This window comes from Methylobacterium sp. 285MFTsu5.1 (genome assembly GCF_000383455.1).
In the GTDB taxonomy this organism is placed as follows: Bacteria; Pseudomonadota; Alphaproteobacteria; order Rhizobiales; family Beijerinckiaceae; genus Methylobacterium.
Genome location: NZ_KB911290.1, coordinates 1 through 52,491, shown reverse-complemented (window position 1 = coordinate 52,491; position 52,491 = coordinate 1). Strand labels below are relative to the sequence as shown.

Genomic DNA, 52,491 nt, shown 5'->3' with positions numbered 1-52,491 from the left:
AACTGCGCGAGGGCGTCGGCGATGGCGTCGCCCGCGGCCCGGATCGCCGCCTCGCGGTCGCGGTGCGCCCCGCCGGTGGCCTCCGGGATGATCGCGTCGATGACGCCGAGCCGCAGCAGGTCCTGGGCGGTGATCTTCATGGCGGTCGCGGCGTCCGACGCGCGGCCCTGGTCGCGCCACAGGATCGAGGCGGCGCCCTCCGGCGAGATCACCCCGTAGATCGCGTGCTCCAGCATCAGCACCCGGTTGGCGGTGGCGAGCGCGATCGCGCCGCCCGAGCCGCCCTCCCCGATCACCACGGCGACGTTGGGCACGCCGAGCGCGAGGCAGGCCTCGGTCGAGCGGGCGATGGCCTCGGCCTGGCCGCGCTCCTCCGCCTCGATGCCCGGATAGGCGCCGGCGGTGTCCACGAAGGCGAGGACCGGCAGACCGAACCGGTCGGCGGTCTCCATGAGCCGGACCGCCTTGCGGTAGCCCTCGGGCCGGGCCATCCCGAAATTGTGGCGCAGCCGCGCCTCGGTCGTCGCGCCCTTCTCCTGGCCGAGCACCAGGACCGGCCGGCCGCGGAACCGGCCGAATCCGCCCAGGATCGCCTCGTCCTCGCCGAAGCTGCGGTCGCCGGCCAGCGGCGTGAACTCGGTGATGAGCCCGTCGCGGTAGTCCACGAAGTGCGGCCGCTGCGGGTGGCGGGCCACCTGGGTCTTCTGCCAGGGGGTCAGATTCGCGTAGATCTCGGCGAGCGCCTGGCCGGCCTTGGCCTCGAGCCGGCCGACCTCCTCGGCGATGGAGACCGCGCCGTCGCGCGCGCTCACGGCGCGCAGCTCCTCGAGCTTGGCCTCCAGCTCGGCCACCGGCTTCTCGAAGTCGAGGTAGGTGCGCGTCACCGCCATCGTATCACAGGTCTTCCCGGGGTCCGCCGCGCGAGAGGCGGCGGGCGGGAGGTGTTGGCGATGGCGGGGATGGTGTCAACCGGCGGCGTGGCGGAAGCGCCCCGGGTCCGGGTCGGTCCGGGCCGCGTCAGGCCGCGTCCAGCGCCTCCCGGGCGATCCGGCGGCAATGCTCTAGGTAGCCGCGCTGGTGCGCGCCCATCAGGTCGGTGACCACCGACCAGAGCCAGCCGGGGGCGTCGGGGCCCGGGCCCGGCGCCCGCACGGCGTCGATCCAGGCCCGGCGGTCGGCCGCGCCCATCTGGCGGCCGTGGGCCCGGCCCAGGATGGCGGCGAGGTGCCGGGAGACGCGGACCGCCTCGCCGCGGGAGAACTGCTCGGCGTCGATCTTGAGATCCTGCGGCAGCAGCTCGCGGACCGTGACGGGCGTGCCGCCGATGTGGCCGGCGACCATCCGGTCGCCGAGGTTGGGCGACAGCGCCCGCGCGCCCGCGACGACGCGTTCGGCGTGGTCCGACGGCACCGCGATCCCGGCGGCGGCCGGCGCGAGGTGCGGCACCGCCTCCTTGACGTCGAGGAGGGCGAGGTTCGGACGGTCGCCGCCCAGCACCTCCACCAGGGCGGCGTAGCGCAGGCGCCCGAGGGAGCTGCAGCCCTTGATCCAGTAGGCGGCGTCGAGCAGCCGGATCTCGGCGTCGTCGGCCGCGCTGCCGAGCGCCAGGACGAGGCGGCGGATCTCCGGATCGCGGATCAGCGCCGTCAGCGAGTCTTGCTCGTCGGCGTCGAGGTCGAAGAACCGGCTGCCCCGTGGGAGCCGGGCGGCCTTGCCCTTCAGGCGCTCGCGCGAGAGGTGGCGCCAGCGCCGGCCGAGCGCCCGCCGCTTCGTCGTGACGACGATCTCGGACGGGTCGACGCCCCGCTCGGCCCCCTCGGGATCGGCGATCCCGTCGGCGTAGCCGTCCGCCATGGCGTCCATCATCCGGGCGGTGACGATGCCCGGCAGGGTCGCGTTGAGCGCCGCGGTGACCAGGGAGAGCGCGAGCCGGACGAGGTCGAAGGCCGGGTTCGCCACCACGGTCTGGTCGAGGTCGCGGATCTGGATGTCGATCCCGCCGTCCGGGCCGGCGAGCGCGCCGAGATTGCCGAGATGCGCGTCGCCGCAGATCCAGACGGGCGGCCCCTCGGGCAGGGTGCCGGCCGGCATCCCGGCGAGCAGCTCGTAGAACCGCGCCGTGCTGCCGCGGACGTAGGCGTGCGGCGAGGACGCGATCTTGCACAGGCGGCGGTGGTTCAGCACGCTCGCGTCGCGGCCGGATCGGGCCGGTACCTGCATGTCCATGGGTTCGGTCCCGCGCGCCGCTCCGCCGGCCTCGACGGGCCGGCCGAATCCGATAACACGGCGAGGCCGGCCTTTTCATCCGCGCGCGCGGGCGCGCGTATTGACGCGGGGACGCCTGTCAGGCCGCCGGTCAGGCCGCCTGCGACTCGACCCGGTTCCGGCCCGCCGCCTTGGCCCGGTAGAGGGCGAGGTCGGCCCGGCGGAGCATGTCGGCGGGGCCGAGATCCTCGCCGCGGCGCACGGCGACGCCGATCGAGACCGTCACCGACACGGTCCGGGTCGCCCCCTGCACGGTGAACGGCACCGCCTCGACGCGCTCGCGGATGCGCTCGGCGATGCCCTGCGCCTCGACGAGGCCCGCCTCCGGCAGGATCACCACCACCTCCTCGCCGCCGTAGCGCGCCACGATGTCGATCGGCCGCGTGTGATGGCGGACCCGCTCGGCGAAGCCGCGCAGCACCTCGTCGCCGGCCTCGTGGCCGAAGCTGTCGTTGATCCCCTTGAAGTGGTCGATGTCGAGGATCAGCGCGGCGAGGCTCGCCCGGCGGGCGGCCTCGTCGCCGAACAGGGTGCCGAGGTGGCTGTCGAGGTAGCGCCGGTTGTGCAGGCCGGTGAGCGCGTCGGTCACGGCCATCTGCAGGGAGGCCTGCATCGCCCCCCGGAGCGCGTCGGTGAAGCGCTTGCGCTTCACCTGGGTGCGGACCCGGGCCATCAGCTCGTTGCGGTCGACCGGCCGCATCAGGAAGTCGTGCACGCCGAAATCGAGCCCGCGGACCACCCGGGCGCGGTCATACTCCTCGGCGAGCATGATCAGCGGCATCGCCCGGGTCCGGTCGAGGGACCGGAGCTGGCTGCACAGGCGCAGGCCGTCGAAGCCGGTGAGGTCGAGGCTCACGAGGGCGAGGTCGAAGGACTCCTCGGCGGCGAGGCGCAGGGCCTCCTGCGGGTCGGGCTCGACCGTGACCACGTGGTGCTGGCGCAGGGCCCCGGCGAGGCGCTCGGCCGAGCCGGGCCGGTCCTCGATCAGCAGGATCCGGGCGTCGAGGCCGGTCTCGGCGGTGGCGAGCGCCAGGGGATCGCCGATCCCGAACTCCCGGGAGGCGAGCGCGCGCTGGCGCAGCTCGTCCGTCACGGCCTTGAGCCGCACGAGGCTGCGCACCCGGGTGAACAGGGCGGTGTCGTCCACCGGCTTGGTCAGGAAGTCGTCGGCCCCGGCGTCGAGGCCGCGCAGGCGGTCCGCGGGCTGGTCGAGGGCCGTGACCATCACCACCGGGATGTGGGCCGTGAGCGGGTTGTTCTTGAGATGCCGGCAGACCTCGAACCCGTCCATGCCGGGCATCATCACGTCGAGCAGGACGAGGTCGCAGAGGCCCTTCTCGCAGATCGCGATCGCGTCCCGGCCGTTCATGGCCGCGAGCGTGTCGAAATATTCCAGGCCGAGCTTCGTCTCCAGAAGCCTGACGTTCGGGAACAGATCGTCGACGATCAGGACACGGGCCGACATGGTTCCTCGTGCGGGCGCGGGTGAGCGGCCCGGACCGGGCGCCGTGTGCCGTGGGGGCGCGCCGCCGGTCGGCCGCCGGGGCCGGGGCGGACACGACGGGACGGACGGTTGAACCGGTCACCCGGCCCGGCGCGGCCGGGGGTCCGGTTCAACGGCACGCCTCGCCGGCGTCAACGCGGTTCAAGATAGGCCCGAACCGTTGCCAAAAACTTCGCGACCGAGATCGGCTTCGACAGGTAGGCCTCGCAGCCGCCCTCGCGGATCCGCTCCTCGTCGCCCTTCATGGCGAAAGCCGTGATGGCGATCACCGGGATGCTCTTGAGGTCGTCGTCCTCCTTGAGCCACTTCGTCACCTCGAGGCCGGAGACCTCGGGGAGCTGGATGTCCATGAGGATCAGGTCGGGGTGATGGGCGCGCGCCAGCTCGATCGCCTCGATGCCGTGGGCGGTCTTGAGCGTCGCGTAGCCGTTCGCCTCCAGGAGATCGTTGAACAGCTTCATGTTCAACTCGTTGTCCTCGACGATCAGCACCGTCTTCTTCATGATCCGTTGTCCCGGTGCGCGCCGATCATGATTAGCGGGCCGTGAAGCCCCTCCGTCACCTTTGTAGCGTTCACATGTTGATGAATGGCAAACCTCTTCAAGGGCATGAGTCGGCCGAACGGCTCGCCCTGGACGTTCTGTTGTGGATCGCTGGGGACGACGACCGTCTCCTGCCCTTCCTGGCGGCGAGCGGCCTGAGCCCCGACACGCTCCGCGCGAGCGCCCGGGAGCCGGCCTTCTTGGTCGGCGTCCTCGACCACGTGATGGGCGACGAGAACGTGCTGGTCGCCTGCGCGAACGGCCTCGGGATCAAGCCGGAGCGGATCGCCGCGGCCTGGCAGGCGCTCTCGCCGCGGCCGGACGACGCATGGGCGTGAGGCGGGGCCTCAGGGCGTGCAGCCCTTGCCCGCCTCCCTGTCGGCCCGCCCCGCCTTGGCGTCGATGTCGAGGGCGGTCATGTCGCCCAGGATGGCGAAGTCGCCGTAATCGAGCTTGAGCGCGCCGCTGACGCCGTTCTCGTAGAGGTCGAAGCCGAGGGTGTAGATCGGCGTCCGCTCCCCGGCGCCCTCGGTGTAGTAGCTGAGGCGGACCGGCCAGCGCGGCATGGTGGCCAGCGACCCGTCGCGCAGGGGCTTGTCGCGGGTCGAGCCGGAGGCCGGGGCCGGGCCGGTCGCGGCGTGGCCGATCACCGCGAAGGTGTCGTAGACCTTCCGGCCGTCGTCCGAGCCGTCGAAGACCTTGACCGCGAGGGTCGACTGGCCGGCCCGCGCTGCCTCGATCAGACGGCGCATGTGCTCGCTCGGGAACAGGACCGGCCCCTCCACGGTGAACGGCTTGGGGCCGCCCTTCAGCTTCACCGTCAGGGCGTCGCCCTGCTCGGAGGCGGTCCCGTCCACGGGGGCGGCGGGCTTGTTGTTGGTGAGCGTCGTCGTCTTGAACCGGAACTCGCGCCCCTGCCCGCCCTCGAAGGTGGTGCTGCGCATGTCGGACAGGCGCGCGCCGGTCTCGCCGGAGGACAGCTCCGTCACCTGGCGGGTCTGCATCGTGTAGCCGCGGCAGGCGTCGCCCCGGAAATCGATGACGATGCGCCCGCGGGCGCTCTCCACCGAGCGGGTGCCGCCGCCCTCGGCCAGCGACAGGTCGTAGACCGCGCGGTGGTTGGCGAGCACGATCTCGGGCGCCGGCGGCTTGGCCTCCGGTTCGGGCGCGGCGGGCGGGGCCGCGCGGGTGGGCCCGGCGCAGACGAGAAGACCGGCCGTCAGCAGTGGGAAGAGGCGCAGGCGCATGGACAACCCCGGTTCGGTCCGCCGCAGATAGCAGGCTCAGGGAATCGGGCAATGCTTGGGCCGCCCCGGCGACGCGCCGGCCGGCCTACCGGTAGCCCTCGGCCTGGAGGGCGAACAGCTCGGCGTAGCGGCCGCCCCGCGCCATGAGGGCGGCGTGGCTGCCCTCCTCCAAGACCCGGCCGCCCTCCAGGACGAGGATGCGGTCGGCCATGCGCACGGTGGAGAAGCGGTGCGAGATCAGCACCGTCGTCCGCCCGGCCGACAATTCCCGGAACCGGGCGAAGACGTCGTGCTCGGCCCGGGCGTCGAGGGCGGCGGTCGGCTCGTCCAGGATCAGGATCTCGGCCTCGCGCATGTAGGCCCGGGACAGCGCGACCTTCTGCCACTCGCCCCCGGAGAGGTCGAGGCCGCCGGCGAAGCGCTTGCCCAGCGGCTGGGCGTAGCCCGCGGGCAGGCGCTCGATCACCGGGGCCGCGAGCCCGCGGGCCGCCGCGGCGGCGATGCGGTCCGCGTCGTCGGCGGCCGCGATCCGGCCGACCGCGACGTTCTCCCCGGCGGTGAGGTCGAAGCGGACGAAGTCCTGGAAGATCGCCCCGATCCGCGCCCGCAGGTCGTCGAGGTCGTAGGCGGGCAGCGGCACGCCGTCGAGGAGCACGCGGCCCTCGTGCGGCTCGTACAGCCGGGTCATCAGCTTGACGATCGTGGTCTTGCCGGCGCCGTTGCCGCCGACCAGCGCCACCGTCTCCCCGGCCCGGACCGCGAAGGAGAGGTGGCGCAGGGCCCAGCCCTGCGCGCCCGGGTAGCGGTAGCCGACATCCTCGAAGACCAGCCCCTCCCGGATCGGGCTCGGCACCGGCACGGGCCGGGCGGGCGAGCGGATCTGCGGCCGGATCGCGAAGAAGGCGTAGAAATCCTCGAGATACTGCGCCTGGCCGGTGATCTGGGTCAGCCCGAGGAGCAGCCCCTCCAGGCCGCCGCGCAGCCGCTGGAACGCGCCGGCCAGGAAGGCGAGGTCGCCCACCGAGAAGGCGCCCGCCACCGTGCGCCAGACGATCACCGCGTAGGCGGCGTAGTAGGCGAGCGTCCCGAGGCTCGCGAAGGCGAAGCCCCAGCCGGCCCGGGCGACCGCGAGGCCGCGGTTCTCGGCGAGCAGCCGCCCCGCCACCGCGGCGTAGAGCCCGGTGACGTAGCCCGCGAGGCCGAAGAGCTTGATCTCCTTGGCGGTCTCGACGCTGGCGCCGAGGTAGCGCAGGTAGTCGATCCGCCGCCGCTCGGGGCTGCGGATCCAGGCGAGGCGGTAGCCGGCCTTGGTGAAGTGCCACTCGTTGAGCACCGCCGGGACCAGGGCGGCGGCGATCAGCACGACGAGCCAGGGCGTGAAGGCCGCGACCCCGACCGCCAGGGTCGCGAGGGTCAGGAGGCCCTGCAGCTGGCCGAACACCGTGCCGATGAGGCCGGTGCGGCCGCTGACCTGCCGGCGGGCCCGCTCCAGCCGGTCCTGCTGGGCGCTGTCCTCGAACTGGGCGAGGTCGAGCTCGGCGGCGTGCGCCATCAGCCGCAGGGAGGCCGCGTTGGCGTAGAGGTCGCCGATCAGGGTCTCGACGAGGCTCGAGAGCCGGCCGGTCAGGTCCGAGAGCAGGGCGAGGCCGAACTCGGCGGCGACGAGGCCGGCGAGCCGCGCCCGGCCGGGATCGGCGAGCCACGAAGCGAGCCCCGCCTCCGGCGCCGGCCGGGCGTGCTCGGCCACGATCCCGTCAAGGATGAGCTTAGCGAGGTAGAGGGTCAGGACCGGCAGGCAGGCCGCCACGAGGCGCAGCGACAGGCTCGCCGCCAGCAGGCGCGGGCTCGCGGCGGCGATCTCCCGGAACAGGGTCGGCAGGTAGCGCAGGGCGCCGACGCGCGCGCCCAGGCGCTTGCCGAGTCGCTCACCCAGCCGCCGACGCAGTCCCGCCCCCGGCCGCGGTACGGGCCCGCTCATACCCTGGGGATGACCCGCCGGGTTTGGGGCGTGGATTGGACGACGTGCAAGGATATCATTAACTGTAGATGCATATAGTTTTAATCCTCGTCGAGTGGTGCGTGCTCAGCGGTCCTGCAATCCTCAGAGTTTCGGTTCTCCTCATCATTGCCGGCATCCTCGCGGCGGTGGTGCAGGCCCTGCTGCCGAGCCCCGCACCCGGACCGGCGATTCCGCCCGCGTCCGCTCCGGAAACACCGGCGGCCCCCCAGCCCTCGGCCACGGTCCGGCGCGTCGAGCCGCCTCCCGCGGCTCCTGCGGCGCCGCCCGCCCCGGCCGCTCCGTCCGCCCCGCCCGCGGCGGCGGTCGAGCCTGCCCCCGCCCCGCCCGGCGGCGCTCCGGCGCCGACGCAGATGCCCTCCGACGCGACGGCCTTCCCCGCCGAGCCGCTCCCGCGGGAGGCGCAGCCCGATCCGTCGGCGCAGGAGGCGGCCGGTCAGGCCGAGGTCGACCGGGCGGAGGACAGCGCCGGTCCCCGGGCCCTGGCCATCCTCGATCTCAACACCGCCTCGGTGGCGGATCTCAATCACCTGCGCGGCGGCGGCGCCATCGGCCGGGCGATCGTCGCCAAGCGGCCCTACACGTCGGTGGAGCAGCTGCTGTCGAAGCGCGTGCTCAGCCGGTCGGTCTACGAGAAGATCAAGGATCAGGTGACTGTGCGGTGACCGTGCGGTGACCGTGCGGTGAGCGGCCGCGGCCCGGCGACCCGCTCCGGCCCGCTCCGCCTTGCGGCGTCCGAGGATATAAATTAGCGCTGTGCGGGATATCCCAGGGGTCCGCGCATGCCGCTCTACGTCAAGGATCCGCAGGTCGACGCCCTCGCGGCCCAGCTCATGGCGTTGCTGGGCACGAGCAAGACCGACGCGGTGCGCCGCGCGCTTCAGAACGAGATCGCCCGCCAGACGAACCGGCCCGATCTCGTCGAGCGGACGGCCGACTTCGTCCGTGCCCTGCACGAGCGTGCCGGTCCGGACCGGAAGCCCGCCGACGCGGCGTTCATCGACGGTCTGTACGAGCGCACCTGAGGCGGGACCCGATGTTCGTGGATGCGTCGGCCCTCACGGCGATCCTCACCGACGAGACGGATGCGGCCGCCCTGGCGGCCCGGCTTCAGCGGGCGCTGCGCCGCGTGACGTCGCCCCTGGCGGTCTGGGAAACCGGCGTGGCCTTGGCGCGCCACCTCGATCTCCCGGTCCCGGCCGCCCGCGAGGCGGTGCACGCCTATCTCGACCTCGCCGGCATCGAGATCGTGGCCGTCCCGCCGGAGGCCGAAGCGGGCGCGCTGGACGCCTACGACCGCTTCGGCAAGGGCCGGCACCCGGCCGGCCTGAACTTCGGCGACTGCTTCGCCTACGCCTGTGCCCGCGCCCACGGCATCCCGCTGCTCCACAAGGGCAACGACTTCCCGCTCACGGACATCGAGACCGCCTGAGGCCGACGGTCCGCGCGCGGGACAGGCGGGGCGCGGCGGGCGGAGGACTGCCGCCGCGCGCCCTCAGATCTTCGTGCCGAAGATCTCGGCCACCTGCGGGATGTCCTTGTCGCCGCGGCCCGACATGTTGAGCACCATGAGGTGCTCGGCCGGGCGCTGCGGCGCGAGCTCCAGGATCTTGGACAGGGCGTGGGCCGGCTCCAGGGCCGGGATGATCCCCTCCAGCATCGAGCAGAGCTTGAACGCCTCCAGCGTCTCGGAATCGGTCGCCGACAGGTACGTGACCCGGCCCATCTCGTGCAGCCACGCGTGCTCGGGGCCGATGCCCGGATAGTCGAGGCCCGCCGAGATCGAGTGCGCGTCGGCGATCTGGCCGTCCCCGTCCATCAGCAGGTAGGTGCGGTTGCCGTGCAGCACGCCCGGCTTGCCGCCGGTGAGCGAGGCCGCGTGCAGGCCCGACTGGACGCCGTGGCCCGCGGCCTCGACGCCGAAGATCTCGACCTCGCGGTCGTCCAGGAACGGGTGGAACAGCCCCATGGCGTTCGAGCCGCCGCCGATGCAGGCGACGAGGGAATCCGGGATCCGGCCCTCCTGGGCGATCATCTGCTCGCGGGTCTCGCGGCCGATCACCGACTGGAAGTCGCGGACCATGGCCGGGTACGGGTGCGGGCCCGCCACCGTGCCGATGCAGTAGAACGTGTCGGCGACGTTGGTGACCCAGTCGCGCAGCGCCTCGTTCATGGCGTCCTTGAGGGTCTTGGTGCCGGATTCCACCGGGATCACCTCGGCGCCGAGCATCTTCATGCGGAAGACGTTGGGCGCCTGCCGGGCGACGTCGACCGCGCCCATGTAGACGACGCACTTGAGGCCGAAGCGCGCGCAGAGCGTGGCGGTGGCGACGCCGTGCTGGCCGGCGCCGGTCTCGGCGATGATCCGCGGCTTGCCCATGCGGCGGGCCAGCAGGATCTGGCCCAGCACGTTGTTCACCTTGTGGGAGCCGGTATGGTTCAGCTCCTCGCGCTTGAAATAGACCTTGGCGCCCTGCCCCGCCGGCGCCTTGGCGCGCAGGTGCTCGGTGAGGCGCTCGGCGTAGTAGAGCGGGCTCGGCCGGCCGATATAGTGGGTGCCGTAGCTCTCCATCTCGGCCTGGAAGGTCGGGTCCTGCTTGGCCGCGTCGTAGGCCGCCTCCAGCTCGAGGATCAGCGGCATCAGCGTCTCGGCGACGAAGCGGCCGCCGAAGATGCCGAAGCGGCCGCGCTCGTCGGGGCCGGTGCGGAAGGAGTTGGGCTCGGGGGCGATGGTCACGGGACGGATCCTGCGCGCGCGTGTCGATCTGTTGCCGGGTGCCTAGACCCATGTCGCCGTCACCGCAATGCGGCCAGCCGCGCGCGTAACCGGATCGGGCGCCGGCGCGAACGGGCTGTCAGCATCCGGCAGGAGGTTGACCATGGCCCTTCGCGACACGTTCCGCACCCTCTCCCGCCCGGTCCTCGGGGCGGGGCTCGGGCTCGGGCTCGCGGGCGCCGTCCTGCTCCCCCGGCTCCCGGCCTTCGCCGAGGAGGCGCCCCGGCGCCTGCCGGAGGCCGTGACCCGCTCCGCCGAGCCGCCGGGGCCGCGCGTGGCCGTCTTCGCCGGCGGCTGCTTCTGGGGCGTGCAGGGGGTGTTCCAGCACGTGCGCGGGGTGAGCGGCGCGGTGTCGGGCTACGCCGGCGGCACCCGCGCGGAGGCCGATTACCGCACCGTGAGCGGCGGCGGGACCGGCCACGCCGAGGCCGTGTCGGTCACCTACGACCCGTCGGTCATCCGCTACGACGAGCTGCTGCGGATCTTCTTCTCGGTGGCCCTCGACCCGACCCAGGTGGATCGCCAGGGACCCGATGCCGGGCGCCAGTACCGCTCGGCCCTGTTCCCGCAGGACGCCGACCAGGCGCGGGTGGCCGGGGCCTACATCGCCCAGCTCGACGCGGCCCAGGCCTACGCGCGGCCGGTCGCCACCCGGATCGAGCCGGGCGCCGCGTTCTACCCGGCGGAAGGCTACCACCAGGACTTCATGGCCCTGCACCCCGGCCACCCGTACATCGCCGCCAACGACGCGCCGAAGCTCGAGGCCCTGAAGCAGCTGTTCCCGGAGCGGACGGCCGCGCAGCCGGTGCTGGTCAACCGCCCGCCGGCTTGAGCGCTCCCCGTCATCGCGAGCGCAGCGAAGCGACCCAGGGCAGCGCGACATCCCCCACAGCGTAGAGCCACCCTGGATTGCTTCGCTGCGCTCGCAAAGACGGCGCTGAGGGACCCAGTCCGTGTGAGGGTCGGTCCGCTGCCTTCCCTATTCCTCCGGCGGACGCGGCCGGCCGAAATCCGGGGCCGCGGTCTCCTGGCCCTGCGCCACGATGCTGCGCCGGATCGCCCGGGTGCGGGTGAACATCGCGTGGAGCGCGTCGCCGTCGCCCCAGCGCACCGCCTTGGCGAGCGCCGACAGGTCCTCGTTGAACCGGCCGAGCATCTCCAGCACCGCCTCGCGGTTGTTGAGGAAGATGTCCCGCCACATGGTCGGGTCCGACGCCGCGATGCGGGTGAAGTCGCGGAACCCGCTCGCCGAGAACTTGATCACCTCGGACTGCGTCGCCGCCTCGAGGTCGGCCGCGGTGCCGACGATGTTGTAGGCGATCAGGTGCGGCAGGTGGCTGGTGATGGCGAGCACGTGGTCGTGGTGCTCGGCGCTCATCGTCTCGACGTCGGCGCCCATCCCCGCCCACAGGGCGCGGACGGTCTCGATCGCCGCCGGATCGGTGCCCTCGGGCGGGGTCAGGATGCACCAGCGGCCCTGGAACAGGGTCGCGAAGCCCGCGTCCGGCCCCGAGAACTCGGTCCCGGCGATCGGGTGCCCGGGGACCAGCGCGACGCCCTCGGGCAGGTGCGGCCGGACCGCCGCCACCACGGCGCCCTTCACCGAGCCGACATCCGACACGATCGCGCCGGGCTTGAGATGCGGCGCCATCTCGGCCGCCGCCGCCCCGATCGCGCCCACCGGCACGCACAGGATGACGAGGTCGGTGCCGGCGGCGCCCTCCGCCGGGTCGCCCGTGACGACGTCGGCGATGCCGAGCTCGCGCACCCGGGCGCGCACGGCCGCGTCGCGGTCCACCGCCACGATGGTCCGGGCGAGGCCGTAGCGGCGCGCCGCCCGGGCGATCGAGGAGCCGATCAGCCCGAGGCCGACGATGGCGAGGCGGCCGATAGCGGGCGCCTCGGTCCCGGGCGCCCCGGCCACGGACGTCTCAGCCATGCCGGCCCCGCACGAAGTCGCCGAGCGCGGCCAGGAAGGCTTTGTTCGCCTCGGCCCCGGCGACCGTCACCCGCAGGGCGTTGGGCAGGCCGTAGGCGGTGACCCGCCGGGTGATGAGGCCGCGCTCGGTCAGGAACGCGTCCGCGTCCTCCGCCGAGCGGCCCGGCGCGTCGGGGAAGTGGATCAGCAGGAAGTTCGCGACGCTCGGCGTGACCTCCAGGCCGAGCGCGCGGGCGCCCTCGGTGAGCTTCGGCAGCCACTCGGCATTGTGGGCGGCGGCGGCAGCCATGTGCGCCTCGTCGGCGATGGCGGCCGAGCCCGCGGCGATCGCCGGGCCCGAGACGTTGAACGGGCCCCGGATCCGGTTGACCGCGTCCGCCACGTGCGCCGGCGCGACCATCCAGCCGATCCGCACGGAGGCGAGGCCGTGGATCTTCGAGAAGGTGCGGGTCATCACGACGTTCTCGGCCTCGAGGGCCAGCTCGAGCCCGGCCGAGTAGTCGTTCGCGCGGACGTACTCGGCGTAGGCGCCGTCGATCACCAGCAGCACGTGCGGCGGCAGGCCGGCGTGGAGGCGGCGGATCTCGTCGAAGGGCAGGTAGGTGCCGGTCGGGTTGTTGGGGTTCGTGACGTAGACGATCCGGGTCCGGTCGGTGACCCGGGCCAGGATCGCGTCGACGTCGACGGTGAGGTCGCGCTCGGGCGCGACCACGGGCTCGCCGCCCGAGGCCAGGATGGCGATCCGGTAGACGAGGAATCCGTGCTCCGAGTAGATCCCCTCGGTGCCCGGCCCGCCATACGCGTAGGCCAGCAGCGACAGGAGCTCGTCCGAGCCCGCGCCGCAGACGATCCGCTCGGGGTCGAGCCCGTAGCGCCGGGCGATGGCGGTGCGCAGCACCGTGGCGCGCCCGTCCGGGTAGGTCTCGAGCTTGGAAGTCGCCGCGTGGAGGGCGGCCAGCGCCGCCGGGCTCGGGCCGAGGGGCGTCTCGTTGGAGGACAGCTTGTAGACCTTGCCGCCCCCGGGCCGCCCGCTCTTGCCGGGCACGTAGGTGTCGATCGCCAGGACGCCGGGACGCGGTTCCGGACGGGCGGGTCGGGGGGCGGACATTGCGGTGCGACTCGGGATGCGCGGGGTTCGGTCGGTTCCGCGCCCGTCTACAGCATTTCCTCGGCCGGTGAACCCGGGGCCGACTCCGGAGGTGGCGGCCCGACCCTGCCGGGGCGACTTGTCCGGCCCCACGGAGTCGTGCCTGTATGCCGGCGCTCCGCCGAAAGGCGCCCAACACGAAGGATCCCCGCATGCCCCTCGAACGCTACCTGGACGGCGGCGCCCACATCCTCCCCGCCGACGACTCGCTGATCCGCTTCGCCATGACGAACGGCCAGCGGGTGATCGCGGTCGAGGTCCCGGTTCCCGTGCTGCGCCAGCAGTTCGGCGGCGCCGACCTCGCCCCCCTGGAGCTGTTCGCCCGCAATCAGCCGGTGATCGAGGCCGCGGCGAGCCAGGCCTACGACCGCACCGAGACCCCCAACGACCTCCTCGATCTGGGCCCGGAGGATTTCGACACCCGGCCGGCCTCGGCCAGGACCTGATCGGCGGGACTTCATCGGCGGGACTTCAACCAGCGCGATCCATCCGGGGCGCCGCGGCAAATCGGCGACGCGCAAATGCCGCGGGGCACTCGCCACGTTTCGGCCTGTTGAACCGGGAGAACAGGGGCGCGTCGGGCGTGCCCCGACCCGCAACCCCTGGATGGATCGACGATGCCCGGTGACCTGATCCCCTGCAGCCTCTTCCTGATCGGGATCCTCGTTTCGGTCGCCGCGGATTGCCGCCTGCGGCGCGCCGAGGCGGCGCCCTGGGCCAACGGCTGCATCACGGCCGCCGGCGCCGCCCTGGTCTTCGCGGCCTGCGCGGCCGCCATGCGCTGAGGCGCCGGCTGAGGCGTCGGCGAGGAACCGTCAGACACCGGACGGACTTTCCCAGCGGCAACCGGGGGCGCGCCGAGACGCGCGGCGCCCCCGGTCGCGCGGCTGTCCGGGCGAGGTTCCCATGGTTTCGATGCAGGCCCTGATCGGCTGCGGTCTCGTGCTCGCCGGCATGCTGATCGAGAGCGCGGCGAGCCGGCACTGGCGGGCGGGCGTCCGCGCGGACCGTCTGGATGCCCGGGCCGCCCTCGCGCTCGGCCTGCCCGCCCTGGGGCTCGCCGTGATGGCCGCCCCGATCGCGTGAGCGACCCGACCGGGCCTGACCGTCCGGCCCGCCCGCGTTGACGCTCGGCCCCCCGCGCATTACCTCGGCGGGGCTGGCCGCGTCGGGCGAGTGCGGCGCGTCAGGCGATCCCGTGCTCTCCCGGTTCGGATCCGAACCGATACACGGTCGTCAAGACCCGCCATGGACACCCAAACGGACACGGCCCTGAGGCCGGACCCGATCGACGAGCCGGCGCGGCGCGCGTCCGAGCGCTCTCAGGCGCTCGACCCGAGGAGCCCGGTGGCGCGCTTCGCCGCCGACACGCCCCTGCTCACCGACGCGGGCGTCGAGCTCGCGCCCTTCCAGATCGCCTACCAGACCGCCGGCACGCTCAACGCCGCGCGCTCGAACGCGGTCCTGATCTGCCACGCGCTGACCGGCGACCAGTACTTCGCCCACACCCACCCGGTGACCGGCAAGCCCGGCTGGTGGGAGACGCTGGTCGGCCCCGGCAAGCCGATCGACACGGACCGCTACTTCGTCGTCTGCTCGAACGTCATCGGCTCGTGCATGGGCTCCACCGGCCCGGCCTCGATCGACCCGGCGACGGGGCGGCCCTACGGGCTGAACTTCCCGCTGGTGACGATCCGCGACATGGTCCGGGCCCAGGCAATGCTGCTGGAGCATCTCGGCATCCGGGACCTGTTCCTGTGCATCGGCGGCTCGATGGGCGGGATGCAGGTGCTGCAATGGGCGGCGCTCTATCCCGAGCGCGTCTTCGCCGCGATGCCGATCGCCACCGGCGCCCGCCACTCGGCGCAGAACATCGCCTTCCACGAGGTCGGCCGGCAGGCGATCATGGCCGACCCCGCCTGGGCGGACGGGCGCTACCTCGAGGCGGGCACCCGGCCCGCCAAGGGGCTCGGCGTCGCCCGGATGGGCGCGCACATCACCTACCTGTCCGAGCCGGCGCTGCACCGGAAGTTCGGCCGGCGCTTCCAGGGCGGCACGGCGCCGACCTTCTCGTTCAACGCCGATTTCCAGATCGAGAGCTACCTGCGCCACCAGGGCCTGAGCTTCGTCGAGCGGTTCGACGCCAACGCTTACCTCTACCTGACCCGGGCGATGGACTATTTCGACCTCGCCGAGGACCACGGCGGCGTGCTCGCCAACGCCTTCCGGGGCACCAAGACCCGCTTCTGCGTGATCTCGTTCACCTCGGACTGGCTGTTCCCGACCCGCGACTCCCGGGCGATCGTCCACGCGCTCAACGCCGCTGCGGCGCCGGTGGCCTTCGTGGAGGTCGAGAGCGACAAGGGCCACGACGCCTTCCTGCTCGACGAGCCGGCGATGTTCTCCGCGGCCCGCGGCTTCATCGACGCCGCCGCCCGGGCGCGCGGGCTGTGACGCGGATGGCGAGCGGCGGGCCCGGCAAGATGACCTTCGGCAAGCTGCCCCTGGGCAAGATCTCCTTGGGCAAGGTCCGCCACGGCGCCCCCTGGGAGGGCGCGGACGCCCTGCCCCACGCGGCCGAGGGCGGCGGCGCCCGCGTCGACCACCTCGTCGTGCTCGGCCTCGTCCCGGCCGGCGCCCGGGTGCTCGACATCGGCTGCGGCGACGGCTCGCTGCTGGCGCTGCTGCGCGACCGCCGCGCCATCGACGGGCGCGGGATCGAGCTGTCCCGCGAGGGCGTGAACGCCTGCCTCGCCCGGGGCCTGTCGGTGATCCAGGGCGACGCCGACACCGACCTCGCCAACTACCCGGACGGGGCCTTCGACGTCGTGGTCCTGTCCCAGACCATCCAGGCGACCCGCAATCCCCGGGTGGTGCTGGAGCACCTGCTGCGCATCGGCCGGCAGGTGATCATCTCGTTCCCGAATTTCGGGCACTGGCGGGTGCGCTCCGAGCTGGCCTTCCGCGGGCGGATGCCGGTCACCGAGATCATGCCGGACGCGTGGTGGGAGACGCCCAACATCCACCACTGCACGATCCGCGACTTCGTCGGCCTGTGCCGCCTGATCGGCGCGCGGATCGAGCACGCCACGGCGCTGGACGCCCGCGGCCGGCCGATGCGGTTCTCCATGCCCTGGTGGGTCTGGAACCTGTTCGGCGCGCAGGGCGTGTTCCTGCTCCGGCGCGAGGATGCCGGGCCCTAGAACCGCTCCCGAGCAAGGCGAGGCGGTGGCGCGTCGAGCCCGTGCCGGACGAGGCGCGGGTCCCCTCTCCCGTGCGGGAGAGGGGGCGTGGCGCGGATGTCTCGACCGGGGTCGTCGTCCTTCCCAACCGTTGCAACACGATCGGAAGCGGCCCCAGCATCGCGCCGCTGTTGTCCGGCGCTCGAGGGTCGCCGCGCGGCGCTGTCTCTCCCGGGCGCACCCGCGGCGCCCCGGCCCGGCGATTCCGCAATCCGTCTGAAATAGAGCAGAAACGGAGCTTGGCTATTTCTGGTCGCGTTCCCGTGATCGGACCGTGATTACGGATTCGTCCGGCGTTCATCCCGAGACGTGCGCGTCCACGAGGGGTCGTGGACTGTGCCCGGCTGCGCGGAAGACTTGCCGCAACCGCGAATTCCAGCAGGGTCGACAGGACACGTGCGCCGCGCGATCGTTCACATCGGGATGCCCCGAACCGGCTCCACCGCGTTCCAGGAGGTGCTGGCCCGCCTGCGCCCCCGCCTCGCCGCGGCCGGGATCTGCTACCCGAACCTCGCCCCGCCGGGCGCCCCCGGCAGCGACGACGTCAACCACTACCGGCTCGGCCAGGCGCTGGACCGGCGCCGCGGCGCCGCGGAGCGCCGCGAGGCCCTCGCGCGGCTCGACGCGATCCTGGCCGCCACGCCGGCCGACACGGTCCTGCTCTCCTACGAGGACTTCTCCGTCCAGCGCCCGTTCTGGCGCGTTCCCGAGATCCTGTCCGACCTGTTCGCGCGCCGCGGCTTCGCCCTGGAGGCGGCGCTCGTGGTCAAGCCGCAGGCCGAGCAGCTGGCCTCGGCCTACGCCCTGCGGGCGCAGGTCGTCGCCGAGGGCCGCACGTTCCGCGGCTTCCTGCGTTCCGAGGGCGGGTCCCGGCGCTACGACTACGCGGACCGGCTCGAGCCCTGGCGCCGCGCCGCCGCGGGGCGCGTCACCGCCCTGCCGTACCGCGACCGGCGGTCCGACGCGCCGCTGCTGGCGCGGCTGGTCGACGGGCTCGGGCTGGGCGAGCGCCTCGCGCCGCTCCTCGGCCCGGCCGACCTCGCCTACCGTACCAACCGGAGTTCCGGGCCGGTCGCGGTCGAGGCGTCGCGCCGCCTGTACCGGCTCGGCGTGCACCGTCAGGTGACCGGGCATCGCCGGCTGCTCGGCCACGTCCTCGACGACTGGGCCTGGGCGCGGGGGCTCGACGCGGAGCGGTTCCGCGGCGCCGCCCCGGAGGGGCTGGCCCGCGTCGCGGCGCGCTACGCGGCCGGGAACGCGCGCTTCGCCGCCGCCTGCTGGGGGCAGAGCTGGGACGCGGTGATCGCGGCCGCGCCCGCCGCCCCGCCGAACGAGCTCGCCGCCGGGCCGGTCGCGCCCGAGACGGAGGCCGCGGTCGAGGCGCTGGTGCGGGCGGCGGCGGCGCGGGCCGCCTTCCGGTCCCCGCCCGCGTGGCGGCGGCGGACGGCCCACATCCTGGAGGAGTGCCGGGAGCGCCTCGGCGAGGCCGTCGGCTACCCGGTCTGGCGCGTGCCGTAGGGGCCCGCGCGTGTCGATGTCCGAGAACCGGCGGCCGCCCGCGCGGACGCCGCCCCAGGCGTGTGACCAGGCGGTGGATATGTGCGTCGTGCAGAAGATCCCGCAGACGGTTCCGGCCGGCCTCCCTCCGGGCCCCGTGACCTGGCACCCCCTCCAGGCGCGGGAGGCGCGCTGGGCGCGCCTCGGCCAGGTGCCGGTGATCGCGTGGCTGACCGGCCTGTCGGGGGCCGGGAAGTCGACGCTGGCGGCGGAGGCCGACCGGACCCTGGTGGCGGGCGGCCGGCACAGCGCCGTCCTCGACGGCGACAACCTGCGCCACGGGCTCAACGCCGACCTCGCCTTCTCGCCGGAGGACCGCGCCGAGAACGTCCGGCGCACCGCCGAGGTGGCGCGGCTGATGGCCGAGGCGGGGACGGTGGTGATCGTCTCGCTGATCTCGCCCTACCGGGCCGACCGGGCGCTGGCGCGCCGGATCGCCGGCGACATCCCGTTCCTGGAGGTGTTCGTCGACACGCCGCTGGGCCTGTGCGAGGCCCGGGACCCGAAGGGCCTCTACCGGCTGGCCCGCGCCGGCCGCATCCCGGGCTTCACCGGCATCTCGGCGCCCTACGAGGCGCCGGAGCGGCCGGACCTGACGATCGCCACCGAGGGCCGCGGCACCGCGGCCTGCGCCCGCGCCCTGAGCGCGCGGCTGATGCGGCTGAGCCGGGCGGGCGCGGGTGCGGAGCGGGGGCGGTGAGCGTGTGGTTCCCGACGCGCACACCGGGTCCTCCCAGCCATCCCCTCATCCTGAGGTGACCGCGAAGCGGGGCTCGAAGGAGGGGTCCAGCCGGCCGCGCGATCCCTGGAGCCCGCCTTCGAGGCCTGCGCTTCGCTCCAGCATCTCAGGATGAGGGCGCGAATTGGGAGGCGCCTGGCTCGCCCTACCCGCCCGGCCAGCGCAGCTCCGCTCGCAGGCCGCCCAGCGCCGAGCGGCCGAAATCGAGCCGGGCGCCGGCGGCCTCGGCGACGTCGCGGGCGATGGCGATGCCGAACCCGGTGCCCGGCCGGCTCTCGTCCCAGCGCTGGCCGCGCCCGATCCCCGCGATGGCCGCGGCGCTCATGCCGGGGCCGTCATCCTCGACGGCGAGGCCCGGCTGGCCGGCGTCCGTCCCGGCTTCCGTCCCGGTGATCCGGACCCGCCGGTGCGCCCACTTCCGGGCATTGTCGAGGAGGTTGCCCAGCACCTCCATCAGCTCGCCCTCCTCGCCCGGATAGGCGAGGGTCCCGGGCACCGCCACGGCCCAGTCGAGGGACCCGCCCTCCGGCAGCCGCCGCAGGGTCGCGACGAGGCGTTCCGCCACCGGGGCGACCGGGCAGGACCGCCGCCGCAGGTCGCCCCCGGCCGCGACCCGCGCCCGGGCCAGCGCCCGCTCCACCTGCCCGCCCATGGCCCGCGCCTGCTCGGCGATCTCGGCCGCCAGCGCCGGGTCGGCCGACCCGGTCCGGCGCGCCAGCGCGTCCAGCACCGCCAGCGGCGTCTTGAGGCCGTGGGCCATGTCGGCGGCGGCGTCGCGGGCGCGGATCAGGGCGCGCTCCTGCGCGTCGAGCAGCCGGTTGAGATCGGTGACCAGCGGCCGGACCTCGTCGGGGAACTGCTCCGGAAGCCGCGCCCGCCGCCCGGCATGGACCGCCAGGAGCTCCGCCTGCAGCACCCGGAACGGGCCGAGCGCCCGGTGCACGAACAGGCCCATCGCCAGGGTCAGGACGACGAACAGGGCGACGAGCGCCGGGACGAGCAGGCGCAGGAACGTGGTCCGGCTCGCCGCGAGGCCGCGCCGGTCCTCCGCCACCGCGACCCGCAGCGCGGTCTCGGCGCCCGGCGCGCCGATCTGCAGCGGCCGCACCACCGCGATGAGCCGGCCGCCGTCGGGCCCGGTCGTGTCGAGGGTCGCGGGGGCCTGCGCGCCCGCCCCGGCCGGTCCCAGATCGAGGCTCCTGTCCCAGAGGGAGCGCGAGCGCAGCGCGCGCGATCCCGCCTCGACCTGCCAGTACAGGCCGCCGTAGGGCGTGGCGAAGCGCGGGTCCGGCAGGTCCCGGGACAGGGTCGGCGTCCCGTCCGGCGCGAGGCCCACCCGGCCGGCGATGAGCTTGGCGGTCCGGTCCAGATCCGCGACGGTGCGGGCGTCGAGCACCCGGTCGAGGATCACCGTGAGGCCGATCCCGGCGAGCACCAGCGCCAGCGCGATCAGCGCGGCCGCCGCGAGGCCGAGCCGCAGGCGGAGGGAGTCGCGCCTCACGGTCCGTCCGGTCCGGCAATCAGGTAGCCCTGGCCGCGGCGGGTCTCGATCACCCCCGGCCCGATCTTGCGCCGCAGGCGCGTCAGGAGCGCCTCCAGGGCGTTGGCCTCGCGCTCGGTCCCGACGCCGTGAAGGTGGTCGAGCAGCTCGCCCGCCGGCACGACCTGCCCCTGCCGGTGCAGCAGGAAGGCCAGCAGCCGGTATTCCAGGGCGGTCAGCTCCGTGGGCCTGCCGTCGACGCTGACCGCGCGGGTGCGGGTGTCGAGCTCGACCGTGCCGGCGCGCAGCACCGGCGCGGCGTGGCCGGCGGTGCGCCGCAGGATCGCCCGCAGCCGCGCGACCAGCTCCTCCATGCGGAACGGCTTGGCGAGGTAGTCGTCGGCGCCGGCGTCGATGCCCTCGACGCGCTCGCGCCAGCCGTCGCGGGCGGTCAGGATCAGGACAGGCAGGGTGATGTCGGCGGCGCGCAGGCGGCGCAGCACGCCGAGCCCGTCGAGGCGCGGCAGGCCGAGATCCAGCACCATGGCGTCGTACGTCTCGGTCTCGGCGCGGAACCACGCCGCCTCGCCGTCCGCCACCACGTCGGCGACGTAGCCGGCCCTCTCCAGGCCCTGCCGGATGTCCGCCGCGATGCGCGGCTCGTCCTCGACGATCAGGACGCGCACGGGCCGGCCTCCTCAATCATCGTCGTCCTCGTCCAGGATCTTGAGCGTGCCGGCATCGACCTTCACGGTCCGGCGCTTCCCGTCGGGCCCGAGGATGCGCAGCTTGTACAGCCAGTGCCCGTCGTCGTGCTTGAGGTCGACCGACACGACGTCCCCCGGCACCGCCGCCCGGGCCGCCGCCAGCACCGCGTCGAGGGGGCGGATCTCGCCGCTCTCCAGGGCCCGGCGGGCCCGGTCGGCATCCTCGGAGGCGTGCAGGGGCCCGCCCGCGAGGGTGGCCAGCAGGCCGAGGGCGAGAACGAGGCGGCGGGGCGGGAACGGGCTCATGCGGGCGCAGGCTAGGCCGCGCCGCCTGACGGGACGCTGACAGCCGGCGTCAGGGTCGCGGGGCGGGGCTTCGGCACAAGGGCCGCCATAGCCCTTCCGGAGACCTGAGACCATGTCGCTCTACGTCGGTATCCTCCTCGCCTGCGCGGCCGGCCTCGCCGGCACCCTCCTCTGCCCGGACGACAGGGGCGACCGCTCGCGCCTGCCGCTCCTCGCCGCGCTCGTGGCGGGCGGCCTCGGCTGGCACGGCCCCGCGCGGGCCGGCGAGATCCTGCGCGGCCCCGCCCAGGTGATCGACGGCGGGACGCTGCGCGTCGGCGGACGGCCGGTGAGCCTGTTCGGGATCGCCGCGCCGGAGGCCGACGCGACCTGCGCGGACGCCCGGGACCGGCCCTACCCGTGCGGCCGCGACGCCGCCCGGGCGCTCGCCGACCGGATCGGCGGGGCGGCCGTCACCTGCGAGCCGCGGGGCGAGGCGGGCGCGGCGCTCTGCCGGGTCGGCGAGGCGGATCTCGGGGCCTGGATGGTGGCGCAGGGCCTCGCCCTGCCCGACCGGGACCTCGCGCCGGACTACGCGCCCGCGGCGGACCGGGCCTGGGGGCGCCGCCTCGGCCTGTGGTCGGGGGTGTTCCAGGATCCCGCCGAGCGGCGGGGCCGCCGCGCCGCCGCGGGCCTGCGCGCCGCCGGGTGACGCCCCGTCCTCACGGGAACGCTCCCGGGCGCGCCCGGTTGGACCGGAGAGCCCGCCCGGGCGGCGGTAGACCCGCGGAGGCCCCATGAGGATCCTGACCCGTACGACGCTGCTCGCCGTCCTCCTCGCCGGCGCGACGGGGACCGTTCACGCCGCCGAGGGCCGGGGCAAGGCCGGCCAGGATGCCGGCGCCCGCACGACCAGCATGGGCGCGGGCGGCCTCAGCGGCACCGGCGCCACCCGGGACGGCGCCCGCACGGGCCCGGTCGAGAGCAAGGGGCAGCCGGGCGGCGCGAAGCCGCCCTCCGCCCCGAAGGCCGGGACGGGCCGCTGATCCGCTCCGGCACCTCGGGATGAGGCGACGGGTCGGAGACTCCGTCCGGCCGGGCCGCGCTACTGCGAGCGGCGGCTGAACGAGACCGCGTAGGCCTGGACGCGGGCGTCGATCAGCGGGTCGTCCGAAACCTCGATCCCGTCGGTCAGGTTGTTCGGCATGAACAGCAGCGCCTTCTCGGCCTCGGCGCTGTCGGGCACGACCTTGCTCACCGTCACGGTGCCGAGATCGACCGTCTTCCGGTCGTCCGGCCAGGGCTTGGTGGCGTCGTTGGTGGGGTCACCCGGCTCGGCGAGCTGGGCCAGCATCCGGAACCTCGCCGGAGTCTTGGCGACCCGCGGGCCGATCTCGGCCATCAGGAAGTTCGGATCGCGCTTGGCCGCCTCCTCGGGGGCGAGGATCTCCTCGCCCTCCACCGGCACGAAGCGGAACCGGAACGGCTGCCGCTTGCCGGCCGCGTCCACCAGGATGAAGGCGTTGACGCCGTTGTAGGTCTGCCGTGCGAGGCTCGACGGGGTCCTGGCGGTCCCGCCCGCGGTGGCGGCGGCCGGGTGGGCGGCGGCGAAGCGCTCCAGCGCGGTCGGATGGGCCGCGTTCGGGCCGCTCTCGGCGGCGGCCTTCAGGAGGTCGCGGAACTCCTCGCCCGTGGCGACCGGGAAGTACTTCAGCGAGTTCGTGACGACGTCCATCTCGGAGCCGTCGCTCAGCTTGAACTTGAGGGCGAGGCCGTGCGGGTTGGCGTCGGCCGCGCCGTCCGGGATGGTCGGGACGCCGGTGGCGTCCGAGAACCGGATCGTCACCGGCACCGCCGGCCCCTGGAACAGGGAGGCCTTGCTGATCTTCGCCGCCTCGGGCGACGGGGTGAAGCTGCCCTCGGCGACCACGCCCTTGGCGTGGTTGGCCCGGGCGCCCGGATGCTTGCCGAACAGCGTGTTCATCACGTCGATCGTCTGCTCGGCGGTGGAGGCCTCCTGGGCCAGGGCCGGGGCGGCGGCCGCGAGCGCGGTGCTCAGCAGGAGGGCGAAACCCGATCTCGAACGCAGCATGGGAACCTCTCGGCAGCGCGGGCTCTCGGGAGCCGGTCAATGCGGACCGGACCATCTTCTAGGGAGCGAGGCAGCGAGGGCACAACCAAAAGCTATGCCGCGGCGGAGCTGGGGTGTGGGTTACGTCGCGGCGGCAGGCCGCAGATCGAGAACTTCGTCTCTGCTTCGCTCCGCTCGCAAAGACGGTGAGGAGCCCGCTACCGCGCGCCGCGGTGGAGGTCGCCCTCGATCAGCAGGGCGCTGCGGCTGTCGAGCCGCGAGCGGTAGACCTGCAGGTTCTCCATGACCCGCTGCACGTAGTTGCGCGTCTCCGTGAAGGGGATGCGCTCCACCCAGTCGATCACGTCGACGTCGCCCTTGCGCGGGTCGCCGTAGGCGTCGATCCACTTCTTCACGTTGCCGCCGCCCGCGTTGTAGGAGGCGAAGGCGAGCACGTAGGAGCCGCGCCAATCCTCCATCAGCTCGCCGAGATGGGCCTGGCCGAGCCTCGCGCAGTAGGCGGGATCGCTGGTCAGGCGGTCGACGTCGAAGGCGGTCGAGACCCGGCGGGCGGTGCGCTGGGCGGTGGCCGGCATCATCTGCATCAGCCCCCTGGCGCCGACGCCCGACTGGGCGCGCGGGTCGAACTGGCTCTCCTGGCGGGCGATGGCGTAGACCATGGCCCGCTCGACCTGCGGGACCGCCGTGAAGGTCTCGTAGGTGGGGATCCCGATCGTCGGGTAGGCGTGGGCGTCGAGCGGCAGGCCGCGCTGGACCGCGAGCTTGCCGATCGCCACCAGGGCGCGGGCGTCCTTCATGTCGGTGGCGAGGTCGCCGAGCGCCTGGAGCTCGCGCGGGTCCGAGAGGTCCCGGGCGGCGTCGATGTAGAGCGGCAGGGCCAGCTCCTTGATCCCGGCCTCGCCGAGCAGGCGCAGGGCGCGGATGGAGAGCCGCCCGTCGAAGGCCTGGCGCTCCGCGCCCTCGAGGTCGGCCGGCGCCCGCAGGGGCAGGCTGGTCTGGCCGAGCCGGGCCCGGGCCACCTGGCCGTAATAGGCGATCGGCTGCAGGGCGGCGCGCTCGTAGAAGCGCTTCGCCTCCTCCGACTGGCCGAGCGCCTCGGCCGCCCGTCCCTGCCAGTAGGCGGCCCGCGCCACCGAGATCGGGCTCTCGGCGATCGCCGCCACCCGGGCGAAATGCTGCGCGGCGGCGGCGGGATCGCCGGCGAAGCGGAGCGCGATCCAGCCGGCGTGGAACTCGGCCTCGATGCGCTTCTCGGGCGAGCGCGCCGCCGGCTGGCTCGCCACCGCGTAGGCGGTCTTGGCATCGCCGAGGTCGAGGAGCTTGCGCGCCACGATCCGGCGCTCGATCCACCACTCGTCGCCGTCGACCAGCACGTCCGGGTTGCTCGGCGCCGTCGCGAGCACGGCGGCGGCGGCTTCGGGCTTGTCGGCCCGGCGGAAATACTGCGCCCGGGAGAAGATGTAGGACGCGTCGCTGCGCAGCGACGGCGGCACCGCGGCGAGCGCGGAAGCGGCGCCGGAGGACTTGTCCTCCACGGCCCGGCGGGCGCGCACGAGGCTGGCATAGGCGCCGCCCGCGTAGCCGGCGGCCCGGCCGGCGCTCTCCCAGTCGTCCTTCAGGAGCGCCCGCTCCATCCGGTAGCGGTGGTCGACCCGGGTCAGCGCGTCCGGGAAGGCGTCGAGCACCTTCGCTTCCAGGCTCCGCCCGAAGCTCTCGGTGCGCCAGAGGTCTCGGACCATCTCGGCGGCGTCGGCGTCGCAGCCGTCGGCGCGCAGGGCCAGCGCCAAGGCGAACTTGCCCGGCGCGCTCACCGGCTTCGCCGTGGCGAAGTAGGCCCGGACCGTCGCGGGCGCCTTCTTCTCGGAGAGCAGCGCCTCCTCGGCCCGGCGGCGCAGCAGCGGGCCGGCCGGCCAGTCCGGATTGGCCCGGACGAAGGCCACGGTGCGGTTGAAGCCGATCCCGGCGCCCGCGCGGATCGCCACCCATTCGAGCAGCGCCTTCGCGGCCGGGTCGGTGAAGCCGTCGCGCATCCGGTCGCCGTCGGCGACGCGGCCCTTGCGGTAGAGGTCGATGGCGCCGCGCAGCAGCGTCGGGTCGGTGTCGCCGGAGATCTTCGGGCGCGCGGGATCCGGCACCTCGGGCACCGGGGCCGCCGGGGTGACCGCGGCGTCCGGCAGCGGGAAGGCCACCGGGGCGTCGGGGTCGGCGGAGGCGTAGGCCGAGGCCGCGGCCGGCAGCGTCCGGGCGGGCTCCTCGCCCTTGTCGTCGCCGCTCGAGGCGTGGACCGGATCGAGCTTCAGGGCGTCGGCCGCGACAGGGTCGCTCGCCTTCACGGCCTGCGCGCCCCGGACCTGGGCGGTCGAGAGGGCGGCGTCGCTCGCCGGCGGCGCGGGCTGCGTGGCCGGCGGCGTCGTGGGCGCGTCGATGCCGGCTTGGCCGGCTTGGCCGGCCGGGCCGGCGAGCGCCACGCCGACGGTGGCGACGAGCGCGGCGGCGGTGAGGGACGTGCGCTTCGGGGCCGGATGCGAGGCCGCGGGTCGGATCACGATTCCCCCCTACTGATCACCGGAGCGGGAAAGGTCGAGGATCGGTCCGTGACCATTAAGATCGCGTTAACCGTCCCCACGATCTGTTTGCGCGCCGTGACGCGACCGCCTATGTCTGCCGGTCCGTGCCCGTACGATGCGGACCACGCGCGGCGCCGAGACCGCCGAAATCCCAGCTGGGACCCTTTGGGACGCCTGAGATGACCGAGATGACCGGGAGCCGCCTGCGGGGCTCGCTCACCGCGCTTGTGACGCCCTTCCGCGACGGGGCCTTCGACGAGGCCGCCTTCCGGAAGTTCGTGCGCTGGCAGATCGAGCAGGGCAGCCACGGCCTCGTGCCCACCGGCACCACCGGCGAGAGCCCGACCCTGACCCATTCCGAGCACGACCGGGTGGTCGAGGCCTGCATCGACGAGGCGGGCGGGCGCGTGCCGGTCGTGGCGGGCGCGGGCTCCAACTCCACCGCCGAGGCGGTCGAGCGGGCGCAGCACGCCGAGCGCGCGGGCGCCGACGCCGTCCTGGTGGTGACGCCGTACTACAACAAGCCGACGCAGGCGGGCCTCTACGCCCACTTCAAGGCCGTCAACGACGCGGTCGGCATCCCGATCATCATCTACAACATCCCGCCGCGCTCCGTCGTCGACATGAGCGTCGAGACGATGGCCCGGCTCTTCGAGCTGAAGAACATCGCCGGCGTGAAGGACGCGACCGCCAAGATCGACCGCGTCAGCCAGCAGCGTCAGGCCATGGGCGCGAGCTTCGTCCAGCTTTCGGGCGAAGATGCGACGGCGCTCGGCTACAACGCCCACGGCGGCCACGGCTGCATCTCGGTGGTGGCGAACGTCGCCCCGCGCCTCTGCGCCGACCTACAGGAAGCGACGCTCGCGGGCGACTACGCCAAGGCGCTGGCCCTCCAGGACAGGCTGTTCCCCCTGCAGACCGGCCTGTTCGCCGAGGCTAACCCGGCGCCGGTGAAGTACGCGCTGTCGCGGCTCGGCCACATGACCGACGAGCTGCGCCTGCCGCTGGTGCCGGTGACCGAGCCCACCAAGCGCATCGTCGACGACGCCCTGCGCCACGCCGGCCTGCTGGTCGACTGAGGGAAGTCACGCATCATGGCCCCGAAACCGGAGCCCAGTCGGCGCATCGTCGCCGACAACCGCGCCGCGCGCTATCACTACACGATCGAGGACACGCTCGAGGCCGGCATCGCGCTGACCGGCACCGAGGTGAAATCCCTGCGCGGCGGCAAGGCGACGATCGGCGAGGCCTATGCCGGACCCTCCGGCAACGACCTGATGCTGTTCAACGCCTACATCCCGGAATACCTGGAGGCGAACCGCTTCAACCACGACACCAAGCGCCCGCGCCGCCTGCTGCTGCACCGCCGCCAGATCAACAAGCTGATCGGCGCGACCCAGCGCCAGGGCTACACGGTGGTGCCGCTGAAGATCTACTTCAACGACAAAGGGCGGGCGAAGGTCGAGCTCGGCCTCGGCAAGGGCAAGCAGGCCCACGACAAGCGCGAGGCGGTCAAGGAGCGCGACTGGCAGCGCGACCGGGCGCGGCTGCTGCGCGACCGGGGCTGAGGCCGGGCCGTCATCGCGAGCGCAGCGAAGCGACCCAGGGCAGCGCGACGTCCGCGGGCGTGGTGCCGCTGGATTGCTTCGCTCCGCTCGCAAAGACGATCGTTCCTACAGGGGGCGCGCGCAGGCCGTGATGCGCTCGCCTTGCGCTGACCGCGCGATGTCACAAGATCCCGGATTAGCCGGTGCGGCGTCCCGAGCCTGCGATCCTGCGGAGCGACCCATGCCCTCCACCCACGATACCCTGCCCGACGACCTGCCGGTCCCCGTCGACGACGGCGCGGCCGATCACCTGCGCGGGATGCGCCTGCCCGACGTGGCGCTCACCGCCACCAACGGCCGCACGGTCTCGCTGGCGCGGCTGCCGGGCCGCACCGTGGCCTACGCCTACCCGCGCACCGGCGAGCCGGGCCAGCCGGGCCTGACGCCCGACTGGGACGCCATTCCCGGCGCCCGGGGCTGCACGCCGCAGGCCTGCGATTTCCGCGATCACCACGCCGCGCTGACGGCCCGAGGCGTCGCCCAGGTCTTCGGCCTCTCGACCCAGACGAGCGCCTACCAGCGGGAGGCGGCCGAGCGCCTGCGCCTGCCCTTCCCGCTGCTGGCCGATCCGCACCGGGCCTTCGCGATGGCGGCGCGCCTGCCCACCTTCGAGGCCGGCGGCCAGGTGCTGCTGCGCCGCCTCACCCTGGTGATCGACGACGGCGTCGTGAGCGAGCTGTTCTATCCGGTCTTCCCGCCGGACCGGAGCGCCAGGCAGGTCCTCGACTGGCTCGACGGGGGCAGCGCCTGAGGCGCTACTCCTCCTCGGCCTCCGGCTGGCGGATGCCGTAGCGGTTCTCCAGGCCCGGATTGGCCCTTCCCTCCCCGCGGTAGCGGGTCGGCGCCTCGCCGGAGGCCCGCGCCGGGCGCTCGCCGGGCTCGCGCCCGATCCGGCCCGCGAGGCTCGCGAGGTCGACGAACTCGTCGGCCTGCCGCCGCAACTCGTCGGAGATCATCGCCGGCTGGGTCTGGATCGTGGAGATCACCGTCACCTTCACGCCGCGCCGCTGCATCGCCTCGACGAGCGAGCGGAAATCGCCGTCGCCGGAGAACAGGATCATGTGGTCGATGTGCGGGCTGAGCTCGAGGGCGTCGATCGCCAGCTCGATGTCCATGTTGCCCTTGTACTTCCGCCGCCCCATCGAGTCCGTGAACTCCTTCACGGGCTTGGTCACGACGCGGTAGCCGTTGTAGTCGAGCCAGTCGATCAGCGGCCGGATCGAGGAGTATTCCTGATCCTCGATCATGGCCGTGTAGTAGAATGCCCGCAGGAGGTTCTCCCGCGACTGAAATTCCTTGAGCAGCTTCTTGTAGTCGATGTCGAAACCGAGGGCCTTGGTGGTGGCGTAGAGGTTGGCGCCGTCGATGAAGATGGCGCTGCGCTGGGTGACTGGCATGAACAGGTCAGGTCCCGAAAAATCGTGGGTGACAGGAAATCGTCTGAACAATCGGTCAGGGTTCGCCCGAGGCGAAAGGCCGGGGCGCGTGGCCGGGACGGTGCGCCGCGATCGCGGCCGCCGCGCTCTGCAAACCGGGGTGGACCGGCGCGGTCGATGACCCGCGCCACCGACGCCCCGTCCGCCGGACCATTCGTTTCAAACGGGTCCGTGTCAAGCAGAGCACGGGATTGTGCGGTCGTGAAAAACTGAACTCTCGGGGCGGATTAATTGACCACGACAGGGCTTCGTCGTGAAAATGGTGGTTTACGTAAGTTGATCCTGTAAACCTCAGATGCGCCGCGCGCCCCGCCCCTCGACCTCAGCCGTTCACGCGCTCGACGCTGTTGACCGGGCGCTTGCCGCGCAGTTCGGCGATGATCGCGTTGAGATGCTGGAGATCCCAGACCGACAGGTCGATGGTGATGTCGGTGAAGTCCTGGGTTCGCCGCTTCATCGAGATGTTGTCGATGTTGCCGTCGTGGTCGGCGATCACCTGGGCGATCTGGGCGAACACCCCGGGCTCGTTGATCGACTTGAGCGCCAACCGGGCGGGGAATCGCTCGCCGCCGAGCGCCTCCGTGTCCCAGCGGACGTCGAGCCAGCGCTCCGGCTCGTTGTCGAAGGCCGCGAGTGCCGCCGACTGGATCGGGTAGACCGTCACGCCGACGCCGGGGGTCAGGATGCCGACGATCCGGTCGCCCGGGACCGCGCCGCCGTTCGGCGCGAAGGTCACCGGCAGGTCGCCCGCGAGGCCGCGGATCGGGATGGCGTCGCTGCGATCCGCGCCCTCCCCCTCCTTGCCGCCTTCCTTGCCGCCCTCGGCGCCCGGGAAGGTCAGCCGCATGGTCTGGTCGGAGGAGCGCACGAGCCGGCCGGCGCCGCTGGCGGCGCCCTGCGCGGCGGAGGGCCGGCGCTCGTCGCGGTGGTCGGGATAGACGGCGCGGACGACGTCGCCCGAGAACATCTCGCCCCGCCCCACGGCGGCGAACACGTCCTCGGTCGTCGCGCGGGCGAGCCGCGGCAGGGCGCCCCGGAGCTTGTCCTCCGAGAAGGTCTTGGCGGCGCGCTCGAAGGCCCGGTCCAGGATCTGCCGTCCGAGGCCGGCATATTGCCGCCGCACGGCGGTGCGGGTCGCCCGCCGGATCGCCGCGCGGGCCTTGCCGGTCACCACGAGGGATTCCCAGGCCGCCGGGGGCGAGGCCCCGTCGGAGCGGCTGATCTCGACCTCGTCGCCGTTGGCGAGTTCGTGCAGCAGCGGCGCCATCCGGCCGTTGATCTTGGCGCCCACCGCGGTGTTGCCGACGTCGGTGTGGACCGCGTAGGCGAAGTCGATCGGCGTCGCGCCGCGCGGAAGGGCGATCAGCCGGCCCTTCGGGGTGAAGCAGAACACCTGGTCCTGGAACAGCTCCAGCTTGGTGTGCTCCAGGAACTCCTCGGGGCTGTCGCCCTCGGCGAGGAGCTCGATGGTCCGGCGCAGCCACTGGTAGGCGCCGCTCTCCGCGGCGAGCCGCGGATGCACGCTGCCCTCGGCGCGGGCCGGGTCCTTCACCAGCTCGGTGCCGATCTCCTTGTAGTGGGCATGCGCGGCGATGCCGTACTCGGCGATGTCGTCCATGGCGCGGGTGCGGATCTGCAACTCGACGCGCTGGCTCTTCGGCCCGATCACCGTGGTGTGGATCGAGCGGTAATCGTTCTGCTTCGGGGTCGAGACGTAGTCCTTGTACCGGCCCGGAACCATCGGCCAGCTGGTGTGGACGATGCCGAGCGCCGCGTAGCAATCCTGCACGGTGTCGACGACCACGCGGAAGCCGAAGATGTCGGAGAGCTGTTCGAAGGCGACGGACTTGCGCTCCATCTTCGACCAGATCGAGAACGGGCGCTTCTGCCGGCCGCTGACCTCGGCGGTGATCCCCTGCGCGCCGAGCTTCTCGGTCAGCACCTGCGCGATGGTCTCGACGACGCTCTCGGACTTGGCGGAGAGCCGCGTCAGGCGCTGGGTGATGGTGGCGTAGACCTCCGGCTCCAGGTTGCGGAAGGCCAGGTCCTCCAGCTCCTCGCGCAGCTCCTGCATGCCCATGCGGCCGGCGAGCGGCGCGTAGATGTCCAGGGTCTCCTGCGCGATGCGGTGGCGCTTGTCCTCCCGCATGTGCTGGAGGGTGCGCATGTTGTGCAGGCGGTCGGCGAGCTTGACCAGCAGCACCCGGACATCCGCCGCGACCGCGAGCAGCAGCTTGCGGAAGTTCTCGCCCTGCGCGGCCTGCTTGGAGACGAGGTCGAGGCGCTTGAGCTTGGTCAGGCCGTCGACCAAGGCGCCGATCTCCGGCCCGAACAGCCGGCGGATCTCCTCGAGCGTCGCCTCGGTGTCCTCGACGGTGTCGTGCAGCACCGCGGCCACGATGGTGGCGTCGTCGAGGTGAAGGTCCGTGAGGATCGCCGCCACCTCGAGGGGGTGGGCGAAGAACGGATCGCCCGAGGCGCGCTTCTGCGTGCCGTGCGCCTGCATGGCGTACACGTAGGCGCGGTTGAGCAGCGCCTCGTCGGCGGCCGGGTTGTAGCGCTTGACCCGCTCGACGAGCTCGTACTGGCGCATCATCCGCCGGGACGGGGCCGGCGCGTCCGGGGTCGTGCGCGGGGTCTGGATCACGCGCGATTGTTCCGCAACCGCCGGGACGGCGCCAGCCCCCGGCGGCGGGGCCGCGCCGGATGCCGGCGGGCCGGCCACGGAACGAGAGAACCCGGCGTCTCCGCCGGGTCCGGTCTCTGTCAGGTCGCGCCCATCCAGGCCCACGTGTCCAGGCTCACTCGCCCTCGTCGTCGGTCTCGACCGGCGGGGCGAGGTTCTCGAGGCCGCGCAGCAGGTCCTCCTCGCTCATGCGGTCGAACTGGACCGCCGCGTCGTCGCTGGAGGATTGCGGCGCCACCGCGGCGGCGGCCGGCGAGCTCGACAGCAGCGGCACGGTCTCGGCCTCGGGCTCGTCCACCTCGACGTACTTCTGCATCGAGTGGATCAGCTGCTCCTTGAGGTCGTCGGCCGTGATGGTCTCGTCGCCGATCTCGCGCAGGGCCACGACCGGGTTCTTGTCGCGGTCGCGGTCGATGGTCAGCGGGGCGCCGGCGGCCAGGAGGCGGGCCCGGTGGCTCGCCAGCAGCACCAGCTCGAAGCGGTTCTCGACCTTCTCGATGCAGTCTTCGACGGTGACGCGCGCCATGCGGGGCGGCTCCTTGGGCTTGAGCGACGGGTGATGTCGGGTATGGCGCCACTCTACACCGGATGCCGTTGTGCAACAAGCACAGCGGGTTGCGCGGGGCGCGCGTCCGGCGCGAACCCGGCGCGCGTCCGGCGGGCGTGCCGGTCCGGTCGGGCCGGACGCCGAGGGGCCGAACGCCGAGGAGCCGGAGGACCGCGTCGCTGCGGCATCATGGTGCGGCGCATTGTTGACACCCAGCGCCGCGGGTGCGAGTGCGCGCGCCATTCCAGAGTTTCGGCCGACACGGGCGGCGCTCGCGCGCCGCGCGGCGCCGGCGACCAGGACGCAACATGCGCGCACTCATCTTTCCGGGCCAGGGCAGCCAGGCGGTCGGCATGGCGCGGGACCTCGCCGAGGCCTTCCCGCAGGCCCGGGCCGTGCTCGACGAGGTCGACGCCGCCCTGGGCGAGAACCTGTCGCGGCTGATGTTCGAGGGGCCGGTCGAGGCGCTGACCCTCACGACCAACGCCCAGCCGGCCCTGATGGCGGCGAGCCTCGCGGTGCTGCGCGTGCTGGAGGCCGAGCGCGGCCTCGACCTCGGGCGCGACGTCGCCTGCGTGGCCGGCCACTCGCTCGGCGAGTACGCCGCGCTCGCGGCCGCGGGCAGCCTCACCGTCGCAGACGCCGCCAGGCTGCTGCGCCTGCGCGGCGAGGCCATGCAGGCGGCCGTCGCACCGGGCGCCGGCGCCATGGCGGCGCTGATCGGCACCGATCTCGAGGCCGCCCGGTCCGTCGCCGAGGCGGCGGCCGACGAGGCCGGCGACGGCGCGGTCTGCGACGTCGCCAACGACAACGGCGGCGGCCAGGTGGTGCTCTCCGGCGACCGCGCGGCCGTGGAGCGCGCCGTCGGCATCGCCACCGGCCGCGGGATCAAGCGCGCCGTGATGCTCAACGTCTCGGCGCCGTTCCACTGCCGCCTGATGGCCCCGGCCGCCGAGGCCATGGCCCGGGCGCTCGCCGCCGTCGCGCTGGCGGCCCCGCGCGTCACCCTCTACGCCAACGTCGCGGCCGCCCCGGTCACCGATCCGGAGGCGATCCGCGCGGCCCTGGTCGAGCAGGTCACCGGCACCGTGCGCTGGCGCGAGAGCGTCGCCGCCATGGCGGCCTCCGGCGTCGACCGGTTCTACGAGCTCGGCGCCGGGAAGGTGCTGACCGGCCTCGTCAAGCGCGTCGCCCCCCAGGCGAGCGCCGCCGCAATCGGCACCCCCGCCGACGTCGCCGCCTTCGCGCTCTGACCCGCGCGCTCTGATCCGACGGAGTCCCGCATGTTCGATCTCACCGGCCGCAAGGCCCTCGTCACCGGCGCGACCGGCGGCCTCGGCCAGGCGATCGCCCGGGCCCTGCACGCGCAGGGCGCCACCGTGGCGCTCTCGGGCACGCGGCCCGCGGCCCTGGAGGCGCTCGCCGCCGAGCTCGGCGAGCGCGCGAGCCCCGTCGCGGCCGACCTCTCCGACAAGGACTCGGTCGAGGGCCTCGTCCCGGCCGCCGAGGCCGCGATCGGCCCGCTGGACATCCTCGTGAACAATGCCGGCATCACCCGCGACAACCTCTTCATGCGGATGAAGGACGAGGAGTGGGAGCAGGTGATCGCCGTCAACCTCACGGCCGCCTTCCGCCTGTCGCGGGCCGCCGTGAAGGGCATGATGCGCCGCCGCTCCGGGCGGATCGTCAACATCGGCTCGGTGGTCGGCAGCACCGGCAATCCCGGCCAGGGCAACTACGCCGCCGCCAAGGCGGGGCTCGTGGGCATGACCAAGGCGCTCGCCGCCGAGGTCGCCTCGCGGGGAATCACCGTCAACTGCATCGCCCCGGGCTTCATCAGCTCGCCCATGACCGACGCCCTCAACGAGAAGCAGCGCGAGGGCATCCTCGCCCGCGTGCCCGCCGGGCGGCTCGGCGAGGGGTCGGAGGTCGCGGCGGCCTGCCTCTACCTCGCCTCCGCGGAGGCGGGCTACGTCACCGGCCACACGCTGCACGTGAATGGCGGGATGGCCATGTACTAAGGCGCGTATACCGGTTCCCGGCCGGCGGGAACGGCGCGCGAATCACCCCCGCCGACACGCAAGTGCCACACCCATGAAGGCTTTCTGAACGGGCCCTCGCCAGGGCTGGAACCCTGTGCTACCACGCCCCGCAGCCGTACAGGGGGTTGACGGTTCAGCGGGTTTTCAGTCCAAGGCCCTCCGGCGGGGGCGTCCCGGCTCACGCGCCGGTTCACCTCAGAAGCACGCGCGATCGGACACCGGCCCGTCACAACAAGCCCGCAGGGGCGCGACGCGGCCACGGCACCACCCCGAGAAGACTGACAGACCAGAAGGACGAGGACGGAAGACCGATGAGCGATATCGCTGAGCGCGTGAAGAAGATCGTCGTCGAGCACCTGGGCGTGGAGCCCGAGAAGGTGGTCGAGAGCGCCAACTTCATCGACGACCTCGGTGCCGACAGCCTCGACACGGTCGAGCTGGTCATGGCCTTCGAGGAGGAATTCAACGTCGAGATCCCGGACGACGCTGCCGAGACCATCCAGACGGTCGGCGACGCCGTGAAGTTCCTGGAGAAGAACTCCGCCGCCTGAGGCGCCGGGGACCGGGTTTGACGCGGCGCGGGTGAGGCGAAACAGCCCCCGCGCCGTTATGCGTTTCAAGGCTCGGAGTCGTGACGGGGCCCGCGGGGACCGATTCTGCCTCCGAGCGAGTTAGGACGATGCGCGACCGCGGCGGTGCCGGCGGGACGGCGCCTCAAGACGGGACAGGGCACATGCGGCGGGTGGTGGTCACGGGTCTGGGGATGGTCACGCCGCTGGGCAGCGGGGTGGAGCACACCTGGAGCCGGCTGATCGCGGGCGACAGCGGCGCCGGCCCGATCCGCGGCTTCGAATCCGCCGACCTGCCCTGCCGGATCGCCGCGCAGGTCCCGTTCGGCGACGGCACCGACGGCACCTTCAACCCCGACCTCGTGATGGAGGTGAAGGAGCAGCGCAAGGTCGACCCGTTCATCGTCTACGCAATGGCGGCGGCCGACGAGGCGCTGAAGGATGCCGGCTGGGCGCCGAAGAGCCACGAGGACCAGTGCGCCACCGGCGTGCTGATCGGCTCCGGCATCGGCGGCATCGGCGGCATCTACGACGCCTCCGTGACCCTGCACGAGAAGGGCCCGCGCCGGATCTCGCCGTTCTTCATCCCGGGCCGGATCATCAACCTCGCCTCCGGCCAGGTCTCGATCGCCCACGGCCTGAAGGGCCCGAACAACGCGGTCGTGACGGCCTGCTCCACGGGTGCCCACGCCATCGGCGACGCGAGCCGCCTGATCGCGCTCGGGGACGCCGACGTGATGGTGGCGGGCGGCGCCGAATCGCCGGTGAACCGCCTCTCGATCGCGGGCTTCTCCGCCTGCCGGGCGCTGACCACGGGCTTCAACGACACGCCCGAGAAGGCCTCCCGCCCCTACGACCGCGACCGCGACGGCTTCCTCATGGGCGAGGGTGCCGGCATCGTGGTGCTGGAGGAGTACGAGCACGCCAAGGCCCGCGGCGCGAAGATCTACGCCGAGGTGGTGGGCTACGGCCTCTCGGGCGACGCCTACCACATCACCTCCCCCTCCCCGGACGGCGACGGCGCCTTCCGCTGCATGACCGCCGCGGTGAAGCGCGCCGGAATCGCGCCGTCCGAGATCGGCTACATCAACGCCCACGGCACCTCGACGCCCATGGGCGACGAGCTGGAGCTGAAGGCCGTGGAGCGCCTCCTGGGCGACGCCGCCGCGAACGCCACCATGTCGTCCACCAAGAGCTCGGTCGGCCACCTGCTGGGCGCCGCCGGCTCGGTCGAGGCGATTTTTTCCATCCTCGTCCTGCGGGACAACGTCATCCCGCCGACGCTCAACCTCGACAATCCCTCCGTCCAGACCAAGATCGACCTCGTGCCGTTCGAGGCGAAGCGGAAGCAGGTCGACGTGGTGCTGTCGAACTCCTTCGGGTTCGGCGGGACGAACGCGTCGCTGGTGATGCGGCGGGTCGCGTAGGCGCGTCGCCGTCCGACCGCGACACCGGCCGCACCTCGTCCCGACGCTCCGACTTCCGTCCGACATGCGGAATGCGGCCTCCGAACGGGCGATCGTGCCCGCCGAGGCTGCTCCCGAAACCCGCGTCGCTGGGTCCGGATCCGTGCGCGCTGCGGGCGAGAGCCCGCGCGCACCGAGATCCTGACCTCCCGCGCGGCATCCGCGACGGCGGGCGTCTTCGAGCGCGCGCGGCGCCCGGGCCCTTCAGGATGCCGTCGTGATCGGGATCCGCGGCGGGCGCGCCGCGCGGCCCCTGACCCCGTGCCCGGCTACCATCCCCGCCGCTCCGCCTCCCCCGGCACCCGCCCCTCAGGCGTGAGCGCGTGCACCACCTCCGGCAGGGCCTGGGCGAGCTGCGACAGCAGCGTCTCGCGGTCCATCCCGGTCTGCTGCTGGAGGGTGTCCACCGTGTCGGGGCCGAGCGCCCGGGCGAGCTGGTCCGGGGCCACCGGGCGGTTGGTGCCGTGGCCGATCCAGGACTCGATCACGTCGCCGAGGCCGCCCTGGCGGAACCGGTCGACCAGCCCGTCGAGGCCGCCGAGATCCCCCTGCCCGTCCGGGGTGGCGCGGCTCGGCGGCGGGGCGTCGCCGGGGCCGTCGAGCATGCCGGAGAGGTCCGAGAAGTCGCCGGGCGGCAGGGACGGGTCCGACGGCCCGCCCGGGCCGCCGTCGCGGCGGCCGCCGTACTGGTCCCAGCCGCCGATGTCGCCGCCCTCTTCCGGAGGACGGCGCCCGCCGGCATCGGCGGGGTGCTGGCCGGGATCGCGCCCGTAGGGTCCGGCGCCGCCGGAGCGGTCGGCCTCGGGGCCGGGCTCGCCCTGGCGCCCGCGGCCGAAGATGTCGCCGAAGCCGCCGCTGGCGCCCTTGGCCAGCAGGAGCATCAGGAGTGCCTTGACCAGGGGCGACATGCCCCCGGACCCCTGCTTCTGCCCGCCGAACACCTGACCGAGCACGCCGCCGATCGCCGATTCGAGCAGTCCCATGCGCGTCTCCCCCCGTAGGCCCGGGCCGGACGGGCCCGGGCGAACAACATTCCGGGGCGGGCGCGGGTTGCCTCGCTCAGCGGGCCGGCGTCGCGAGCGCCGCCTGCGCGGTGCCGCCACCGGTCGTGGCGTCGGCGGGCTCGACCAGCGGCACCGTCGCGGCCGAGAGGATCAGTCCGGCCAGGAACAGGCCGGTGGCGGCGGCGCCGGCGCGGGGGCGCGGCAGGCGAACGGCGCGGCGTCGCGCGGGATGGGGACGGTCGACGGTCCTGGGCATCGCGGCCTCTCCGGGTTCGGGGCGGGCCCTGGGGCCCTTTCTGCCGGAAAAACGCCGTCGGGGGGCGGAGAGGTTCCCGCGCCGTCAGGTCCGGCCGGCGAGGCGGCGTCCCAGCGCCCCGAGCAGGCAGGCCGCGCAGTAGACCGGCAGCATCAGGGCCGCGCCGTCGAGCCACAGGCCGGGCAGGCCCGGCACGAACCCGGCGATCGCCGCCGCGGCCACGAGCCCCGCGACCACGCAGAGCCCCAGCGAGGCGGCGAGGCGGTCCGGCCAGCCGACCAGCGCGCCGACCACGAGGCCGAGCGCGGCCGCCCCGGCGAGCCCGGGCCAGAATCCGGCGAGCAGCAGCGTCACGGCCGTCCGGCCTCCCTGCGGGCGCGATGGTGGCGCGCGGCCGGGCGCGCGGATGGGCGCGGCCCGGCTGGCGGGCGCGCGGCGGAGCGGATCTCCCTCACGGCAGCAGCGCGAAGACGACGGGGCCGGCCGGCCCGTCCGGCCCGGCCGTGACCTGCTCCGGCCGGGCTCCGGCCTGGAGGAGGTACTCCACCACCGCCTGGGCGCGCAGGCGCGGCAGGTCGACCGGCGGCTCGTCGGGGGCCTCGGCGGGCTTCTTCGCCGCCGCCTTGCCGGGTGCGGCCGGCTCCTTCCTGGCCGCGCCCGCCTTGCTCCGATCCTTCGTCGCGTCCTTGGCCGCGTCCTTGGCCGCGATTTTGGCCGCGTGCATCACGGCTTCCTTGGGCGCCGGGGCCGGCGGCGCGGCTGTGGCCGGCTTGGCGGCGTCGGCGACCCGGGTCGGCTCGGCGGTCGCGCCCTCCCCCGGTGCCGGTCCGGCGGTCGGGGTCGCGGCCGGGGTCGCGGGCGGCTTCGCCGGGTCGGCGGGGCCGGAGACCGCGACGCGCAGCGACGGGCAGGTCTTCGCCAGGGCGGCCAGCGCGTCGAGGGTCGGGTAGAAGGCGGGCGTCAGCACGGCGCCGCCCGCGGGGAAGTGCAGGTCCGCCCCCGCCAGGGCGGCGGTGAAGTCGGCGCGGCAGGTGGCGGGGTCGCGCCGCTCCGCCGCGTCCCGCGCCGTGACGCTGGCCTGCCCGGTCCAGCCGGGGGGCAGCGCCTCGGCGAGCCGGTCGGGGGTGCGCGCGGCGCCCTCCCGGTAGAGGCTCTCGCCGGTGAGCGTCACGGCGCGGTCCGAGACCGCGACGGTCCCGTCCGCGAGGTTCGTCACCAGCGGGGCGGCGGCGGCCAGCGCGTCCCCGAGATCCGGCGGGGCGCCGTCGGCGAGGCGGGTGCGGTCGATGACCGGCTCCCGGAACAGGCGCGGGCGCAGGGCGGCCAGTACCCGCTCCCGGGTCGCGGCGTCCGGCAGGTGGCCGGTGAGGGTCACGGCGTCGGCGGTCCGGCGGATCGCCACCCGGTAGGGCGAGAGCGGCCGCGCCGTGAGCGCCACCCGCCCGGCCGCCACGCCGGCGGGCCGGCCGTCGCGCATCAGCGCCTCGGCGTCGGGGAGCGCCTGCCCGTCGATGGCGTCGCCGGTCACCGAGACCGCCCCGTCCCGGAACACGACCTGCCCGGACTGGATCAGCTCGGCGAGCTTGAACGCGAAGGCGATGAGGCTCTTCGGGTCGATCGCCGGGTCGAGCCCTCGGGCGGCCAGGAGCCGGTCCTCCACGGTGCCGCCCGCGGCGGCCTCGGTGGCGGCGCGCAGGGCGGCCTCGCGGTCGGCCGCCGAGGGGGCGAAGCCGTCGAGGACGATGCCCCGGCCCGATTTCTCCACGGCGAACCGGTACGCGGCCACCTTCGGGGGCAGGATCTCGACCCGCCCGACGCTGAACCCCTCCGGCGGGTCCGACAGGGCGGCCCGCAGGGCCTCGTAGGCCGGCACGTCGAGGGCCTCGCCCGACAGGCTGAGCACGGTGTCGCTGAGCGCCGCCCGCCCGCCCTTGGCGAGGCCGGAGAGCCGGGCCGCGAGGAACGCGGCCGCGCCGGCGAAATCCGGCGGCGCGCCCCGGGCGGCCCGGGCGGTGTCGTCGAGGCCGGTGCCGGGATCGAGGGCGCCGGCGATCCGCGCCTCCAGGGCCCGCCGGCCGATCTCCACCGGGCGGCTGCCTTCGAGGGCGATCCGGTTCTGACCCGTGCGGATCGCCGCCCACTGGAAGGGCGCGGCGGTCTCCACGATGCCGAGTTCGGAGACGATGCGGCGCGGGCCGTCGAGGGCCGCGAGGCGGGACAGCACGGTGGCGCGCTCGGCGACGTCCGGCGCCTCGCCGGCGGCCACGAGGTCGCGCCCGACGGCCTCCACGCGCAGCCACGGCTCGCCGGTGGCTGTGGCCGTGCCGGCGGCGATCGCCGCGCCCTGCGCCGCGAGGCCGTCGGCGATCCGCGGGGCGGCGTAGAGGGTCGCGCTCGCCCAGATCAGCGCGAGGGCCGGGAGGCCGGCGAGCCAGCCGGCGCCGCGCAGGCCTTGGGCGAGAGTTTCGGGCAACGGCACGGTCGCAGGTTCGGGCGCGGGTCGGGACGTGGGGGCAGGCGGATCCGGTGCCGAGAGCACACCGTCTTTCCGGCAGCATGAAGGCCGGCGGCCTCCTTTCTCCCACGGGTCAGCGCCGCGCCGCGTCCCCGCGCCGCCGGAACCGGCCGGACGCCCTCCGGTTTCCGAGCCAGACCCCGTCCCCGCTGAGGAGCGTGCCATGCGATCCATCCTCGCCGCCGCCCTGCTGCCGGCGATCGCCGTCCCGGCCGGGGCCCAGAGCCTGTCGGCATCGCTTGAGCCGATCACCCCTGTCGCCAATCCGGGCCAGCTGAGCCTCGGCGGCAGTTCCACCACCGGGCAGTTCCCGACCGTCTCGGCGCAGACCGGCGGCCTCGTGAATGCCGGCCAGCTGAGCTTCGGCGGGGGCGGCGGCGGTGGCGGCGGCCGCATCGGCGCGTCGGGCGGCCTCTCGGCCGGGACGACGCTCGGCGCCACGACCGCCGGTTCGGGCGCGACGGGCCAGCTCGGCGGCCTGGGATCCACCGCGACCGGCGGTGCCGGCGTCACCGGCACGACCCTCGGGACCGGCGGGACGATCGGCGCCACCGGTGCCCGCAGCGGCCTCAGCGGCGCGTCCCGCACGGGCCTGGGCCTGACCGCGGGGAGCCTCCTGACACCGACCCTCGGAACGGGCGGTCTCGGGGGTGGGTCGGGCCTGTCCCCCGGCCTGGGCACCGGACTCTCGGGAGCCGGCCTCGGCGCAGGTGTCGGCGCAGGTGTCGGCGCAGGTGTCGGCGCAGGCGTTGGAGTAGGTGTCGGCACGGGCCTCAACGCTGCCGGAAGCCTCGGCTCCTCGCTCGCGACCGGCTCGTCCGGCGTCGCGTCGGCCGGTCTCGGCAGCGGCGTGGCCGCGTCGGGCATCGGCGCGACAGGCGCCACCCTGTCCCCCGGCGGTCTGTTCGGGCTGTTCGGACTGTTCGGGCTCGGGACCGGAACGGCCGCGAGCGGGGCCACGGCCGCGACGGTTTCCGGGACGGGCGGCGCCGGCACGGGCGGCGCCGGGATCCCCGGGACGCCCGGGCTGCCCGCGGACGATCCCGCCCAGGCGGCCCGCACCCTGCCGACCGGCGGCGGGGCGATCGGCGGTGCCGGCATCGGCGGCGCGGCGGCCGCGCCGGTCCGGACCGGCGACCTCTGCGGCGGGCCCTTCGCCGAAGCCTGCCTCGGCCAGGGGTTCTGAGCGGCCTCAGGGGCCGGAACCGCGCCGAACCGCTGCCGTTCCTTCTGTGCCGGCACCTCGGCCGGGACAGGAGACAGAGATGAACGTCATGCTGGGCCGCGTCTCGCTCGCGGCCGCTCTCGTGATCGGCGTCTCGGGCGCTGCCCTGGCGCGCGATGCCGGGCCGAAGGCTCACGGCGCCAAGGGCACGGCCGGCCTGCACGGGATCGGCTTCAACGAGCCGAAATTCCGCTCGGACCTGCGCACCGGCAAGGAGCAGCCCTACACGTGGCCGGTGAGCGACCGCTATCGCCCAGTCTCGCAGCCCTTCTACGGTCGGGCCTACTGAGCCGCCCGGCGCACGCTCCGCCGAATGGATGAGTGGCGGCGCCCCGCTCCGCCGCGCACAACCGGGGCCGGCCCCGTTCCGTCATCGGAGCGGGCGCCAATCCGGCGATGGCCCAGAGGCACGGGGTCCGTGGCGTGCCGGCTCCCGAGGCAGGAGAGTGTGATGCATCCGCTGAACCGGCGCGTCGTCGCGGTCCCGGCCGTCGCGCTTCTGGTCGTCGCGCCCCTGCCGGGGCGCGCGGGCGAGTTCGCGCAGGTCCCGCCGGTGCCGGGCATGGCCCTGACCCTGCCCGATCCCGGCATGGCCAACGGGGCGCCCGCGCCCGCTCCGACGGCGGCACCGGCCCCCGCCGCGGCCGCGGAGCCGCCCGCTCCGGTCAGGGCGGCCTCCGTTCCGGCGGTCGAGCGCCGGTTCCGGGGCCTGGGCAGCGGGCTCTCGTCGATCGACGGGCAGCTCCCGAACCAGCGCACCGGCCAGCGTCACCAGCACGTGGTCCGCGACATCTGCATCGGCTGCTGATCCGATCCGCCTCCGGCGCGGCGCCGGCTAGTGCGGCGCCCGCGCTCGGGAATTCGCCTGGATCCAGCGCGGCGAGAGGATGTCGCCGGCCTCGGTGATGATCCAGGGTTGGGCCTCGCCGGATTCCATCGCCGCGATCGCGACGGCGAGGGCCTCGCGCAGGGTCGCGAACGGCCGCCCCTCCGCGGCGCGGGCCGGTCTGCCCTTGGGCCAGATGGTCAGTTCGGCTCGTCTGTCGAGGTCGGAGGGCGTCATCGGCGCTCTCGAGGTGCTTCGCAGGGTGCTTCGGCGGGATGTGGGCGTTCTACCGTGCCCGTGTGACGCGGATCTGGCGCCGCGGTTTCCGATTCGTGCCACGGGCCGCGACGCCAGCAACGCGCGCGCTCGCCCGGCGGTTTCGATCGGTTCGGGGGCGCGCGCGAAAAACAAATCACCCGCTCCTCAAGTTTGATTTGAGAACGTGCCGGTGGAAGTTTAGTTCATTTGCATCGAATGCATGGCGCGCGGGATCGGTGCCTGAATTCACGGCTGAGAATTCCCGGGGAACACTGCAGTACCGTGCCGTCCTGGCGATATGGTGCAATGCGAAAAACGCATGCCGCGACGCACAAATCCGTGGTCTCATGCGCTGGTCGATCGCATCCCGCGGTCGACACCGCGATCGAACCGGAGACGCACCATGCGCACGATCCTCATCCTCGCGTCGGCCGCGCTCACCTCGGCGGCCTTCACGGGCCTCGCCGCCGCCGACGACCGCCTGCACCTGACGCCGCCGCTCTATCGCGATCAGGCCCGGCCCGCCCAGCAGATCCGCACGATCCACGATCTGACCACCACGCCCCAGCCCGTCGCCGCGCCGGCGACCGTCAATCGGACGGTCTCGTCCCTCGGCCGGCCGATCGTCCAGGCCGCCGTCGAGGCGAGCCGCTGAGCCGGCTGCCGGAGACGGAGCGCCCCGGGCGGCTCCGTCTCCGGCCGACGCTCAGACGATGTGCAATTCCTGCGCGGCCACCGACGGTTCCACGCCGCGACGGATCAGGCGCCGCGTCCGCGCCCGCTGATCGCGCGCGGTGCTGAGGGCAGTCCCCGCCGCGCGGTACCCCTCGAACCACAGATCCGCCCACGCATACTGCGCCGCCATCGCGAGCAGGACGGCGTTCTCGGCCTGTCTCAGGCCCAGCCGCAGGCTCTCATCCGCCAGGCGACCAACCTCCCCGTACATCATCTCCAACTCCGCGTCCGAACACGGCCGGCAGCGCCGCGAAGGGCCGCCGGCCACCCGCCCAGAGGCCGCTCGGCTCTCCCGCTCAGTGCGACGCCGCCCCGGCAGCGTCGCGAGCGGCGGCCGCCGCTTCCCGGGCCGCATCCTGCCCTCGCACCACTTTCGTGCGGACCGTGTCGGGGGCGCGGCGCGCCGCTCCGACGACGCTTCCGAAGGCCGTCCGGGCCTGTGCGAGACCGGTCCCGGCGACGTCGCGGATCTGGGTCGGGACCTCGTGGCCCGACGACTGTGCCATGCACTGTGCCATGCGTGGTCTCCTGTCGGCCGCCATCCGGGTGCGGCCGGCCCGTTTGTGCATCGCACATGGACCGGCGTCCAGGGATCGCCCGCGCGTCGGCGCGACCGGTCAGATCTCCGTCTCGCGCCGGACGATCGCCTCTTCCCCGCTGCCCTTCTGCGCGAGGCCGACCTCGGGATCCTCGGTCGGGATCGTGGCCGGCGCCGCCTTGACGCGCTCCGCCGGAGGCTCGTCCGCCTCGCGCGCGTCCGGGCCGCGGCTCGTCGGGTCTGCGGTCTCGCGCGTCATGCGGTCTCTCCCTGCCTGCAGCCAACGCGACGGGGCGTGTGCGGGTCCCGGGGCTCCGTCACGATGGCGGGAGGCGCGACGCGGATCGCGGCTCTATATGGGAGGTGCGAGCAGGGAGAGTGGTGTGTTCACCGTCAAGGGGATTGATCCGTCCGGGCGCGTCATGACGTTCGCCTGCGGGACGGACGAGCAGGCGATGGAGAAGACCTGGGAGCTGGCCCGGCGCGGCTTCCGCGAGATCACGGTCGCCGATCCGAAGGGCAAGGAACTCTCCGCGGCCGCCTTCGAGCGCTCGCTCAACATCGACTGGGAGTGACGCGCGTCGGCAGCCCCGCCGCCCCCGACCCTGCCGACGACACTCTGGCCGCGCCGAGCGCCGGTCGACCCGAGGCAGGCGCCTGTCAGGTCGCCTCGAGTTCGCGCCAGAGGTTCGCGCGGCCCGACCGCGCCGTCTCGGGGATGTCGGTCGTGGCGCCGATCTCCTCCGCCTTGCGCCAGATGGCGCGGCAGACGAGGATCTCGCTGCTCGCATCGATGCTGAGGATGAAGCTGTCCGGAACGATCTCGGCATCCGGGAGCGCGACCCGCACGCCGCCGGCCGACCGGTCGTAGACGATGCACGGCAAGCTTCGATGCTCGTCGACCGAGATGCTGCCGGTCTCGTTGAGAAGCGTGCGTGGAGCGCTGCGTCGTTCGAACATCACCGCCTCGAGAACCTCTGCCCGACAGGATCGGTCACCCGGGTTCAAGGGCGGTTTGCGAAATGCCTCGAATTGTCGGGAAGCTGCCGTCCCTGTGAATTCTGCGCTCTTCATGCGCGCTCGGCCGGAGGCCGGATGCGCGGAGCACCGCCGCCCGCCGAGCGACCGGGGCGACGGAGCCGCAGGGACGGAGACGGCCTCGGTCGGACCGCTCGGCGCGTGTGACCGGCCTCAGGATCGACCTACTCGGTCACGACCTCGACGAGGGTGGTGAGAAAACCCAGCGCGACGGCCCCGATGCCGCCCATGAAGGCCGCATCCCACCCGGCGAACTCCCTCGACTGGGGCGCGCGCAGGAAGGCGAACAGCGTCACGGCGGCCCCGCAGACGACGAGAGCGAGGGCCAGCAGGATCGATCGAGACATGGCGTTTCCCTATGCGCCGGTCTCGCGGCCCTTGAGGGCTCTTGTAAACGGACGAGTGCGACCGGCTTGATCTGTTCAGTCTCGTCCGTCGTCGAAACATGACAGACGAGAGCGCGGTGAACAAGGTGTTCATCTGTTCTGCACTGCGGAACAGCGGCCGGAATGGCGCTCTCATCTGATCCGCACAGGACTGAAGTCGCGCGCGGCCAGGGCTGCCCTTCACGAGGGGCATCGACCGGCCGGCCGCGGGGAGTGCCCCGCCGGGACGGGATCCGGCGCGGTCAGTCGATGAAGACGCGGACGCCGTCCGTGTTGAGCAGGTCGCGCTGGTCGGCGCACCATTGCTCCGGTCCGACCGCGGCGATCTCGTCCGCGACCCGCCGGCCCTCCTCGGCGATGGCGTTCCGGGCACGCTGGTGGCCGAGGCCGGCGTCGAGGGCTCGGCGGACCGTGCGGGACAGGCCCTCGGACACCGTGTCGTCGATGGTGTAGAGCTTGCGGCAGTGCAGGACGATGCCGGCCTGCGCGCCGACGATCCGCACGAGACCCCGGATCGTCTCCGCGCGCTTGGTGTCGTCTGCCTCCTCGGCAGCCCGGGCGGTGCCCGGCACGACCGCCGTTCCCAGGAGGGCGGCGAACAGCAGGGCGCGAGTCATCCGGGGCATTCCTTCTGGCCGATGCCGGAGCCGTCTCCGGAACGCCGCACCGGGCGGGCCGCGCCCGCCCCGTCAGATCCGGCCGGTCACTTCCGGGCGGCCATCAGGTCGTGAGTCAGGACGGTCAGCTTGCCGATCAGGTTGCTGATATCGGAGCCCTTGCACGACCATTGCGTGCCGACCGCCTCGCCATCGGCCGAGACGGAGACGACCGCCACCGAGCGCAGGCGACCCTCGCGGGCCAGGGCCAGCTGATCCTGCAGCACGGCGATGATCGACGCGGTGTCCTCGTCCACGACCGCGGGCGCGATATGCGCCGGGAACGGCACGACCGAACTCGTCATCGTCTGCTCTCGCTTCATCTCGCCGATCCCTTCGGTAGCATCCTCGGGCCCCGGCGTGCGCATCAGCTTTGTGCAGAGTGTGGCAGCTTGTCCGTGTCCCGCGATGTCCTGGACGTGTGTGGCGACGATGCAACGGTCTCGGCGCGGCTCCGGACCGCGCGGCGGCACGAGGCGCCGGGCTCCGCGGCGCTTCGTTACGAGGGGGCCCCGCCGAGCGGGGCGCCCCCGGAGGTCGTCATCCTCAGGCGGCCTTGCGGCCCTTGCGCTCGCGCTCGGCCATGGCGCCGGGCTGGCCCAGGCCGATCGCCTTGGCGAGGGCGGAGCGCTGCTCGGCGTAGCTCGGCGCGACCATCGGATAGTCCGCCGGCAGGCCGTAGCGGTCGCGGTAGCTGCGCGGATCCAGGCCGTGGCTGGTCAGGTGGCGCTTCAGCGTCTTGTAGGTCTTGCCGTCGATGAAGCTGACGATCCCGTCGTGCCGGACCGACTTGCGGATCTGGGCCGCGCTCGGCTTCTCGACCTCGGCCTGCGGAACCGCCCCGATCTCCGCCGTCAGAGTCCCGGTGACGAGCCCGCTGATCGCGCCATGCACGCGCGCGATCAGGGCCGGAAGCTCCGCGGCCGGCACCGGATTGTTCGACACGTAGGCGGCGACGATATCGCCCGCCAGCTCGATGAAGTTGGAGTTGGGCCCTGTGGTTTCTTCTGACACTGTAAGATTCCTGGTGTGCCCCTCGCCCGGGATCTGCTACTTTTGAGCACTGAATGCAAGTTACAAAACCGTTGGCGGGCCGCTTCCGGTGCATGATCGGGGTGCCCGCCGCGGAGATCGGCCGACCATTTCTGGCGATTTTCGGCGGAGTATTTCCGGGCGCCGTCCGAGTCGGCCTATCGACTGCGGTAGAGTTTCCGCTCTGCAGAACGACCAGAACGTGCATCTGGCGGACTTGAAGTCGGCCCGGGCCGGCCGATGGGTGTTTCCGCCGTCATCCGCGGTGACGCGGCGCCCCGGTCGTGGCATGGCGCGGCCATGCTGATGCTCGCCCTTCTCATCGCCCTGCTGGCCGTCGTGGTCGCCATGTTCGTGCTGCGGCGGTGGACCGGGCGGCTGGCCTCGCTCGCGACGCTCCTGGCCGGAGCGATCATGGTCCTGTGGCTCGCCGAGGTCGGCCTGCTTCCCGGAACGCAGGGCCCGTTGACGGCGTACCGCCCCCTCGTGCCCGGGCTCGACCGGTAACGGTTCGGTAAGCGTACCGGCGGAGCATGGGGTATGCCCACGCTCTCCGCCCCGCGCCTGCTCACGTTCCTGGTGTCGGCCGTGCTGATCGGCCTCGCCGTCGCCAGCCTCTACACGCGCATCCCGATGGTCGGAAAAACCGTCGTGGCGCACCGGCAATGGTTCTTCATCGGCGCCTACGCCCTGCTCGCCCTCGGGGTGACCACCCGCAGCCTGTAGTGGACCGCGCCGCGGTCCGTTCGCCACCGCGCGCCGCGCCGAGGAGGCCGGAATGGCCCTGAAGACCACCTACCTCGTGCAGCCGTTCGAGCTGCACCGGAATCGCCTGCGGCCGGCCCGTCAGGAGCCCGCGCAGAGCGAGTTCGGCGCCCTCAAGAAGGCGGAGGCGCTGGCCGCCCGCATGCCGGGCGCGGCGGCGCTCAGGGTCGTGGCCGACGACGAGACCGGGGAGCTCGAGGGCGTCACGATCCTCGGCCAGTTCGGGACCGTCCCGGACGATTTCGCCGAGAGCCTGCTGGGGGGCTGAGGCGGCCCGCGGGTCCCGGCTTACATCCGGCTGCGTCTGGGGGTGCGACACGGGCGACCTCCGATTGCGGCCCTCCGGAAACTACGTAGAAACAGCGGAGACAGATCCTTGCGAGCTCCGGCGCTCGCCGAGCTCGCATCCGTGCCCCGCTATTTCATCGACCTCCACGACGGCGCCAACTTGGTTCGCGACCGCGACGGCTTCGATCTTCCGGATCTCGCCGCGGCGCGGGCGCAGGCGGTGCGCATCCTGACGCGGCTCGCGCAGGGCTTGACCGATCCGATGGAGCGGCAGGATTACGTGCTCGCCGTGCGCGACGAGCAGGGCGCGGTCCGCCTGCGCCTGCGGCTCTCCTACGATGTCGAGGGCGGCTGACGGCCCGGCCGCGCGCGGGTCGGGAAAGCGGGAGATCGCATGCGACGCTCAACAGGTCTGACCGGCCCGCTCGTGGCGGCGCTCCTGCTGCTCGTCGCCGCCGGGCCGGCAGGGGCGCAGACCGCGCCGCCCCCGCCCACGGGATCCGCCGCGGCGACGGCCGACAACGCCGTGCTGCTGACGGTCTTCCTGCGCCACGACCAGTCCCGCCCGCTGGCGGAGCTGAACGCGCAACTCGCCAAGCAGGGCTTCTACAAGGCCTTCCCGCCGCCGGGCATCGAGGTCGTCTCGTGGAACGTCGTCATGGGGATCGGGCAGATCATCGTCCTGCGGCTGCCCGCCTCCCGCCTGCGCGAGGTCAACCGCGTCCTGGAGGACACCGCCTGGGGCGCGTACCGGACCGAGTTCTTCCCGACCTACGATTACAGGGCCGTGGGCCTCGCGGAGCACGAGAAGGTGCGCTGAGACCGTCCCGGCCGCCTCAGGCCGGAACCGCGCCGCCCGGACCGACCGGCCCGAGATCCAGCGCGTCGTCCCACAGGTAGGGGTGGCCGAGGCGCTTGGCCGCGTACATCGCCGCGTCCGCCCGCTCCACCAGGGCCTCAGGCCGGGTGGCGTGCAGGGGCGCGCAGGCCACGCCGATCGCCGCGCCGATGCGGATCGGCGATCCGGTCCCGAGATCGTACGGCTCGGCGAGGCGCGCCTGGAGGCGCAGGGCGAAGCCGAGGGCCGGCGCCGGCGCCGCGTCGCCGAGCAGGATGGTGAACTCGTCGCCCCCGAGCCGCGCGGCGCAATCCCCCGCGCCGAGCGCCGCCCGCAGGCGCTCGGCCAGGTGTCGCAGGAGCGCGTCGCCCACCGCGTGCCCGTGGCGGTCGTTCACCGGCTTGAAGCCGTCGAGGTCGAGGCACAGCAGCGCGCAGGGCGCGCCGTCGAGGTCGGCCAGGGTCCGGTCGAGCCGGGCCGCGAACAGGTGGCGGTTCGGCAGGCCGGTCAGCGGGTCGTGGTGGGCCATGTAGCGCAGGAGCGACTCCGCCCGGCGGCGCTCGGTCACGTCCTCCCACAGGGCGGTCCAGCCGCCGCCGGCCTGCGGGTGCAGCGTGATCGCGACCTGGCGCCCGTCCGCGAGCGTCTGGACCACGGCGTCGGTCGCGCCCCGGGCGAGGAGCCGCCGCCGCGCCGCCCAGAGGCCGCAGGGATCCCGGTCGGCCGGGACCGCCCCCGCGGCGCTCGCCGCGCCCACCGCCCGGGCATGCATGCCGGGCCGGATCCGGTTCGCGGGCGGCCCGAACAGGCGCCGGAACCCGTCGCTCACGAACAGCAGCCGGTCGGCGGAATCGAACAGGCACAGGCCGTGCGGCAGCGAGTCCAGCGCCTGGACGATGCCGGGTCCGAGCTTGCGCCCGCGGCCGAGCCCGTCCTGGCGCCGGGCGCAGGCCGCCTGCCGGTGGCGCCGCGCCAGCCTCGTCGCCGCCCTGCCCGCCTCCGCCGCCATGGCCGGTCCCCCGAAACGCCCGACAGCGTCGTCGGGCGATCGCCGGAACGTGCCGGCTCGGAAATTAGTCTCCGGTCTTCATAGAATGGGATTCCTTTCGCCAACCTTGACGAAAGTCGTGCGCGTTGAGCGATCTTCGCGGAGATTGACCATCCTCAAGTTGAGGTGGTGATCGCGGCGCGCGAACTCTGTCGGTCGACGGGTCCGCGCGGTCGGGCCGCGCCGACGTCCCGGGGGGCGCCGCGCGGCCCCCGGGACGACGTCTATCGGCGGCGCGTCAGGGCGCGTCGTGCGGGCCGTGATGGCCGTCGAGCACCGTGTCGCTGGTCGGGACCGTCGCGGCGACGGCCTCGGCGCGGCGGATGTCGGGCGCGGTCGCCTCCTCCACGAAGGCCGCCACGGCCTCGCTCAGCGGCAGCGTGCGGGTCTGCTGGCTGCCGAGCCGTCGGATCGAGACCGTGCGCTCCTCCGCCTCGCGGCGACCGAGCGCCAGCAGCACCGGCACCTTGGCGAGCGAGTGCTCGCGGACCTTGTAGTTGATCTTCTCGTTGCGCAGATCCGCCTCGACCCGCAGGCCGGCGCGCTCCAGGGTGCGGATGACGTCCCGGGCGTAGGGATCGGCCTCGCCGGTGATCGTCGCCACCACCACCTGGACCGGCGCCAGCCACAGCGGGAAGTGCCCGGCGAAGTGCTCGATCAGGATGCCGGTGAAGCGCTCCATCGAGCCGCAGATCGCCCGGTGGACCATCACGGGCGGCTTCCGGGCGCCGTCGGCGTCGATGTAGAAGGCGCCGAACCGCTCGGGCAGGTTGAAGTCCACCTGCGTGGTCCCGCACTGCCAGTCGCGGCCGATGGCGTCGCGCAGCACGTACTCGAATTTGGGCCCGTAGAACGCGCCCTCCCCCGGGTTGACCGCGGTCCGGATCCGGCCGGCCGACTGCTCCTCGATCTGCGCCAGCACGCGGGTCATCACGTCCTCGGCGTGGTCCCAGAGGGCGTCGGAGCCGACGCGCTTCTCGGGCCGGGTCGAGAGCTTCACGACGATCTGGTCGAAGCCGAAATCCGCGTAGGTCGAGAGGATCAGGTCGTTGATCTTCAGGCACTCGTCGGCGAGCTGGTCCTCGGTGCAGAAGACGTGGGCGTCGTCCTGCGTGAAGCCGCGCACGCGCATCAGCCCGTGCATGGCGCCGGACGGCTCGTAGCGGTGGACGATCCCGAACTCGGCCATGCGCAGGGGCAGGTCGCGGTAGGATTTCAAGCCGTGCTTGAAGATCTGCACGTGGCCCGGGCAGTTCATCGGCTTGAGGGCGAACCAGCGCTTGTCCTCGGCCTCCTCGCCCGCGGACTGCGCGGCGAACATGTTCTCCCGGTACCAGCCCCAGTGGCCGGAGGTCTCCCACAGGGCCTTGTCGAGGATCTGCGGGGCGTTCACCTCGGCGTAGTCGCCACGCAGGCGCCGGCGCATGTAGGCGATCAGCTCCTGGAAGATCGTCCAGCCCTTGGCGTGCCAGAAGACGACGCCCGGCCCCTCCTCCTGGAAGTGGAACAGGTCCATCTCGCGGCCGAGCCGTCGGTGGTCGCGGCGCTCGGCCTCCTCCAGCCGGTGCAGGTAATCGTCGAGATCGGCCTGGTTCGCCCAGGCCGTTCCGTAGATGCGGGTCAGCATCGGGTTGTTCGAGTCGCCGCGCCAGTAGGCCCCCGCGACCTTCATCAGCTTGAAGGCGGTGCCGACCTTGGCCGTCGAGGTCATGTGCGGGCCGCGGCAGAGGTCGAACCAGTCGCCCTGGCGGTAGATCTTCAGGTCCTCGCCCGGCGGGATCGCGTCGACCAGCTCGACCTTGAAGCCCTCGCCCTTGCCGGCGAACAGCGCCCGCACGTCCTCGCGCGTCCAGACTTCCTTCGTGAAGGGCGCGTCGCGCGCGATGATCTCGCGCATCTTCGCCTCGATCTTCGGAAAGTCCTCGGGCGTGAACGGGGTCTCGCGATGGAAGTCGTAGTAGAAGCCGTTCTCGATCACCGGGCCGATCGTGACCTGCGTCTCCGGCCAGAGCGCCTGCACGGCCTCGGCGAGTACGTGCGCGCAGTCGTGCCGGATCAGCTCCAGGCTGCGCGGGTCGGTGCGGTCCAGGAACTCGATGCGGGCATCGCGGTCGATCGGGTCGTCGAGGTCGGCGACCGTGCCGTCGAGCGCCATGGCGACGGTGCGCTTGGCCAGCGACTTGGCGATGCCCTCGACCACGGCCCGGCCGGTCGTGCCGGCGGCGATCTCCCGCGTGTTGCCGTCGGGGAAGGTGAGAATCGGCATGGTACGAGCGTCTCCGGGCTCAGTCCTGCATACGGGGCAGGTAAGCGGTTTCGAGGGAGCGGCCGTGTAGACCGATTTCTCGGGCGAGGGAACAACGGTGCGGCGCAACTTCACGCATCCCTGCCCTTCGTCCGCCGTTCGGGTGCGCGCGATCGTCCCCGCGCGCGCGTGGCGCCGGGGGCATGGCCCGGGAGGCGAGCACGAGGGACGCGGGACGCCGCGGGAACCCAGGTGTCGGCCAAGTACGCGCGGGATCCGATCCCCGCGGCGCCCCGCGGCATCGGCCGGGCATGGTCCCCGGCCGGTGCCGTCTGTCTCGTCGCGGCGTCTCCGACGTCCCGGTCCTGCGACTCCCCGT

At 73.5% G+C, this 52,491-nt stretch carries 63 protein-coding genes (1 of these 63 only partly in view); 31 read left to right on the top strand and 32 right to left on the bottom strand.

All coding sequences use genetic code 11. From position 1 onward, the window contains the following. The 4 genes from H288_RS0124570 to H288_RS0124555 all read right to left on the bottom strand — a co-directional run. Positions 1-890, bottom strand: the 5' portion of a protein-coding gene (locus H288_RS0124570; protein WP_020095236.1) for an acetyl-CoA carboxylase carboxyltransferase subunit alpha. It extends 73 nt beyond the left edge of the window; 890 of the gene's 963 nt are visible here — the first part of the coding sequence; the start codon lies at positions 888-890; the stop codon falls past the left edge of the window. A gap of 127 nt (positions 891-1,017) precedes the next feature. Next, positions 1,018-2,226, bottom strand: a complete 1,209-nt coding sequence (locus H288_RS0124565) for a DUF2252 family protein (protein ID WP_020095235.1) — start codon at positions 2,224-2,226, stop codon at positions 1,018-1,020. A gap of 130 nt (positions 2,227-2,356) precedes the next feature. Beyond that, entirely contained in the window at positions 2,357-3,730 is a 1,374-nt protein-coding gene (locus H288_RS0124560; RefSeq protein WP_020095234.1) for a PleD family two-component system response regulator, read from the bottom strand. A 170-nt stretch (positions 3,731-3,900) separates the two neighbouring features. Then, positions 3,901-4,272, bottom strand: a complete 372-nt coding sequence (locus tag H288_RS0124555; RefSeq protein ID WP_007560977.1) for a response regulator — start codon at positions 4,270-4,272, stop codon at positions 3,901-3,903. Between the two features lie 74 nt (positions 4,273-4,346). Here H288_RS0124555 and H288_RS0124550 point away from each other — a divergent pair, with 74 nt between their 5' ends. Beyond that, positions 4,347-4,649 carry a DUF3572 domain-containing protein gene (locus H288_RS0124550; RefSeq protein ID WP_307188484.1) on the top strand — a complete coding sequence of 101 codons (303 nt, stop codon included), beginning with the start codon at positions 4,347-4,349 and terminating at the stop codon, positions 4,647-4,649. Between the two features lie 9 nt (positions 4,650-4,658). Here the strand turns inward: H288_RS0124550 and H288_RS0124545 are convergent, their stop codons facing one another. Then, positions 4,659-5,558: a cell envelope integrity EipB family protein gene (locus tag H288_RS0124545; RefSeq protein ID WP_020095232.1), complete on the bottom strand. Its 900-nt coding sequence runs from the start codon at positions 5,556-5,558 to the stop codon at positions 4,659-4,661. 85 nt (positions 5,559-5,643) lie between these two features. Continuing rightward, positions 5,644-7,536, bottom strand: coding sequence for an ABC transporter ATP-binding protein (locus H288_RS0124540; RefSeq protein ID WP_020095231.1), 1,893 nt, complete (start codon positions 7,534-7,536; stop codon positions 5,644-5,646). A 101-nt stretch (positions 7,537-7,637) separates the two neighbouring features. Between H288_RS0124540 and H288_RS34205 the strand changes: the two genes are divergently transcribed. From H288_RS34205 to H288_RS0124525, 3 genes are all read left to right on the top strand, one after another. Next, positions 7,638-8,240 carry a helix-hairpin-helix domain-containing protein gene (locus H288_RS34205; protein WP_026605256.1) on the top strand — a complete coding sequence of 201 codons (603 nt, stop codon included), beginning with the start codon at positions 7,638-7,640 and terminating at the stop codon, positions 8,238-8,240. Positions 8,241-8,357: 117 nt separating this feature from the next. After that, entirely contained in the window at positions 8,358-8,600 is a 243-nt protein-coding gene (locus tag H288_RS0124530; protein ID WP_020095229.1) for a type II toxin-antitoxin system VapB family antitoxin, read from the top strand. 11 nt (positions 8,601-8,611) lie between these two features. After that, positions 8,612-9,007, top strand: coding sequence for a type II toxin-antitoxin system VapC family toxin (locus H288_RS0124525; protein WP_020095228.1), 396 nt, complete (start codon positions 8,612-8,614; stop codon positions 9,005-9,007). Between the two features lie 63 nt (positions 9,008-9,070). On the opposite strand, the gene trpB is transcribed toward H288_RS0124525, so the two are convergent. Further along, positions 9,071-10,312 (bottom strand): tryptophan synthase subunit beta, encoded by a 1,242-nt coding sequence (trpB, locus tag H288_RS0124520; RefSeq protein ID WP_020095227.1) that lies wholly within the window; start codon positions 10,310-10,312, stop codon positions 9,071-9,073. 142 nt (positions 10,313-10,454) lie between these two features. On the opposite strand from trpB, the gene msrA reads away from it, so the two are divergent. Beyond that, on the top strand, positions 10,455-11,183 hold the full coding sequence (msrA, locus tag H288_RS0124515; protein ID WP_020095226.1) for a peptide-methionine (S)-S-oxide reductase MsrA: 729 nt from the start codon (positions 10,455-10,457) through the stop codon (positions 11,181-11,183). 147 nt (positions 11,184-11,330) lie between these two features. Here msrA and H288_RS0124510 read toward each other — a convergent pair whose 3' ends face one another. Beyond that, positions 11,331-12,290, bottom strand: coding sequence for a prephenate/arogenate dehydrogenase family protein (locus H288_RS0124510; protein WP_042673722.1), 960 nt, complete (start codon positions 12,288-12,290; stop codon positions 11,331-11,333). Beyond that, positions 12,283-13,398 (bottom strand): histidinol-phosphate transaminase, encoded by a 1,116-nt coding sequence (locus tag H288_RS0124505; protein ID WP_020095224.1) that lies wholly within the window; start codon positions 13,396-13,398, stop codon positions 12,283-12,285. The genes H288_RS0124510 and H288_RS0124505 overlap by 8 nt, the downstream gene beginning before the upstream one ends. Positions 13,399-13,589: 191 nt before the next feature. Here H288_RS0124505 and H288_RS0124500 point away from each other — a divergent pair, with 191 nt between their 5' ends. From H288_RS0124500 to cysC, 7 genes are all read left to right on the top strand, one after another. Next, positions 13,590-13,883, top strand: a complete 294-nt coding sequence (locus H288_RS0124500; protein WP_026605255.1) for a hypothetical protein — start codon at positions 13,590-13,592, stop codon at positions 13,881-13,883. Positions 13,884-14,054: 171 nt separating this feature from the next. Continuing rightward, complete coding sequence (locus tag H288_RS35740) at positions 14,055-14,222, top strand: hypothetical protein (protein WP_020095222.1); 168 nt, start codon at positions 14,055-14,057, stop codon at positions 14,220-14,222. Positions 14,223-14,343: 121 nt separating this feature from the next. Then, positions 14,344-14,523 (top strand): hypothetical protein, encoded by a 180-nt coding sequence (locus tag H288_RS0124490; protein ID WP_020095221.1) that lies wholly within the window; start codon positions 14,344-14,346, stop codon positions 14,521-14,523. A 162-nt stretch (positions 14,524-14,685) separates the two neighbouring features. Next, complete coding sequence (locus tag H288_RS0124485; RefSeq protein ID WP_020095220.1) at positions 14,686-15,891, top strand: homoserine O-acetyltransferase; 1,206 nt, start codon at positions 14,686-14,688, stop codon at positions 15,889-15,891. 29 nt (positions 15,892-15,920) lie between these two features. After that, positions 15,921-16,640 carry a methionine biosynthesis protein MetW gene (gene metW / locus H288_RS0124480; protein WP_051123778.1) on the top strand — a complete coding sequence of 240 codons (720 nt, stop codon included), beginning with the start codon at positions 15,921-15,923 and terminating at the stop codon, positions 16,638-16,640. Positions 16,641-17,102: 462 nt separating this feature from the next. Beyond that, complete coding sequence (locus tag H288_RS0124475) at positions 17,103-18,197, top strand: hypothetical protein (RefSeq protein WP_081636534.1); 1,095 nt, start codon at positions 17,103-17,105, stop codon at positions 18,195-18,197. Between the two features lie 79 nt (positions 18,198-18,276). Further along, positions 18,277-18,936, top strand: coding sequence for an adenylyl-sulfate kinase (cysC, locus tag H288_RS0124470; protein ID WP_020095217.1), 660 nt, complete (start codon positions 18,277-18,279; stop codon positions 18,934-18,936). Positions 18,937-19,120: 184 nt separating this feature from the next. Here cysC and H288_RS0124465 read toward each other — a convergent pair whose 3' ends face one another. Genes H288_RS0124465 through H288_RS0124455 form a run of 3 tightly spaced genes read right to left on the bottom strand, consistent with a single transcriptional unit; the run spans position 19,121 to position 21,468 of the window. Then, entirely contained in the window at positions 19,121-20,476 is a 1,356-nt protein-coding gene (locus H288_RS0124465; protein WP_020095216.1) for a sensor histidine kinase, read from the bottom strand. After that, positions 20,473-21,141, bottom strand: a complete 669-nt coding sequence (locus H288_RS0124460; protein WP_020095215.1) for a response regulator transcription factor — start codon at positions 21,139-21,141, stop codon at positions 20,473-20,475. Before H288_RS0124460 ends, H288_RS0124465 begins: the two co-directional genes overlap by 4 nt. Positions 21,142-21,153: 12 nt before the next feature. Next, on the bottom strand, positions 21,154-21,468 hold the full coding sequence (locus tag H288_RS0124455; RefSeq protein ID WP_020095214.1) for a PepSY domain-containing protein: 315 nt from the start codon (positions 21,466-21,468) through the stop codon (positions 21,154-21,156). 112 nt (positions 21,469-21,580) lie between these two features. On the opposite strand from H288_RS0124455, the gene H288_RS0124450 reads away from it, so the two are divergent. Both H288_RS0124450 and H288_RS0124445 read left to right on the top strand, forming a co-directional pair. Further along, positions 21,581-22,159, top strand: a complete 579-nt coding sequence (locus H288_RS0124450; protein WP_020095213.1) for a thermonuclease family protein — start codon at positions 21,581-21,583, stop codon at positions 22,157-22,159. A gap of 85 nt (positions 22,160-22,244) precedes the next feature. Continuing rightward, positions 22,245-22,493 carry a hypothetical protein gene (locus H288_RS0124445; protein ID WP_020095212.1) on the top strand — a complete coding sequence of 83 codons (249 nt, stop codon included), beginning with the start codon at positions 22,245-22,247 and terminating at the stop codon, positions 22,491-22,493. Between the two features lie 59 nt (positions 22,494-22,552). On the opposite strand, the gene H288_RS0124440 is transcribed toward H288_RS0124445, so the two are convergent. Beyond that, positions 22,553-23,539, bottom strand: coding sequence for a catalase family peroxidase (locus tag H288_RS0124440; RefSeq protein WP_020095211.1), 987 nt, complete (start codon positions 23,537-23,539; stop codon positions 22,553-22,555). A gap of 197 nt (positions 23,540-23,736) precedes the next feature. Then, the gene (locus H288_RS0124435; protein ID WP_020095210.1) at positions 23,737-26,085 is read right to left on the bottom strand and encodes a transglycosylase SLT domain-containing protein; all 2,349 of its coding nucleotides are present in this window, start codon (positions 26,083-26,085) and stop codon (positions 23,737-23,739) included. Positions 26,086-26,285: 200 nt separating this feature from the next. On the opposite strand from H288_RS0124435, the gene dapA reads away from it, so the two are divergent. From dapA to H288_RS0124420, 3 genes are all read left to right on the top strand, one after another. Beyond that, entirely contained in the window at positions 26,286-27,185 is a 900-nt protein-coding gene (gene dapA / locus H288_RS0124430; protein WP_020095209.1) for a 4-hydroxy-tetrahydrodipicolinate synthase, read from the top strand. 15 nt (positions 27,186-27,200) lie between these two features. Next, positions 27,201-27,674, top strand: coding sequence for an SsrA-binding protein SmpB (gene smpB, locus H288_RS0124425; RefSeq protein WP_020095208.1), 474 nt, complete (start codon positions 27,201-27,203; stop codon positions 27,672-27,674). 220 nt (positions 27,675-27,894) lie between these two features. After that, a complete protein-coding gene (locus H288_RS0124420; protein ID WP_020095207.1) occupies positions 27,895-28,464 on the top strand; it encodes a peroxiredoxin in 570 nt (189 codons plus the stop codon). Positions 28,465-28,468: 4 nt separating this feature from the next. On the opposite strand, the gene H288_RS0124415 is transcribed toward H288_RS0124420, so the two are convergent. The 3 genes from H288_RS0124415 to rpoZ all read right to left on the bottom strand — a co-directional run bounded on the left by H288_RS0124415 (position 28,469) and on the right by rpoZ (position 32,361). Beyond that, the gene (locus H288_RS0124415) at positions 28,469-29,110 is read right to left on the bottom strand and encodes an NYN domain-containing protein (protein WP_020095206.1); all 642 of its coding nucleotides are present in this window, start codon (positions 29,108-29,110) and stop codon (positions 28,469-28,471) included. A 361-nt stretch (positions 29,111-29,471) separates the two neighbouring features. Further along, positions 29,472-31,745 (bottom strand): bifunctional (p)ppGpp synthetase/guanosine-3',5'-bis(diphosphate) 3'-pyrophosphohydrolase, encoded by a 2,274-nt coding sequence (locus H288_RS0124410; RefSeq protein ID WP_026605253.1) that lies wholly within the window; start codon positions 31,743-31,745, stop codon positions 29,472-29,474. Between the two features lie 205 nt (positions 31,746-31,950). Further along, the gene (rpoZ, locus tag H288_RS0124405) at positions 31,951-32,361 is read right to left on the bottom strand and encodes a DNA-directed RNA polymerase subunit omega (RefSeq protein ID WP_010685409.1); all 411 of its coding nucleotides are present in this window, start codon (positions 32,359-32,361) and stop codon (positions 31,951-31,953) included. 329 nt (positions 32,362-32,690) lie between these two features. Here rpoZ and fabD point away from each other — a divergent pair, with 329 nt between their 5' ends. From fabD to fabF, 4 genes are all read left to right on the top strand, one after another. Then, positions 32,691-33,635 carry an ACP S-malonyltransferase gene (gene fabD / locus H288_RS0124400; RefSeq protein WP_020095204.1) on the top strand — a complete coding sequence of 315 codons (945 nt, stop codon included), beginning with the start codon at positions 32,691-32,693 and terminating at the stop codon, positions 33,633-33,635. A gap of 30 nt (positions 33,636-33,665) precedes the next feature. Beyond that, positions 33,666-34,403 carry a 3-oxoacyl-[acyl-carrier-protein] reductase gene (gene fabG, locus H288_RS0124395; RefSeq protein WP_020095203.1) on the top strand — a complete coding sequence of 246 codons (738 nt, stop codon included), beginning with the start codon at positions 33,666-33,668 and terminating at the stop codon, positions 34,401-34,403. Between the two features lie 332 nt (positions 34,404-34,735). After that, the gene (locus H288_RS0124390) at positions 34,736-34,975 is read left to right on the top strand and encodes an acyl carrier protein (protein WP_007559070.1); all 240 of its coding nucleotides are present in this window, start codon (positions 34,736-34,738) and stop codon (positions 34,973-34,975) included. 182 nt (positions 34,976-35,157) lie between these two features. Further along, positions 35,158-36,420 carry a beta-ketoacyl-ACP synthase II gene (gene fabF, locus H288_RS0124385; protein WP_020095202.1) on the top strand — a complete coding sequence of 421 codons (1,263 nt, stop codon included), beginning with the start codon at positions 35,158-35,160 and terminating at the stop codon, positions 36,418-36,420. 308 nt (positions 36,421-36,728) lie between these two features. Here the strand turns inward: fabF and H288_RS0124380 are convergent, their stop codons facing one another. The 4 genes from H288_RS0124380 to H288_RS0124365 all read right to left on the bottom strand — a co-directional run bounded on the left by H288_RS0124380 (position 36,729) and on the right by H288_RS0124365 (position 40,198). Then, positions 36,729-37,442 carry a YidB family protein gene (locus H288_RS0124380; RefSeq protein WP_020095201.1) on the bottom strand — a complete coding sequence of 238 codons (714 nt, stop codon included), beginning with the start codon at positions 37,440-37,442 and terminating at the stop codon, positions 36,729-36,731. A 76-nt stretch (positions 37,443-37,518) separates the two neighbouring features. Continuing rightward, entirely contained in the window at positions 37,519-37,719 is a 201-nt protein-coding gene (locus tag H288_RS0124375; protein ID WP_020095200.1) for a hypothetical protein, read from the bottom strand. 84 nt (positions 37,720-37,803) lie between these two features. Then, positions 37,804-38,073, bottom strand: coding sequence for a hypothetical protein (locus H288_RS0124370; RefSeq protein ID WP_020095199.1), 270 nt, complete (start codon positions 38,071-38,073; stop codon positions 37,804-37,806). 97 nt (positions 38,074-38,170) lie between these two features. Further along, positions 38,171-40,198, bottom strand: a complete 2,028-nt coding sequence (locus H288_RS0124365) for a BON domain-containing protein (protein ID WP_106735947.1) — start codon at positions 40,196-40,198, stop codon at positions 38,171-38,173. Positions 40,199-40,397: 199 nt separating this feature from the next. Here H288_RS0124365 and H288_RS0124360 point away from each other — a divergent pair, with 199 nt between their 5' ends. The 3 genes from H288_RS0124360 (at position 40,398) to H288_RS0124350 (ending at position 42,267) form a co-directional block, all read left to right on the top strand. Beyond that, a complete protein-coding gene (locus tag H288_RS0124360) occupies positions 40,398-41,420 on the top strand; it encodes a hypothetical protein (RefSeq protein ID WP_020095197.1) in 1,023 nt (340 codons plus the stop codon). A 79-nt stretch (positions 41,421-41,499) separates the two neighbouring features. Next, positions 41,500-41,748, top strand: a complete 249-nt coding sequence (locus H288_RS0124355) for a hypothetical protein (RefSeq protein WP_020095196.1) — start codon at positions 41,500-41,502, stop codon at positions 41,746-41,748. 162 nt (positions 41,749-41,910) lie between these two features. Further along, positions 41,911-42,267 (top strand): hypothetical protein, encoded by a 357-nt coding sequence (locus tag H288_RS0124350; RefSeq protein ID WP_026605252.1) that lies wholly within the window; start codon positions 41,911-41,913, stop codon positions 42,265-42,267. 27 nt (positions 42,268-42,294) lie between these two features. On the opposite strand, the gene H288_RS0124345 is transcribed toward H288_RS0124350, so the two are convergent. Continuing rightward, complete coding sequence (locus H288_RS0124345; protein WP_020095195.1) at positions 42,295-42,522, bottom strand: hypothetical protein; 228 nt, start codon at positions 42,520-42,522, stop codon at positions 42,295-42,297. 424 nt (positions 42,523-42,946) lie between these two features. On the opposite strand from H288_RS0124345, the gene H288_RS0124340 reads away from it, so the two are divergent. Then, positions 42,947-43,198: a hypothetical protein gene (locus H288_RS0124340; RefSeq protein ID WP_020095194.1), complete on the top strand. Its 252-nt coding sequence runs from the start codon at positions 42,947-42,949 to the stop codon at positions 43,196-43,198. Between the two features lie 51 nt (positions 43,199-43,249). On the opposite strand, the gene H288_RS0124335 is transcribed toward H288_RS0124340, so the two are convergent. From H288_RS0124335 to H288_RS0124325, 3 genes are all read right to left on the bottom strand, one after another. Next, positions 43,250-43,492, bottom strand: coding sequence for a hypothetical protein (locus H288_RS0124335; protein ID WP_020095193.1), 243 nt, complete (start codon positions 43,490-43,492; stop codon positions 43,250-43,252). A gap of 82 nt (positions 43,493-43,574) precedes the next feature. Continuing rightward, complete coding sequence (locus H288_RS0124330; RefSeq protein ID WP_020095192.1) at positions 43,575-43,796, bottom strand: hypothetical protein; 222 nt, start codon at positions 43,794-43,796, stop codon at positions 43,575-43,577. Between the two features lie 99 nt (positions 43,797-43,895). After that, positions 43,896-44,075 (bottom strand): hypothetical protein, encoded by a 180-nt coding sequence (locus H288_RS0124325; RefSeq protein ID WP_020095191.1) that lies wholly within the window; start codon positions 44,073-44,075, stop codon positions 43,896-43,898. A 124-nt stretch (positions 44,076-44,199) separates the two neighbouring features. Between H288_RS0124325 and H288_RS0124320 the strand changes: the two genes are divergently transcribed. Further along, entirely contained in the window at positions 44,200-44,391 is a 192-nt protein-coding gene (locus H288_RS0124320) for a hypothetical protein (RefSeq protein WP_020095190.1), read from the top strand. Between the two features lie 85 nt (positions 44,392-44,476). Here the strand turns inward: H288_RS0124320 and H288_RS0124315 are convergent, their stop codons facing one another. The 5 genes from H288_RS0124315 to H288_RS0124295 all read right to left on the bottom strand — a co-directional run bounded on the left by H288_RS0124315 (position 44,477) and on the right by H288_RS0124295 (position 46,910). After that, on the bottom strand, positions 44,477-44,890 hold the full coding sequence (locus H288_RS0124315) for a PilZ domain-containing protein (protein ID WP_244540003.1): 414 nt from the start codon (positions 44,888-44,890) through the stop codon (positions 44,477-44,479). Between the two features lie 128 nt (positions 44,891-45,018). Beyond that, positions 45,019-45,201 (bottom strand): hypothetical protein, encoded by a 183-nt coding sequence (locus tag H288_RS0124310; protein ID WP_020095188.1) that lies wholly within the window; start codon positions 45,199-45,201, stop codon positions 45,019-45,021. A gap of 281 nt (positions 45,202-45,482) precedes the next feature. Continuing rightward, positions 45,483-45,857 (bottom strand): hypothetical protein, encoded by a 375-nt coding sequence (locus tag H288_RS0124305; protein WP_020095187.1) that lies wholly within the window; start codon positions 45,855-45,857, stop codon positions 45,483-45,485. Between the two features lie 86 nt (positions 45,858-45,943). Continuing rightward, the gene (locus tag H288_RS0124300) at positions 45,944-46,219 is read right to left on the bottom strand and encodes a hypothetical protein (RefSeq protein ID WP_026605251.1); all 276 of its coding nucleotides are present in this window, start codon (positions 46,217-46,219) and stop codon (positions 45,944-45,946) included. Positions 46,220-46,442: 223 nt separating this feature from the next. Continuing rightward, complete coding sequence (locus tag H288_RS0124295; protein WP_020095185.1) at positions 46,443-46,910, bottom strand: MucR family transcriptional regulator; 468 nt, start codon at positions 46,908-46,910, stop codon at positions 46,443-46,445. Positions 46,911-47,228: 318 nt separating this feature from the next. Between H288_RS0124295 and H288_RS0124290 the strand changes: the two genes are divergently transcribed. The 5 genes from H288_RS0124290 to H288_RS0124270 all read left to right on the top strand — a co-directional run bounded on the left by H288_RS0124290 (position 47,229) and on the right by H288_RS0124270 (position 48,801). Further along, positions 47,229-47,435, top strand: a complete 207-nt coding sequence (locus H288_RS0124290; protein ID WP_026605250.1) for a hypothetical protein — start codon at positions 47,229-47,231, stop codon at positions 47,433-47,435. 33 nt (positions 47,436-47,468) lie between these two features. Beyond that, complete coding sequence (locus H288_RS0124285; protein ID WP_012318898.1) at positions 47,469-47,654, top strand: hypothetical protein; 186 nt, start codon at positions 47,469-47,471, stop codon at positions 47,652-47,654. Between the two features lie 52 nt (positions 47,655-47,706). After that, the gene (locus tag H288_RS0124280; RefSeq protein ID WP_020095183.1) at positions 47,707-47,961 is read left to right on the top strand and encodes a hypothetical protein; all 255 of its coding nucleotides are present in this window, start codon (positions 47,707-47,709) and stop codon (positions 47,959-47,961) included. A 141-nt stretch (positions 47,962-48,102) separates the two neighbouring features. Next, positions 48,103-48,336, top strand: coding sequence for a hypothetical protein (locus tag H288_RS0124275; RefSeq protein ID WP_026605249.1), 234 nt, complete (start codon positions 48,103-48,105; stop codon positions 48,334-48,336). 39 nt (positions 48,337-48,375) lie between these two features. Beyond that, entirely contained in the window at positions 48,376-48,801 is a 426-nt protein-coding gene (locus H288_RS0124270; RefSeq protein WP_026605248.1) for a hypothetical protein, read from the top strand. A gap of 16 nt (positions 48,802-48,817) precedes the next feature. Here the strand turns inward: H288_RS0124270 and H288_RS0124265 are convergent, their stop codons facing one another. Further along, complete coding sequence (locus H288_RS0124265; RefSeq protein ID WP_020095180.1) at positions 48,818-49,828, bottom strand: sensor domain-containing diguanylate cyclase; 1,011 nt, start codon at positions 49,826-49,828, stop codon at positions 48,818-48,820. A 277-nt stretch (positions 49,829-50,105) separates the two neighbouring features. After that, positions 50,106-52,133, bottom strand: a complete 2,028-nt coding sequence (gene thrS, locus H288_RS0124260) for a threonine--tRNA ligase (RefSeq protein WP_020095179.1) — start codon at positions 52,131-52,133, stop codon at positions 50,106-50,108. Between the last annotated feature and the right edge of the window lie 358 nt (positions 52,134-52,491).

Excerpts from the sequence above, each read along its gene's own strand:
- H288_RS0124565 (WP_020095235.1), bottom strand. The coding sequence starts at position 2,226 with ATGGACATGCAGGTACCGGCCCGATCCGGCCGCGACGCGAGCGTGCTG.
- H288_RS0124560 (WP_020095234.1), bottom strand. The coding sequence starts at position 3,730 with ATGTCGGCCCGTGTCCTGATCGTCGACGATCTGTTCCCGAACGTCAGG.
- H288_RS0124555 (WP_007560977.1), bottom strand. The coding sequence starts at position 4,272 with ATGAAGAAGACGGTGCTGATCGTCGAGGACAACGAGTTGAACATGAAG.
- H288_RS0124550 (WP_307188484.1), top strand. The coding sequence starts at position 4,347 with ATGTTGATGAATGGCAAACCTCTTCAAGGGCATGAGTCGGCCGAACGG.
- H288_RS0124545 (WP_020095232.1), bottom strand. The coding sequence starts at position 5,558 with ATGCGCCTGCGCCTCTTCCCACTGCTGACGGCCGGTCTTCTCGTCTGC.
- H288_RS0124540 (WP_020095231.1), bottom strand. The coding sequence starts at position 7,536 with ATGAGCGGGCCCGTACCGCGGCCGGGGGCGGGACTGCGTCGGCGGCTG.
- H288_RS0124530 (WP_020095229.1), top strand. The coding sequence starts at position 8,358 with ATGCCGCTCTACGTCAAGGATCCGCAGGTCGACGCCCTCGCGGCCCAG.
- H288_RS0124525 (WP_020095228.1), top strand. The coding sequence starts at position 8,612 with ATGTTCGTGGATGCGTCGGCCCTCACGGCGATCCTCACCGACGAGACG.
- msrA (WP_020095226.1), top strand. The coding sequence starts at position 10,455 with ATGGCCCTTCGCGACACGTTCCGCACCCTCTCCCGCCCGGTCCTCGGG.
- H288_RS0124510 (WP_042673722.1), bottom strand. The coding sequence starts at position 12,290 with ATGGCTGAGACGTCCGTGGCCGGGGCGCCCGGGACCGAGGCGCCCGCT.
- H288_RS0124505 (WP_020095224.1), bottom strand. The coding sequence starts at position 13,398 with ATGTCCGCCCCCCGACCCGCCCGTCCGGAACCGCGTCCCGGCGTCCTG.
- H288_RS0124500 (WP_026605255.1), top strand. The coding sequence starts at position 13,590 with ATGCCCCTCGAACGCTACCTGGACGGCGGCGCCCACATCCTCCCCGCC.
- H288_RS35740 (WP_020095222.1), top strand. The coding sequence starts at position 14,055 with ATGCCCGGTGACCTGATCCCCTGCAGCCTCTTCCTGATCGGGATCCTC.
- H288_RS0124490 (WP_020095221.1), top strand. The coding sequence starts at position 14,344 with ATGGTTTCGATGCAGGCCCTGATCGGCTGCGGTCTCGTGCTCGCCGGC.
- H288_RS0124485 (WP_020095220.1), top strand. The coding sequence starts at position 14,686 with ATGGACACCCAAACGGACACGGCCCTGAGGCCGGACCCGATCGACGAG.
- metW (WP_051123778.1), top strand. The coding sequence starts at position 15,921 with ATGACCTTCGGCAAGCTGCCCCTGGGCAAGATCTCCTTGGGCAAGGTC.
- H288_RS0124475 (WP_081636534.1), top strand. The coding sequence starts at position 17,103 with ATGCCCCGAACCGGCTCCACCGCGTTCCAGGAGGTGCTGGCCCGCCTG.
- cysC (WP_020095217.1), top strand. The coding sequence starts at position 18,277 with ATGTGCGTCGTGCAGAAGATCCCGCAGACGGTTCCGGCCGGCCTCCCT.
- H288_RS0124455 (WP_020095214.1), bottom strand. The coding sequence starts at position 21,468 with ATGAGCCCGTTCCCGCCCCGCCGCCTCGTTCTCGCCCTCGGCCTGCTG.
- H288_RS0124450 (WP_020095213.1), top strand. The coding sequence starts at position 21,581 with ATGTCGCTCTACGTCGGTATCCTCCTCGCCTGCGCGGCCGGCCTCGCC.
- H288_RS0124445 (WP_020095212.1), top strand. The coding sequence starts at position 22,245 with ATGAGGATCCTGACCCGTACGACGCTGCTCGCCGTCCTCCTCGCCGGC.
- H288_RS0124440 (WP_020095211.1), bottom strand. The coding sequence starts at position 23,539 with ATGCTGCGTTCGAGATCGGGTTTCGCCCTCCTGCTGAGCACCGCGCTC.
- dapA (WP_020095209.1), top strand. The coding sequence starts at position 26,286 with ATGACCGAGATGACCGGGAGCCGCCTGCGGGGCTCGCTCACCGCGCTT.
- smpB (WP_020095208.1), top strand. The coding sequence starts at position 27,201 with ATGGCCCCGAAACCGGAGCCCAGTCGGCGCATCGTCGCCGACAACCGC.
- H288_RS0124420 (WP_020095207.1), top strand. The coding sequence starts at position 27,895 with ATGCCCTCCACCCACGATACCCTGCCCGACGACCTGCCGGTCCCCGTC.
- H288_RS0124415 (WP_020095206.1), bottom strand. The coding sequence starts at position 29,110 with ATGCCAGTCACCCAGCGCAGCGCCATCTTCATCGACGGCGCCAACCTC.
- H288_RS0124410 (WP_026605253.1), bottom strand. The coding sequence starts at position 31,745 with ATGATGCGCCAGTACGAGCTCGTCGAGCGGGTCAAGCGCTACAACCCG.
- rpoZ (WP_010685409.1), bottom strand. The coding sequence starts at position 32,361 with ATGGCGCGCGTCACCGTCGAAGACTGCATCGAGAAGGTCGAGAACCGC.
- fabD (WP_020095204.1), top strand. The coding sequence starts at position 32,691 with ATGCGCGCACTCATCTTTCCGGGCCAGGGCAGCCAGGCGGTCGGCATG.
- fabG (WP_020095203.1), top strand. The coding sequence starts at position 33,666 with ATGTTCGATCTCACCGGCCGCAAGGCCCTCGTCACCGGCGCGACCGGC.
- H288_RS0124390 (WP_007559070.1), top strand. The coding sequence starts at position 34,736 with ATGAGCGATATCGCTGAGCGCGTGAAGAAGATCGTCGTCGAGCACCTG.
- fabF (WP_020095202.1), top strand. The coding sequence starts at position 35,158 with ATGCGGCGGGTGGTGGTCACGGGTCTGGGGATGGTCACGCCGCTGGGC.
- H288_RS0124380 (WP_020095201.1), bottom strand. The coding sequence starts at position 37,442 with ATGGGACTGCTCGAATCGGCGATCGGCGGCGTGCTCGGTCAGGTGTTC.
- H288_RS0124375 (WP_020095200.1), bottom strand. The coding sequence starts at position 37,719 with ATGCCCAGGACCGTCGACCGTCCCCATCCCGCGCGACGCCGCGCCGTT.
- H288_RS0124360 (WP_020095197.1), top strand. The coding sequence starts at position 40,398 with ATGCGATCCATCCTCGCCGCCGCCCTGCTGCCGGCGATCGCCGTCCCG.
- H288_RS0124355 (WP_020095196.1), top strand. The coding sequence starts at position 41,500 with ATGAACGTCATGCTGGGCCGCGTCTCGCTCGCGGCCGCTCTCGTGATC.
- H288_RS0124350 (WP_026605252.1), top strand. The coding sequence starts at position 41,911 with ATGCATCCGCTGAACCGGCGCGTCGTCGCGGTCCCGGCCGTCGCGCTT.
- H288_RS0124345 (WP_020095195.1), bottom strand. The coding sequence starts at position 42,522 with ATGACGCCCTCCGACCTCGACAGACGAGCCGAACTGACCATCTGGCCC.
- H288_RS0124340 (WP_020095194.1), top strand. The coding sequence starts at position 42,947 with ATGCGCACGATCCTCATCCTCGCGTCGGCCGCGCTCACCTCGGCGGCC.
- H288_RS0124335 (WP_020095193.1), bottom strand. The coding sequence starts at position 43,492 with ATGATGTACGGGGAGGTTGGTCGCCTGGCGGATGAGAGCCTGCGGCTG.
- H288_RS0124330 (WP_020095192.1), bottom strand. The coding sequence starts at position 43,796 with ATGGCACAGTGCATGGCACAGTCGTCGGGCCACGAGGTCCCGACCCAG.
- H288_RS0124325 (WP_020095191.1), bottom strand. The coding sequence starts at position 44,075 with ATGACGCGCGAGACCGCAGACCCGACGAGCCGCGGCCCGGACGCGCGC.
- H288_RS0124315 (WP_244540003.1), bottom strand. The coding sequence starts at position 44,890 with ATGAAGAGCGCAGAATTCACAGGGACGGCAGCTTCCCGACAATTCGAG.
- H288_RS0124310 (WP_020095188.1), bottom strand. The coding sequence starts at position 45,201 with ATGTCTCGATCGATCCTGCTGGCCCTCGCTCTCGTCGTCTGCGGGGCC.
- H288_RS0124305 (WP_020095187.1), bottom strand. The coding sequence starts at position 45,857 with ATGACTCGCGCCCTGCTGTTCGCCGCCCTCCTGGGAACGGCGGTCGTG.
- H288_RS0124300 (WP_026605251.1), bottom strand. The coding sequence starts at position 46,219 with ATGAAGCGAGAGCAGACGATGACGAGTTCGGTCGTGCCGTTCCCGGCG.
- H288_RS0124290 (WP_026605250.1), top strand. The coding sequence starts at position 47,229 with ATGCTGATGCTCGCCCTTCTCATCGCCCTGCTGGCCGTCGTGGTCGCC.
- H288_RS0124285 (WP_012318898.1), top strand. The coding sequence starts at position 47,469 with ATGCCCACGCTCTCCGCCCCGCGCCTGCTCACGTTCCTGGTGTCGGCC.
- H288_RS0124280 (WP_020095183.1), top strand. The coding sequence starts at position 47,707 with ATGGCCCTGAAGACCACCTACCTCGTGCAGCCGTTCGAGCTGCACCGG.
- H288_RS0124270 (WP_026605248.1), top strand. The coding sequence starts at position 48,376 with ATGCGACGCTCAACAGGTCTGACCGGCCCGCTCGTGGCGGCGCTCCTG.
- H288_RS0124265 (WP_020095180.1), bottom strand. The coding sequence starts at position 49,828 with ATGGCGGCGGAGGCGGGCAGGGCGGCGACGAGGCTGGCGCGGCGCCAC.
- thrS (WP_020095179.1), bottom strand. The coding sequence starts at position 52,133 with ATGCCGATTCTCACCTTCCCCGACGGCAACACGCGGGAGATCGCCGCC.